This is a genomic window from Mycobacterium sp. E2238 (genome assembly GCF_001672665.1).
Taxonomy (GTDB): domain Bacteria; phylum Actinomycetota; class Actinomycetes; order Mycobacteriales; family Mycobacteriaceae; genus Mycobacterium.
The window spans coordinates 1-57011 of sequence record NZ_LZKF01000253.1 but is presented as its reverse complement, the minus strand read 5'-3'; the positions used below and the strand labels follow the sequence as shown (position 1 = coordinate 57011).

Sequence of the window (57011 nt, the reverse complement as noted above, 5' to 3'; positions counted from 1 at the left end):
GCTTCGCGCATGCGCTCGCGCGCTGCATCGGGGTCCATGTCGCCGGTATTCGGCACGGCCTCGCTTGCGAGGCGGCTACCTGGCGCGCTGAGTGCGGTGATGGCATCGAGCAGCCGATCCTGAGCCTCGGGTGCCAAATAGCCGAAGAGACCTTCGGCGATCCACGCCGTGGCCTTACTGGTATCGAAGCCCGCCGCCTTCAATGCTGTCGACCAGTCCTCGCGCAGGTCGGTCGCGACCGTACGCACAGCGACCGCCGGTTCGGCGCCGAGTCCGGCCAGCGTCGTGGATTTGAACTCGATGACGGCCGGCTGATCGATCTCGAACACCGTCATCCCATTCGGCCAATCCAGTCGATAGGCGCGAGCATCCAAGCCCGAGGCGAGGATGACGGCTTGGCGGATGCCCGCCGCGGCGGCATCGGCACAGAATTCGTCGAAGTATCGCGTGCGGGCCGCAATCGATGCAGGCATCTGCGCCAGACCCCATGGGCTGCCCTCGGTGTCGAGATCCGCGGCGACCAGCTCACCGGTAGCCCAGCGGGTCAGAAAATTCACACCGACCGCGCGCACCAACGGCTCGGCGAAGACATCGTTGATGACCCCATCCCTGGTGGCGATGGCCCTTGCCGCCGCTGCCATCGTGGCCGTGGTTCCTACACCGGTGGCCGGACCCCAGGCGTCGCCGTTGGGTTGTCTCATCGCAAACCTCCGAAAGTCCCTGAATACTCGCCCCTCCGTGGCCCCTGCGGATTCGGCATTGGGCGTGCTGGTCAGGCGCCAAAGTGCGCCCGCTGCACCGCAATCCCCTCGATGATGCTCAGCGGCGATACGGTATCAACGATGCGATTCAACCGGAAACCGGCTTGGTCGAACAACCGGTCGTACTCGTTCGCGGTGCGTTCGCGCGCACCGGCGACGATGAGCATTTCGATGTCAACCCACTTGCCGTGGAAGTCGCGGTCATGGTCGGGGATGACGAACTCGCAAAGCAGCAGGCGCGCTCCGGTGCGGGCCGCGGCGCGGACGTTCTTCAGGATGCGCACCGCATCTTCCTCGGGCCAGTCGTGGATGACGTTCTTGAGCACATACGCGTCGCCGCCCTCCGGCGCGGAGTCGAAGAACGAGCCCTCTTCGATCCGGACCCGGCCATCGACACCGTACTTACAAAACAATTCGGCGGCGCCGGCCACGACCTCCGGAAGGTCGAACAGCACGCCGCGCGAATTCGGAGCCGTCTCGAGGATCGCCGCCAAGAGCCGACCGTGTCCACCACCGACATCGACGATCGTCCCGAACGCACCGAAATCGTAGGCTGCCGTCAGGGGCACGTTCGCAAACTCGGACACATTGGTCATAGCGGAGTTGAAGATTTCACCCAACTCCGGTTCGTCGGCCAGGTACTCGAACGCTGGCTTGCCGCGAAGCTTTGGGAGCGCCGGGTTTCCGGTGCGAATCGCGTCGGTCAGGTGGCTCCAGTGCTCGCGATGCTGAGGTGAGCCGACCCACCGCGCCATCCCGGCCATTGAGACCGGCGCGTCGGTGCGCAGCGTGTCCGCTAGTGGCGTGAGTGCGTAACGCCCGTCGCTGCCCTTGCGGAAAATCCCTATACCGATCAACGCGCGCATGAGTCGCCTCAGCGCGTCGGCGTCGGCACCGACCCGGTCGGCCAGTTGCTCGCCCGACAAGGGGCCGTCCGCCAGAGCATCCGCTACCCCAAGGTCCGCCGCGGACGTGATCGCCTGGGCCACCCACGCGTTCAGAATCAATTCCATCATCACTGCGGCAGGTGGTGCGGAGCGCTGGCGCAGGCGCGACAAGTGGTGGCGGGCACGTTCAACGGCTCGCGCGACCCTGACCGGCGGAACCTTCGACGTCAAGTGACTCCCCTTCTCCATCCGTGGCTCCGGCTCTCCGGCAGGAACGACAAAGCCTGCCACATCAGCGCACACACTAATGCGCCCAACGCTCGCTGAGCGCTCCTGCTGTGCGACCGATCAATCTGTCCGCATAGGAAGTATGCCTGCAGAGTCGAACTATTTCAATAATGGTTGAAATAAATCGCCGCTCCGTCTAACGTTTTGACGAGGGGCCGGATGAATGGAGTCGCCATGTCACGTCTAGTCACGAAGCTCGTCGTCGCGTTGATGCTCGCCTTTACCGCCGCTTCAGCGACCGGATGCCTACCCACCACCACCACCCCCACCGTGGGTCCGCCCCTCGGGGTCGCGGCAGGTTAAAGGTCTTGCGCCGCAACAAGTTCAACGATCGGGGCGGATGGCGCGGGCACGCATCCCGCTCCCCTAATGCGCGAGCAGGAGCGCACTTGTGATCAGCATGACGGCGGCGGTGGCGCCGTGGACTCCCCACGCTATCGACTTCGAGCCGCCGTTGCGGAGCACGATGGTCGCGTCGGCGAGCGGAATGATGGTGGCGGCCAACATCACCCAGCCGACCAGTTGTGTCGCGCCCGCGATCATCAGGATGATGACGAAGAGCCCACTGGCGATGTCGCGCACGCCCTTGACGCTCAGGTACGCGCCCACACCCGGCCGGTCCACCTCCGGAAGCACCCCGTAGCCGGCGGCGGCGAGGCGCGGCGCGACGAGGAAACGTGCGCCGATGAAGATGATGCCCGCGGCTAGGAGTCCGGCGAGCGTGTAGCCGGTAGTGGTTGTCATGGTCATGTCGCGCGCTCCTGAAGTCGTCAGTGAATCGGTGAAAACGGCGTCGGGTCAAGCAGCATTGTTTGAACGTCGACGATGACGCCGACGTCGAACCCCGTCATGTCGGCGGCGAACTCGGGGCTGGCCGGGACGTCACATCATCAGCACCACGCATAGCGCGGCCACTGCAACACCCTGAAGGGTCGCGCGGGCGCCGATGATCGAGTCCCACTTCTCTTGCAGCGCACGCCCATCCGGTAGTCGCCGACTAGCATCCGCGGCCGCTGTCAATCGCCGATTAATTGGTGCGCTCACCCTGGTATACAGCGCGAGCCAGACCAACAGCACGACCAGCGCGACGCCGGCCGCGATCGCCTGCGCCCAATTCACGGCCACGGTGGCCAGCACCGCGCTCGTCGCGGTCGCGACGACCCCGAGCACCCCGGGCACAGGCATGCGCCGGTCTCCAAATTGGTGCACCCTTCCCGTGACCACGACCAAGGCATCGTCGTCGACCAACGCCAATGCCGGTCGCAGCACGATTGCGCAGAACACGTCGGTTCCGTAGACCACCGCGGTCCCCAGCACCGCGATCAGTGCAGCGGCGCGGGTCATGACGTCCAGAACCATGCCCTAACTCCCCTCATGCCGTGACTGCTAGCAACGCTAACCCCGGGAACTTGGCGGTGTCAATAGCGTTGCTAGCAGTTCTATCGGCGCTATCACACGTCAATGGACGCCGAGCGGTTGGCGCTGCTGGGCGTCATCGGCACCCGGCCTTGCTCAGCGGCCGTCGCGATCGTCATGGCGGCCATCGACGCGAACGTCGCCACAACGAGAAGGTCTCCCCTCGTCGTCTATTCGAATCGGGCCCGCGGCGCGGTCATGACCACCGCGGCAGCGACGGTCTGCGATGAATTCCGGACGTTTCGGCAGTCAGACCTTTCGGACAAAAGACTTCAAAGCAAAGGTGGATCCCATGTCGCCCAAAGCCACGGCCCTGCCTCCGGTCGTCGATCAACAAACGTGGCGCGCCGCGCTCGACGAACTGCGCAAAAGGGAGAAGGCCGCTACTCGAGAATTGGATGCGGTCGCCGCCCAGCGCCGGCGTCTGCCGATGGTCGAGTTGGCCGACTACACGTTGATCGGGGCTGAGGGCCCGATCCGCCTTGCCGACGTGTTCGCCGGCCGTTCCCAGCTCATCGTGTACCACCACATGTGGTCGGACGGCGCGGAGTGGCAATGCGCCGGATGCACGGGCTTCACGTCGCAGTTCACCCGACTGGAGTTCCTCGACAACTACGACGCCCGTTTCGTCATCGTCACCAACGGACCGATCGACGAAGCACTCGCCTACAAGCGAAAGGTCGGCAACCGCATGGAGTGGTACTCGTCGTCGCAGAGCCCCTTCGCCGCCGACATGGATGCTCCGCCCGGCGGCGGTTTTGGCGTCAACGTGTTCCTGCGCGACGGTGACGCGGTGTACAGGACTTGGCACACCAATGGGCGGGGCACCGAGCAGCTCAGTCACTCTTTTGGTCTGATCGACATCCTGCCCTGGGGCCGGCAGGAGGAATGGCTCGATTCGCCCGAAGGCTGGCCCTCTCGCCCCACCTACTCGGGTTGGCTTGACTCCCCCGGTATCGCAGCCGCCTACGGGCCCGCCAGTGAGGAGAACGAATGAGCCCAACCGCCGAACGTTACGTCGTCACCCGCACCATCGCCGCGACGCCGGCCGAGATTTTCGCGGTCCTCGCTGACCCGTCCCGGCACCAGAACACCGAGCCCACTGACTGGGTCCGTGATGCGGTGGACACCGCGCCCATCACCCGCGCGGGACAGCTGTTCGCGATGAACATGTACCTCACCCTGGCCGGCGGCGACTATGTCACCCACAACCTGGTCAATGTGTTCGACCCGGACCGTGCCATCGGCTGGATGCCGGGCGTACTCGACGACGCGGGCAACCACAATCCCGGTGGTTGGTTTTGGCGCTATGACCTCGCACCCAACGGGAACCAGACCGACGTGACGCTCACCTATGACTGGAGCGGCACACCGCAGGAGTTCCGCGACCGGGTCGGCGATATGCCGATCTTCGGTGAGGACTACCTAGCCGCGTCGCTGGCCACCCTGGAGCGATCGGTCGCGAACTAAGCCACCGTTTGAAAGACGACGTCTATTGCGCCGCGAGCGTGGAGACACCGGAGACCCGCGGGATCTCGGAAGCGGGCAACGGGCGACAGAAGAAGTTCCCCTGTACGGCGTCGCAACCGTAGTCCTTGAGTCGTTGGGCCGTGGCGAGATCCTCGACGCCTTCCGCGACGGTCACGATGCCGAACGCAGATGCCAACTCGATGACCGAGTGCGTAATGATTGCGGCTCGGTCGTCGTGCAGGATCGGCGCGATGAATTCGCGCCCGAGTTTTACTTCATCGACCGGTAGCTCGCGCAGATAGGTCAGAGTGGCGTAGCCGCTGCCGAAGTCGTCGATCGCCACCCGGATGCCGTTCTCCCGGAGGCGATCTAGCACCGTGCGGGCCTTGGCCAGGTCGGCCACCACCAAATCCTCGGTGATCTCAATCGTGAGAGAACCGGGAGACATTGCGTATGTGTGAAGCACGGACATGATGCGGTCGGGCAGCGCGTCCTTGTCGAGCGAGGGCGCCGCCAGGTTGATCGCGACCGGGATCGCTGCGCCTGCCGCGTGCCAAGCGGCAGCGTCGGCGACGGCGCGCGACAACACCAGATCCGTGAGCGCATGCATCAGGCCGTGCTCGCGAACCAGGGGCAAAAACTGGGCGGGCTTCAGCACGCCAAAGCGCGGGTGCTGCCATCGGACGAGCGCCTCCACTCCGCGCACCGAACCGGTCATCAAGCCGAATTTCGGCTGGTATAGCAGCGTCAGCGAGTCGTTCTCAATGGCGCGTCGCAGTTCGCCGAGCAGCTGCAGTCGCGCGATGGCACTGTCGTAGGCCGGCGCCCCGCCAAGTTGATCGTCCATCTCGGGTGTGAACGTCCGAACATTGGCCGAGTTCGCCTGCCGGGCGACGGATCGTGCCGCATCGGCCTGTCTGAGGAGATCACCCGGCGTGGGGGTGGTGATGAGCCCTGAATTAGCCGATGCCACACCGATACTCACGCGCGCGTCCAGGCGGTGATCCTCAATCTCGATGGGTTCGTGGAAAGACCGTGCTAACACATCGGCAACGTGTGCTGCCGCGTCGGGACGGTCTTCGACCAGAATCGCGAATTCGTCCCCGCCCATCCGGGCAACGGTATGGCCATCGCTGACATTGGCCTGGATCCGCTTGCCGACCGCGCGCAATAGTTCGTCGCCCACGTCATAACCGAGCGTGTCGTTCACCAGCCGGAAATCATCCACACCCAGCGTGAGCACGCTGACAGGCACGCTGTGCTGAACGTGTAGGCGCAACGCGTGGGCTAGCCGATCATCGAATAGTCGCTGATTTGCCAACCCCGTCAACGGGTCTCGTAGGGCGGCGTCAGACACCGCGGCAACCAGACGTTGCTTGCGTTCCAACAGCAGGATGTGGCGGGCCAGGGTGGTGACGAAAAGCACCACGCAAACCAAGAAGATGAACGCCTCGCTGCGGTATGCGGGCCAAAAGTGCACGGTGCCAACGACGATGGCCAGCAACACGGGCAGGTAAGGCAGCCACAACGACGCCCTCGAAGAGGGCTGCGAAAAACCAAGGTCGGGTTCCTGGCTGGGCTGAGAAGTGATGCCGGACAGCGCGACGAAGTACATTCCGCCTGCCCATCCAAGGACCACGAGGTCATTCGGTGCCTGGTCGGCGTAATCCTTTGCGACGTGGATCACCCCGGCCACTGCGATGGTGCCCCATCCCAGCATCATCAGCGTGGGTGAAAGCTTGCGGTCCGCCTCGGCCTTCCTCACCACGACGAAGGTCGTGGCGACAAGGCCCACATACACGCCCGCCGCGGTGGCCAGCAGGATCTCTGGGACGCTGACCGTCTGTGGTGAGTGCGCGGCGCGACCCAACGTCAGGATGACGAGAACGATCAATAGCGACGCCGTGACGAGGATGCCGTCGAGCAGGAGGCCGATCCCAAATCGCGCGTCATCCCGGCTGGGAATCGCGACCGCGGTCCCCAGCGCGCACAGCGGCAAGATGAGGTAGCCGAAGTTGGCCGCGGAGAGGCCCGCGACCGGAAGACTGCCACCGACGGCGACGTAGCACCACGCTGCTTGGCCGGCGGTCCAGCCGAGCAGCCCAATAGAAAGAACGGTCCACGCAAGGCGTTGGCGGCTTCGAGAACCGCGCGCGGCATTGGCGGAACATGCGAGTGCAAAGACTCCCGCGACGACGGAGCCTGCCGGGGCGACTAGCCCGTGGCCCGGGGCACCGTTCGAGATGAACAGCATCGTCGCGAAAGCGAGGAGCCCGATAGTTGCCAACACGACCACCACAATGCGGCTTCGTGTCAGAGACAACATTCTCCTCAATCTGCCGGGGGCGGTTCGCAAGCAGGATAAGACACACCGCAAAAGTAGTTGTGCAAATTTGCTTACCTGTTTCTCGGCCATAACGGCCCTGAACGGGAGCAGGACACCGCACCAGGTCCAATAGCCATGGAAGCCTCACTCTGAGAGGGTGGGTTATGAATGAGACCCGAAACCGCGTACTACTCCCCACTTTCGCCGCATTGCGGTTTGTAACAGGCGTGAGCGCATGGCTTGCTCCGAAAAAGACAGCGGCTCTGATCGGGCTGGGTGCTGACCGTCAACAGCCGCTGACCACTCAACTGTTCGGTTCCCGCGAACTAACGCTGGCGATCGCCATCATGGATACCGCCTCGCCTCGGCTGCGCACGCGCGCTCTGCAACTGGGTCTTTTAGTCGACACCTTGGACGTCGTCGCAGCGGTCAACGGCATGCGGCGCCAGACGTTGTCGCCGGCCGGCGCGATCGCCTGCGGGGGTGGCGCGGCGCTCTTTGCCGGTCTCGGCGTGGCTGCGCTGACCGGCTAAGGACCGCGGGAGCGATAGTGAATGCGAACGCGGACCCGCCCTCGGGGTCTTCGCTATTGTTCATATCCGCGCCGCTTTGCGGCGGCACACTTTTGCGGCCGTGCGAACGCCAAGAAGAATGGACGGGAATCAAATGCCCTCACCTCGTTGGCTGGCCACACTCGCCATCCCCGTGATGGCCGGCGCTGCCCTGGTCAGCAGTGCTGCGCTTGCAGCCGCCACCCCACAGGACGACGCCTACCTCGCACAACTGCGCGCCGTCGGCCTCAGTTGGCCGCCCCAGACCGAAGAGGCGCTCATCGGCGAGGCGCACCTCATCTGCTACGACCTCACCTGGGGTTGGACGCCACAAGAAATTGCCGACGACGTTCACGCCCACTTGAACGCGAGGGGCGTGACGTTGTTGGACGTCGGCACCATGGTCGACGCGGCGCATTCGATCTATTGCCCCGGCAACGTGTGCGACGCCCCCAGCCTCTGCACTTGATCAGCAGGCGCAGGGCTACCGCCGACGGACAACTGAACTGGCTGTAGCGTGACGGCCGTGAAGTCCTCCCTGGTGCATTCGTCCGTCGCGGCCTGCGTCGCGGCAACCGTCCTGACCCTCGTCGGATCCGGCACGGCAACCGCGGCCGGCTCGTGCCCGACAGCGCCCGCACCGAATGGCGGAACGCCCGACTGGACGCTGGCGGGAAGCACCGGCAGCGTAGCGATCACTGGATCCACGGATACGACGGCACCGCGCGTGGACGTGACGGCACCGTTCAGCGTGACTCAGACCCAGGTCCACACGCTGCACGCGGGAGACGGCCCCGTGGTCCCGGCCGCGGCCAGGGTCTCCGTCTGCTACATGGGGGTCAACGGACGTGATGGGTCGGTGTTCGACAACAGCTACGAACGGGGCGCCCCGGTTGACTTCCCGCTCAACGGCGTCGTGCCCGGGTTCCAGAAGGCCATCGCGGGCCAAAAGGTCGGATCCACGGTTGGTGTCGCGATGACTTCCGCGGATGGATACCCCAACGGCCAACCCAGCGCTGGAATCCGGCCGGGCGACTCGCTGGTGTTCGCGATCAAGATCCTCGGCGCATCCAGCTAGCTCGGCGCGCCAAATCCCTGTCGCTCAACTGGTCAGCGGCGCGAACATGAGCGCGGCCCTATGCCGAGTTGCTCAGCGACGTGGGTGGTATCCCAATGCTCGCGCCAGTAAGTGATCGGCTCTGCGCTCCCCTGGTTGCGTCTGTGTCAATTACTCGAGCCTAAGCGTTGCGGTCCCGCGCGGCCGCGCCGTCCGCCGCGATCACCGCTGTAATCTGAGCTGGCCATGAGCCAGCTCGTCCACTCGACACGCCGGCCCTTGTCGGTCGCGATGAAGGACGGATCAGCGGCCGAGCACATCGCCGCCGAGCAGAGCACATTCATCTCCGAATTGCTCGCTGGCCGCGTTACGGTTCGGGGCTACTCGGAATACCTGCTTCGATTACGCGTGGTGTACGCCGCCCTGGAGGACGTAATGCGGGCGCGCCGCTGCGACCCCATGGTTGCCGCCGTCTACGACCCGGCGTTGGAGCGGCTGACCGCCATCGACGCCGATCTGCGGCACTGGCGGCCCGAGGGCACGCGCGAAATCGACTCCCCCGCGGCGAAGGCTTACAGCGCGCGCATCCGCAGCCTGACCTGGGGTGGCTTCTTGGTGGCTCACCACTACACGCGATACCTGGGAGACCTTTCGGGGGGCCGGGTCGTTCGCGGGGCTCTCGACCGCACGTTTGGTCTGCGCGGCGTTGGGCTCGCGTTCTACGAATTCCCGATGCGGTCCAAGCCGTATAAAGACTCCTATCGGGCCCGCCTCGACGCGCTAAGCCCGAGCGCGGGCGACATCGATCGCGTCGTCGACGAGGTCAAATTCGCATTCGTCTTGAATCACGCCTTGCTCGACGAGCTCGCCGACCACGTCCCGGCTTAAGGGCGTTGACGCTCCATCGCACGCGCAGCGGGCTTACATCGGCCCGGGCAACTCGCCGAGGGCGGAGAGTTCGGCGTGGACGGAGGTGATAGCCGCGCGGTACTGCTCCTCGGTCAGCGTTTTGGCGTAGTAGCGGTTCGTCCGCAGCTGGTATTGCAGATCCCGCAATTGCCGGATGCGGTTCAGCCTGGCGATGTCGCCTTGCGAGAATTTCAATTGCTCAGCCGTGATCTGGCCGGCCATGACTTGTTCGATCGGCGAGAGCCGATAACCGCAGCCGGCGAGGTATTCGAAGTATGGCTTGAGATATGGGCGTCCGCCGGCTTGCCAGCTGCCGTAGGCCGTATGCCATTCGAAAGCCGCTAGCACCATCGCCAGGGTCACCATCGCCGGGCGGGCGTCGATATCGATTGCCGCGCTGAGGTTTTCGTATTGAGCTTCGTCGGTTCCCAGCAGCAGTTGCGCGGCCACATCCATGCTGGCCGGGCAGTGTAGGTCGGCCAAGTAGTGGAAATTGCGTGCAATGAAAATGTCGGTCCCGGGGGGCGGCGTGCTTCCCGCGATGATGTTGGCGCGAATCCAGTCGCGGCGCATCGCAGCGACTTCGGCGGCGCGACGATCGAGTTCGCGCGTCAAGACCCAGTCCGTGTTGGCTTGCGCCTCGGCCTCGGATTGCAGCTTGGTCGGCTGGGCGCCCGTATAAGTGGCGGCGGCCGTCACCTCGCTCAGTGCGAGCGGCCGTCCCATGTCCCAGGTCAGGTACCGGGCGTACACATCAAGGTCGGGCACCTTTGCCCACCGGGCAAGATCGCCCAATGTTGTGTTACCGGCCGTCAATCGGCAGATCTGATCCTCTTGCCTGAGGTCATCGCGCGTGTAGATGATGCCGAGGTCGCGTCGGCGCACCCGGTCACCGGTATTGACGTCGACCATCCACCCGGCCGGTCCGGCAACCCCCGGCACGTAGCGGGAGACTGCGACGAGCAAATCGTCGACGGTGGCCGAGTCGGGGAAGACCCAGAAGACGCGATGGGACTCGACGTCGTCGCCCATCGCCACGCTGGCGCGATCTAACGTGACTTTTACCGTGTCGGCCATGCTGGGGATTATGTCTCGACGTCAGGCGCGCACGCCATTCACTAGAAGTTGAGCCCCGAGAACATGATTCGGCCGGGATCGTACTTCTGACGCACGGCGGCCAGCCGGGACAGGTTCGAGCTGAAATACCGGGAGGCCGGTTGGTTCGCCTCGATGTAGTTCACGTAGCCGCCGACCGAATTCGGCTGCACCGCCTGGTGTGCGGTGTTGAGCCAGTTGGTCGCCGCCGCCGCGTCGCCGGTTTCGACGTACCACTGCACGAGCGCGTACTGGCGGCGCCACGGGAAGGCGGTCGCCCCCGGGGCCACATCGGCGAGGGCGCCGTCCAGCGCATGCATGATCGCCAACATGCGGCCCGCCCCACGCGGAAAGGCGTCGACCGCCTTGGCGATGCCCTGGGCGGTGGCCGCGTTGACGACGGGCAGCACGTCAGATCCCCCGACATATCCGAGCGGTGACGGGTTGAGGTTCCCGACGGCCAGGTACCGGACCAGGTCCAGGTAGTTGAAGGTGTGGTTGTCGGTCCCCGTCGGTTGCACCCCAACGGCTTTCGTGATCGCCGCCCCTACGCTGGCCCCCGATCCGACCGGGCACGTCGCCATGATGCGGCAATGCGTCCCCATTCCGTCGACGGTGGCGTCCGCCAGTGCCCAGCTGTTCCGGTCGGCGGTGCGCAGCCAGTTCTGCCACCCGACCAGTACTTGCGCCAACGCCTCGGGCGGGAAGTTGAGGTTCACCACGTCGAGATCCGTCGTGGGAAAGGTGGCGAAGGTCAGCGAGGTGGTCACACCGAAGTTGCCGCCGCCCCCACCGCGCAACGCCCAGAACAGGTCGGGATTACTGGCGTTCGACGCGGTCACGGCCTGACCACCGGGCAGCACCACCGACGCCGACAGCAGTTGGTCGCACAGCAGCCCCGCGTGTCGGGAATTGGCGCCCAGTCCCCCGCCCAGCGCGTGCCCGGACGCCCCGACCGACGGGCAGGTACCCGTCGGGATGCCGCGCCCGGCGCCCGCCAACGTCTGGTGCATCGCATACAAGCTGGTCGCGGGGGTCACCGTGACGTTCCCCGTGCCCGCGTCGTAGTTGATCTCGCCGGGCAGCTGACGCAGGTCGAGCACCATGACGCCGTTTGCCGTGGAGGCACCGATGTACGAATGCCCGCCGCTGCGCGGCGCCACCTTCAGATTGTGGGCGGCGGCGAACGCCATGGCCTTCTGCACGTCGGCCGGCGACGTCGGGGTCACGATCGCCGCAGGCGTCGAGCCGTTGTAGTTGGTGTTGAACACCTGCTTGGCCGACCCGAAAGCGCCATTGTCCGGCAGCAGCACCTGTCCACCGATGGCGGTGGACAGACCCTCCCAACCGGTGGGATTGGGGGCCGCGGTGGCCCGGGCGGAACCGAAAACGGCACCGGTGGCCAACGCTCCGACGGTACCCCGCAGGAACGCCTGGCGTGAGATTTCACGCGCCACCGTCGGGCTCCCGCGTCTGCCTCATGTCCGGCATTGTCGAACGCGTGATAACGAAAACCTCGGTGCCCCATGCCGTGTGACCGGATCGAAACCCATACGAGCCGCCCCGGTGATGTACCCGCCGAGGGCGGCGGGCGCCGCCTCGAACAGACATGCCGCTCTGCGACTCGTATTGTCTGCAGCATGATCGCCGCTTTGATGTTCACGCCCGGACAGTTCACTCGGTAGCGGGTTTCAGGCGCGTGGGTGCTCTCGTGCTGGCGCTTGCGGGCCTGGCGTTTCTCGATTCGTTGAACGTCCTCAATCTGGGCGTCGTCTCGGCCGTCATTTTCGACAGCCGGTTGAATCGCCGGTCGCCGATTCCGGGTGCGCTGAGCTTCATCGCGGGCGTCTTCGCCGTGACAACCACATTCGGGCTGTGCACGGTGCTGGGCCTCAGCTTCTTGACCCATGTCGTGGATTTCCACGTGACACCGGCCATCCGTTTTCGCGGCGAGTTGGTACTCGGTCTCGTGCTGACCGGCCTGGCGTACTTCCCGCTGACCGCCCAATCATCGGCTCCCGGATGGGCTTTGGCGGCGATGCGCGAGCGGCCATGGCTGCTCGGGTTTCTCGGCTTGGCGGTCGGAAGTGGACAGGCGCCAACCGCAATCCCCTATCTCACGGGACTGGCCATGCTCGCCGCCCTGCACCCGAGGCCACCGCTCTGGCCGTTGGCGATCATTGCCTACTGGGCGATCGCGCTTTCCCCACCGCTGATGATCCTTGCCCTTTCGATGAGACGGACCATGCGCGCCAAGCGCATTCAGCGCAGGCTCGTGCGCGCCCTGACCCGCTACGGCCCGATATCGGTGCGGCTGTTGTTCCTGGTCTTCGGCATAGGTCTGGTGGCCGACGCGCTCGTCAATCACAGCGCCCTGTGGTGACGCCGCGCGCTCTTTCTCATCTCTTGCATAGCGAGCTGCAATACGTTGTTGCGTGTGACTGATCGTCAAGAGCGCGCGACGTCCTTCGGCTCGATCGCCGAGGACTATGACGGATTGCGTCCGCACCCTCCGCAGCAGGCAGTGGACTGGCTGGTTCCGCCCCATTGCGGGGTCGCCGTCGACTTGGGCGCGGGCACCGGGCTGTTCACCCGCACACTGGTGGACAGGGCGGCGGCGGTCATCGCCGTGGAGCCCGACGCGCGCATGCGGGCGGTACTCACCGAGCGGTCTCCCGAGGTTCGTGCCGTCGAAGGCACTGGGGAGTCGATTCCGCTTCCCGACGTCTCCGCGGACGCCGTGTTCGTATCGTCGGCGTGGCACTGGATGGATCCCGAGCGGGCCGTTCCGGAGATCGGCCGGGTATTGCGCGACGGCGGGCGATTCGGCCTGATTTGGACCAGCCGGGATCGTGACGTGGATTGGGTGCGCGACCTCGACCTGCTGCCGGGTGAGGACACACCCGAGGCGGAATCCCCCGACCGCTTCCGCCGGCGCCACGAGAACGTCGTGCTCCCCGACCCGCAGATCTTCCACAACGTCGCCCGCGAGACGTTCACGTTCGCGCGGAGGATGAGCATCGACGATGTCGTCGCGATGGTGGGCACCTACAGCCGGGTGATCATCGCGTCTCCCGAGGAGCGCGCTGAGCGACTCGCCAATGCCCGCGCCGCCTTGACTGAGCGTTTCGCTGAGGCCGACGCGGTCGACGTCCCCATGAAATCGCGGTGCTGGCGCGCCGACCGGATCCCCCGCGGCGCCGGAAACTAGGCGCTAACGCCTCAGGCCTGCGGGCCTTCCGACGGCGGCCAGTGCGATCCCGGCGACGCCTCGCCGGGTGAATCGTGTTCCCCGCGGGCCAGCGGTACCCACCGCTCGCTCGGGGCGGGCTGCTTGGACGACGGAAAGTCCCGGAGCTTGCCTGACGGCTTGGCATCCCATTTGGCGAAGGTCAGCGGCGTCTGCAGCCAGGTGTGCAGCAGGCAGTACACCGCCTGTAGCGAATCCAGATGGGTGCGTTCCCAACCGTGGCTGCCGTCGAGTCCGAAGCCTACGAGCGCCGCGCGGGTGCCCGCGCCCGCCTCGATGGCCGCGGCGGCATCGGAGCGGTAAAAGCGGAAGACATCCCGCGCGCAAGGGATTTCCTGCTCCTGCGCGAGCCGACACAGCTTGCGGGTCAGGTGATAGTCGAACGGGCCGTGCAGGTCGGCCATCGGAATGGTCACCCCGTCCTCGATGGAGTGTTGGCCGGGCGCGCACACCGCGTTGTCCACCGAGACCAATTCGGCGACATCGGCGGGCAAGCCATGGCTCGCCCCGTGGCCGACTTCCTCGGTGATGGTGATCATCACCATCGTGCGGTGCGGCAGCACCAGCTTGTTCTCGGCGAAATTCTTGGCCAGTGCAAGCGCGATCGCGACGCCCGCCTTGCCGTCGAGGTGACGAGAAACGATGTAGCCGTCGGCGGTCAGTTCGGGGCTGGCGATCAGCGCGACGAAGTCGCCGATCTGCAGGCCGAGACGGACGAGGTCCTCCCGCGAGGACACCTTGCGGTCGACGCGGACCTCGACGTGTTCCCAGTCGGTTGGCTGCAGGTCGATCTCGTCGCCGAAGGCGTGCCCACTGGCTTTGAGCGGCATGACCGTGCCGGTGATGAATTCGTCGGGGTCGTCGGAGAAGATCCGCACCCGGGCGCCCGCGGCGAACCGGGCCGAGAAGGTGCCGACCGGAATGACCTCGAGACGGCCGTTGTCCTTGAGCCGTCGCACCATGCAGCCGATGGTGTCGGCGTGAACGACCAGCGCGCGGTCGATGGTCGCCGATTCCCCGGGGAGTTCGGCGGTGAGCGCGCCGCGCCGGGTCAGGGAGAACGGCACACCAAAGTCGTCGAAGATGTCGCCGATGAGCTGCATCACCGCGTCCGTCCGCCCCGCCGGACTGGGTGTCTGCAGCAGCGCGAGCAGCGTGTCAACCATCCACGTGCGGTCGGCCTCGGGCATGGCCGCGCTGTGACGCACGGTGTCTCCTCTCGAGTCGTTCGGAACCGCGTTCAACCTACCGCGTGGTCACCGTCGACTCACCGGTCCGGGCATGGCGCCCTCGTCGAAACTGGGCACCCCTGTCCCCGCCTGCCATCACGGTAGAGCACGGGGTGTCCGGACGCCCCGTTGGCGTCCCTTCCTGCGAATTCCAAGTGGGACCGATCTCCAACGCCAGCGGGAGCGGACGTGGCGGTCAAACTTGCCGGCCAGATCGGCGGCCGAGTCGACAAGCAATAGCCTCGTACGCCTAGGAGGCGGAGGCCAGTTCCGCGATGAGGTCCGCGAGCGCGAGGATTCGCTCGGCATTGCGGACGTGCAGGCTCTCGATCATCCGACCGTCCACCGTGATGACACTGGTCCCCGCAGCCCGTGCCTCCTGATAGGCCGCGACAACCTTGCGGGCGTCCGCGACTTCCCGCTGCGACGGACCAAACAGGTCGTTGGCCGGGCCGATCTGGGACGGATGGATCAAAGTCTTGCCGTCGAAACCCATTTCACGCCCCTGCCGGGCCTCGGCGCGAAATCCGTCTTCGTCGGTGATGTCGTTGAACACGCCGTCCAGGATCACCTTTCCGGCCGCCCTGGCTCCCAGCACCGCCAACGACAACGCGGGCACGACCGGTGCTCGGCCCGGCACATGCAAGCCGTGCAGATCGTTCACCAGGTCGTTGGTGCCGATCACCAGCGCGGCCAATCGGTCGCTGGCCGAGGCGATCTCCTCGACCCTCAGGAAGGACCGCGGCGTTTCGATCATCACCCAGAGCTGCAACGACTCCGGGGCGTTTAGCTTGACCAGTGTCGCAGCCAGCGCCCGGACCTGATCGCCCGACTCGACCTTTGGCACCAGCACGCCGTGAGCGGCCGAACCGGCCACGGCGGCCAGGTCCTCGTCGTGCCAGTCGGTGTCCAGGCCGTTGATGCGCACCACGACCTCCCGGGGCCCGTAGCTATCCGGGGAGATCGCGCCGCACACAGCGGCCCGTGAATCGGCTTTGGCGTCAGGTCCTACGGCGTCCTCGAGGTCGAGGATGACCACGTCCGCGGGCAGCGATTTCCCCTTCTCCAATGCGCGGGGCTTGTTGCCGGGCAGGTACAACGCCGAGCGGCGCGGGCGCAGAGTCGGTGCCATCCAGTGGTTCGCTTCCTGTCTCGAGTTCAGCGGGGGCTTGGTGAGCGCGGCTTAGGCAGAAAGTACCCTTCGACCCAGGTGGTGTAGCCGCGCCCCGTTGGCGGCGAACATCCGAAATCATGCCGCCGCGGCGGCCGAATTCCAGGAGGGAGCGGCGAGTGTCATCACTTGGTTCGGCGCGCACCGAGGGCGACAGCTGGGATTTGGCGTCCAGCGTTGGGGCGACCGCGACGATGGTCGCCGCGTCGCGGGCGCTGGCCTCCCGCGAGCCCGATCCGCTGCTGGATGACCGGTTCGCCGAGCCGTTGGTGCGCGCGGTCGGCCACCCGTTCTTCGTCCGCATGCTCGATGGCCAGATCCCGCTCGACAACGACGACATGCCTGTGACCCTGCAGCAGCGTCGCGAGCAGATCGCCGTGCGCACCAGGTTTTTCGACGATTTCTTCACATCGGCGTCCAGCAGCGGGATACGTCAGGCCGTGATCTTGGCCTCCGGGCTGGACGCCCGCGCCTATCGGTTGGCGTGGGCCGCGGGCACGGTGGTCTACGAGGTTGATCAGCCCGAGGTCATCGCCTTCAAGAGCGAAACGCTGGCCCGGATCGGCGCCGAACCGACCGCCGAACGCCGAACGGTAGGTATCGATCTGCGCGACGATTGGCCAACCGCGCTGCGCGGCAATGGGTTTGACCCTACGGCGCCGACGGCCTGGATCGCCGAGGGCCTGCTCCCCTACCTGCCGCCGCAGGCGCAGGACCGGCTCCTGGACAGCATCACCGCGCTCAGCGCACCGGGCAGTCGGCTGGCCACCGAGAACATCACCAATATGGGCGTGTTCACCGACGAGCGCGCCCGGGCGATGCGCACCACCTGGCGTAAGCACGGACTGGACATCGACGTCGCCGATCTGGTGTGGGAGGGGGCGCGCCAACCCGCCGCGGAGCACCTGGCCGCCACCGGCTGGATCGTCACCCCCCACCCCACCGATCAGCTATACGCCGGCTACGGCTTCGTCGTTCCCGACAACGAGATGCTCAAGGAATTTCGGAACGCCATCACCTACATCAGCGCCGAACTGGGCTGACCGCGCCGGCTACGAGTCGGGCCTGGCGTCGCGCCACTCGCGCTCGAAGGGCAACCGCCACGCATTGGGTGCGATCAATTGATGGATGGCGTTGGGACCCCAGGTGCCCGGTTGATACATCTTCGCCGGCGGAGGGTCGTCGAGCAGCTCCTGCGAACGCTCCCACAATGATTCGATGCCCTCCGCGGTGTTGAACAGCGTGTGGTCACCGCGCATCGCGTCGAGGATGAGCCGTTCGTACGCCTCCAGCACGTCCACGACGGTGTCGATCTCCTGCGAGGAGAACTGCATGGACAACTTGTCCAGCTTCATCCCGGGGCCCGGCCGCTTGCCGTAGAAAGACAGCGAAACCTTTGAGTTGTCGGCCAGGTCGAACGTCAGGTGGTCGGGTCCCTGAGTCCCAACCCCCGAGCCGGGCGGAAACATCGTCCGGGGTGCCTCTCTGAATGCGATCGAGATGATGCGGATGCCTTCGGCCATCTTCTTGCCGGTCCGCAGATAGATGGGCACGCCCGCCCAGCGCCAGTTGTCGATGCCGACCTTGAGGGCGATGAACGTCTCGGTGTCGGAATCCCTTGCCACGCCTTTCTCTTCGCGGTATCCGTTGTATTGGCCGCGCACCACGTTTGAGGGCTTGACCGGCAGCATCGAGCGGAACACCTTGTTCTTTTCTTCACTGATGGCAAACGGCTCGAGCGCAGTGGGCGGCTCCATGACGACGAACGCCATCACCTGGAACAGGTGGGTCACGACCATGTCCTTGTAGGCGCCGGTCTCCTCGTAGAAGTTCGCCCGCTGATCCAGGCCGAGGGCTTCGGGGATGTCGATCTGGATATGGTCGATGAAGTTGCGGTTCCAGATCGGCTCGAAGAGTCCGTTGGCGAAGCGGAACGCCAGAATGTTCTGCGCGGCCTCCTTGCCGAGGAAGTGGTCGATGCGGAAGATCTGGGATTCCTCGAACGTTTCGTGCACGAAATCGTTCAGCGCCACCGCACTGGCCAGGTCGGTTCCGAACGGCTTCTCCATCACCACCCGCGAGCGCTCGACGAGCTTGGCGTCGCTCAGCATGGTGATGACTTCGCGCGCGGCCTTGGGCGGCACCGACAGGTAATGCAGGCGCCTGACGTTGGGGCCGAGCTCGCCTTCGGCTTCCGCGACCGCCGCCGCCAGCGCTTCCGGTCCCTTTCCCTGCGGGACGTAGGTGATGATCTTCGCGAAATTGGCCCACTGCTCGGACGTGAGCTTGTGCCTGCCGAACGACTCGATCGCATCTTTGGCGATCTCTCGGAACTCGTCGTCGCTGAGGTCTTCCAGCGACGTCGCGACGATCTGGATGTCGGGCGCAAGCTCGGACTGGTCCAGGTAGGCCAGGCCGGGTATCAGCCTGCGTTTCGCCAGATCCCCCGTCGCACCAAACAGAACGATGACGTGGGGATCGAGCGGCTCGGATTCGTGGCGGCGCGGACGCCTGTCGGCCGCCGGGTAGGAGATGGTCTGCGGTTTCTTATCGGCCACCCTTGCGATACTTCCACCGCTGGGGCGTAATGTCGCGTCCGTCACTCCTAGCTCGGTCAACGCGGCCTTCGCTGCCATGTTGAGGATCACAATCCCCAGCCGGTTACCAGCCGGTGGATGGGGTACTGGATAGCGACGGGCGCTGCCCGACCACAGTCGATGGAAAGCGATATGACGAAACCCGACAAAGACCTCCGGGGTCACTCTCAGGAGCTGGAAGACATCGTCGACCAGCTCGAGGAGAAGGTCGCCGACGACCGGGAGGCCGAAGGTGTTGCCGGCAAGCCCAGCGACCGGGAACGCGCCCCCACCCTCGGCTCGGGCGACGAACCGCCGGACTAGCCCTAAGCGCCGGGCGGGGCGCCGAACCAGGCCGTGAGCGCGTCGCCCAAGCCGTCACCAGTGCCGTTTCCGACCCAGGCGACGTGCCCGTCGGGACGAATCAAGACCGCATCGGGGGCCGGTACCGTGCCGACTGCTGGAAGTTCCCAGTTACCGGCGTATTCCGCGTCGATCAGCTGGACCCTGTCGGTCCGGGACGCCTTGTCGAATCGGCCCGCTTCCCCGAGGTTGAGCAGCACCGGGCGGGCCCGGTGTAGCAGCGTGAAAACCCGCAGTGTCCCCTCGGCGGTGGCCAGATCAAGATCCGGCATGCGGCGTCCGAGCAGCGGGTGTGCGTCGCCCAGGTCGTAGCGGATGTCCAGGCCGGACATCATCGCGGCGAACCGTTTGCGAGGTTCCTCCATGGCGAGCAGGTCGGACATCGTGTCGCGCAGCGCCTTGGTTCGGTCGTCGGGGCGAAGGAGCGCCATCTGCGCAATCGCGTTGCGCAGAACGCGCGCGGCGACCGGGTGCCGTTCGGCGTGGTAGCTGTCGAGCAAGCTGTCGGGCGACGTCCCGTTGACCACCTGTCCCAGCTTCCATCCCAGATTGACCGCATCCTGGACGCCGGTGTTCAGCCCCTGCCCGCCCACCGGATGGTGGACGTGCGCGGCGTCCCCGGCCAGCAGGATGCGTCGGTCGCGATAGGCTGCGGCTTGCCGTGCCGTGTCGGTGAATCTGGAAAGCCAAGCGGGACTGTGTATCCCGTAGTCCGTTCCGTATACGGCGATCAGCGCCTCACTCAGATCGCCCAGCGTGGGCTCGCTGCTTGACCCGAGGCGCCGCTCGGTGACCATGACACGCACCGGTCCGCCCTCCTCCGGGGCGGCGAGGGAATGCACGCCGAGTGAGTCCTGGCGGATTCCCCATACCGGTGAATCGCCTGTCCCCCAATCTATTTGAACCTCACCGAGCAGGTAGCTCGTCGTCGGATCCCAGCCGGGGAACTCGATGCCTCCGGCTTTACGGACCACGCTGCGCCCGCCGTCGCAGCCGACGAGGTATGCCCCTCGCAGGGATCGGCCGTCGGACAACGCGACGTCGACGCCCCTGCGGTCTTGGGCGATACCCGTCACCTCGTGTCCGCGATAGAACCGCACGCCCAGCTCGTCCACCCAGTCGGCGAGTATGCGTTCGATCTCGTTCTGCCACAACGCGAGACCATAGGGATGCCGGGTGGGAAAGTCGCTGATGTCCAGCCGAATCTGAGAAAACCCGGCGACCTGGGCGACCTGACCCCGGGCAAGAAACCGATCGGCGATACCGCGCTGATCGAGGACCTCGATGGTGCGCGCATGCAGACCCCCGGCGCGCGCACCGATGAGGTCCTGGCCGGCGCGCCGCTCGACTATCGCCACATCGACCCCCGCCAGCGCCAATTCGCCGGCCAGCATCAGGCCCGTCGGGCCTCCTCCAGCGATCAGCACCGCGTGGTCGACGTTCTCGTTTGAGGACACTCTCAACCCCCTGATAAGAGCGAAAATTGGCTTCGGCCAGCGATTGTGCGGCATCACCCCGCCCTTGCCACAAGCCCCCCGGTGCGCTATAGGTTGAGAGTGGGAGGGCAATAATTCACATACGGTCGCGCAGCGCGTCGATCGCTCGGTAGATCCGCTGCTCGCTCACGGGCCGCGGGGTGCCCAGCTGCTGGGCCCACAGGCTCACCCGCAATTCCTCGATCTGCCGCCCAACGTCCCGCACGTCGGCCGCGGCCTGCCGTGCGGGAGGCAGCGACTGTGTCAATTCCTCGTAGGCGCGCTGCACGGCTCGCACGCGCTGCATCCGCTCCCGGTCCGCCTCGATCCCGTGCGGCAGCCTCTCGAGGCGCCGGCGGATTGCGGTCAGGTAGCGGGTGAGATCGGCGAGATGGGGGCGTCCGGTGGCGGCGACGAATCCCGGCGGCAAGAGCCGATCCAGCTGAGCGCGGACGTCGGCGATCGCGTCGGACTGCGCGGGCGACGGCCGACCGGGCAGGGCGAGTTGCACGTCCTGCGCGGCGGCCAACACCTGCTCCACGCGGGCCACGACGTCGACGGTCGCGGACACTAGCGCCTCGCCCACCCGCTCGCGTAGCGCGGCGAACTCGGCGCGGGTCCACACCGGCCCGGGCGCTAGCGCCTCCGCCGCGGCATCGGCGCAGTCATCGAGCAGCGCGGTTAGGGAGCCATCCGGGTTCGCGCCGAGCGCCAGGCGCGTCCGCGGGCTCAGTTGTCGCTCAACCGCTTTGACCGGCGAAGGTACGCTCAACCGGACCAACCGCCGCATCCCCGACCCCAGCGCGTTGTCCCGCTCCGCCGGCGTCGTGAAGACCCGAAGGTCGACCGCACTTCCCGTGTCGACGAAGCCGGGAAAGCCACGCACAGCGCGGCCGTCGATCGTCCGCTCGACGACGTGCGGCAGCTCGTCGAGGTCGTCGGGCCAGTTGCGCAGGCCCGACCGTTCCAGCTCGGCGGCGACCGCCTCGGCCACGGCCTGGCGGGTGGACGCCGCGAGCCGTAGTTGCAACGCGTCGAGGTCTTTTCCGCGGGCGACCTCGGTACCGTCGGCGGACTCGACGGCGAAGGTCACCCGCAGATGCGCCGGTAACTTGTCCAGGTCGAACGCGTCGGCGGGCACCAGAACGCCGGTGCGACGGCGCAATTCGCGCTGCAGCCCCTCCAGCAACGGCTCCCCCGCCGGGTCGATCCCTGCCAGCACGGCACGGGCGGTATCGGGGGCGGGAACGAAGTTGCGGCGCAAGTCTTTTGGCAGTGAGCGGATGAGTGCGGTCACCAGCTCCTCCCGCAGCGCCGGAACCTGCCAGGCGAACTCGTCACCGCCCAACCGCGCGAGCACGTCGATCGGCACGTGCACCGTCACGCCGTCGTCGGCCGCGCCCGGCTCGAATCGGTAGGTCAGGGGCAGCGTGACATCGCCCGAATGCCAGGCGGTCGGCCGCTCGGCATCGGCGGTGTCGACGGTGCGCAATAGGTCGCCACGGGTGAAGGTCAGCAGTTCGGGTGTTCTGTGTCGCTGCTTCTTCCACCAGGCGTCGAAGTGCCGCGCGGAGACGACTTCGGCCGGGATGCGGGCGTCGTAGAGCGCGTAGACCTCGTCGTCACCGACGATCAGGTCGCGGCGGCGGGCCCGCTCCTCCAGCTCTTCGAGCTCGGCGCGCAGCCGCGCGTTGTCGCGGAAGAAGTGATGGCGCGTCTGCCAGTCGCCCTCGACCAGCGCATGCCGGATGAACAATTCCCGCGCCAGCGCCGGCTCCACCCGGGCGTATCCGACGCGGCGGCGCGCCACCAGCGGCAGCCCGTAAAGCGTTACCCGCTCGTAGGCCATCACCTCGCCGCGTCTGGCGTCCCAGTGCGGTTCGCTGTGGGTGCGCTGCACGAGGTCGCCCGCGATCCGCTCGACCACCTCGGGCTGGATGCGCGCGGCGGTGCGCCCGTACAGGCGGCTGGTTTCGACCAGCTCCGCCACGACCACCCATCGCGGCGGCCGCTTGGTGAGCGCTGAGCCCGGTGCGAGGACGAAATGCGAGTTGCGCGCCCCCAGGTAGTCGCGCCCGTCCTCGCGGCGCATCCCCACGTGCGACAGCAACCCGGCCAGCAGCGCCGCGTGCACCTGCGCCGGGTCGGCAGGCTCATCGGACGCGGCGCCTTCAACTATGCCCAGGTCGCGGGCGATGCCGCGGAGTTGTCCGACCAGATCCTGCCACTCGCGGATGCGCAGGTAGTGCAGAAATTCGTCGCGGCACATACGGCGAAAGCTGTTGCCCGACAGGGTATTCCGCTGTTCGCGAAGGTAGCGCCAGAGGTTGAGGTACGACAGGAAGTCGGAGTTCTCATCGGCGAAGCGGGCGTGCTTCTGACGGGCAGCCTCCTCGCGGTCGGTGGGCCGCTCCCGCGGGTCGTGGATGGTCAGCGCCGCGGCCAACACCAGGACCTCCCGCACGCATCCCTCCGTGTGGGCCTGCAGGATCATCCGGCCCAGCCGGGGGTCGAGCGGCAGGCGAGCCAGGCGGAGGCCGAGATCAGTGATCCCGCCCTGGGCGTCGAAAGCTCCCAATTCCTGCAGCAGCTGCACCCCGTCGCGGACGCTGCGCCGGTCCGGCGGGTCCAGAAACGGGAAGTTTTCGACCTCTCCTAGCCGCAGCGCCGCCATCTGCAACAGCACCGCGGCGAGGTTGGTCCGCAGGATCTCGGGCTCGGTATAGGGCGGACGGCCCGCGAAGTCCTCTTCGGAGTACAGGCGGATGCAAACGCCGGCCGCGACCCGGCCGCAGCGCCCCGCCCGTTGGGCGGCAGAGGCCTGCGAGATCGGTTCGATCGGCAACCGCTGCACCTTCAGGCGGCGGCTGTAGCGCGAGATGCGGGCGTTGCCGGGGTCGACGACATAGCGAATACCCGGCACCGTCAGCGACGTCTCGGCGACGTTGGTCGCCAGCACCACCCGGCGCCCGGTGTGTGCCGCGAACACCTTCTGCTGCTCGGCGGTCGGCAGCCGGGCGTACAGCGGAAGCACCTCGGTGTAGTCTGGGCCGCCCGTCAAGAAAGTCAAAGCCTCTGCGGTATCCCGGATTTCGCGTTCGCCCGAGAGGAACACCAGGACGTCCCCGGCCGGCTCGGCCTCGAGCTCAGCGATCGCGTCGACGATCGCCTCGACCTCGTCGCGAGTCTCGGTGCGCACGATCTCGTGGTCTGGGTCGTCGTAATCATCCTCCCGACCGCTTGACACGGGGACTTCCAGCGGCCGGTAGCGGATCTCCACCGGATACGTACGCCCGGACACCTCGAGGATCGGCGCACCGCCGAAGTGATCCGCGAACCGTTGCGGCTCGATCGTCGCCGAGGTGACGATGACCTTCAGGTCCGGGCGGCGCGGCAGCAGCTCGCGCAGGTAACCGAGCAGGAAGTCAATGTTCAGGCTGCGCTCATGGGCCTCGTCGAGGATCACGGTGTCGTAGCGCAGCAGCCGGCGGTCGCGCTGAATCTCGGCGAGCAGGATGCCGTCGGTCATCAGCTTCACCAGGGTGCGGTCGCTGACCTGATCGGTGAACCGGACTGTGTAGCCGACAGTCTCGCCGAGCGGGCTGCCCAATTCGTCGGCGATGCGCTGCGCGACCGTGCGGGCGGCCAGCCGCCGGGGCTGGGTGTGCCCGATGGTTCCGCGGACGCCCCGGCCGGCGTCGAGACAGATTTTCGGCAGTTGCGTGGTCTTGCCCGAACCGGTTTCACCGGCGACGACGACGACCTGGTTCGTCCGAATCGCGTCGGCGATCTCCTGCCGCCGCGCGCTGACCGGCAGCTCGGGATAGCTGATGGCCGGCACCGCGGATTGCCGCGCGGCGACGAGCGCTTCGGCGCGCGTGAGCTGCTCGGCGAGTTGCCGAAGCTGGTCGGGTTTGGCTGCGCGCAGATTCTTCAGGCGCCTCCCGAGGCGCGCGGCGTCGCGGATGGTCAGACCGTCGAGGCGGGTGCGCAGTTCCGCGACGGACAGTTCGGCCACTCGGGCCAGGATAGGCGTGCCCGCCCGGGGACATCGTCGGGTCGGGCGACGGTGATTCGCGCGCAAGCGGCGCGGGTAGTCCACAGCGGCTATGGAATATCCCAAGCCGGCGGCGATTTCGCGTCTCGCGCAGGCGGCCGACTACACCAATCCCCTGTGGCGAATCTCGTTGATGCGGGGCGCCATCCCGATCGCCGTCGAGCTGCTCACGATCGTGGCGTTGGTGTACGCGATCGGATGGCGGGGGCGCCGCTGGCGGGTGCTGTCGGTGCCGGCGGGGGCGGTTACGGGCGCCCTGTTCGGCGCGATCATTCACTGGCATTACGAAACACTCGGTCTGGCCAGCGAGCCGGCGCCGTGGCCGATGTGGCTGTGGGTCTCCCTCACGGGATTCTCCGTTGTGATCGCGGTAGTCGGCTGGCGTGGTGCCGGTTGGTGGCGCCGCAACGCGTCCGTCTTCGCGGCCTCGTTCTGCCTGCTGAGCACGGGACTGACCATCAACGGCTGGCTGGGCTACTTCCCCACCGTCTACGCCGCCTGGGGCCAACTGACCAATGCGCCGTTGCCCGGCCAAGCCGACTGGGATGCCGTTGCGGCGATGCGGCACAAAGGCGTCAAGCCGTCGCGAGGTGTGGTCCTCGCGGTTGACTCCGGTGACCAAGCGTCGGGTTTTCGCCACCGCGGCGAATGGGTCTACCTGCCACCGGCCTGGTTCAGCAGCACACCACCAGTGCGGCTGCCGGCGGTGCTCATGCTCGGCGGTGAATTCAACACACCGGCCGACTGGATTCGCGCCGGCGAGGCCGTCAGCACCCTCGACGCCTTTGCCGCGACGCACGCCGGCAACGCGCCTATTGCCGTCTTCGCCGACGCGACCGGCGGGTTCGGCGTCGACACCGAGTGTGTGAACGGGTCACGCGGCAATGCCGCCGACCACCTGACCGCCGATGTCGTTCCCGCGATCAATGTCCAATTCGCGGCGGCGAGGTGGGGCGTCGTCGGCTTCTCCTCCGGCGGTACCTGTGCGGTCGATTTGGCCGTCATGCATCCCGGCACGTTCGGCGCCTTCGTCGACGTCGGCGGTGACCTCGCGCCCAATGCGGGCACGCGATCCCAAACCGTCGACCGGTTGTTCGGCGGCGACTCGGAGGCCTGGTCGTCGTTCGATCCCAGCACGGTCATCGCGCGCCACGGCACCTACTCCGATCTGTCCGGGCTTTTCGCGGTTCCGGGCGGGCATGGCGCCCGGTCGCAGGCGGTCGGTCAGACCGCCGCGGAATCGCTCTGCGGTCTCGGTGCCGCCCATGGCATCGACTGCAGCATCGTCGAACTGCCCGGAAAGCACGACTGGCCTTCTGCCGCAACGGCATTCGCCGCGACGCTGCCCTGGCTCGCCGGGCGGCTGCAAACCCCAGGGGTCACCGCGACTTGCCGTACTTAGGGGGTCGGGCCGCGGGCCGTTCGCCGAGTGTCGGACGTATGGACGAATTCAGGCCAGTTCTCATACTCAGCGCCCACACTCGGCGCCCTAGGGTGAACCCATGAGTCTCGTCACGTATGAGCTGGACGACCACATCGCCACGATTACCCTTAACCGGCCCGAGGCTCGCAACGCCATCAACGGGCCTCTTCGCCAGGACTTGAACGCGGCGTGGGAGCGGTTCCGCGACGACCTGGATGCGTGGGTCGCGATCCTGACCGCCAACGGCAGCGTCTACTGCGCCGGCGGCGATCTCAAGGACGGCGAGGGCTCGGTGGGCACCTTCGGCGGCACCTTCTGGGAGAAGCCGACGATCAACTCCTTCGAGTCCGGGATGGAGTTGTTCAAGCCGACCATCGCCGCCGTGCACGGGCCCTGCATCGGCTACGGAGTGACCGGCCTACTCTTCTGCGACTTCGTCATCGCCAGCACCGAGGCGACGTTCTGCTTTCCCGAGGTGTCGATAGGCGTGCCCACTATCGTCGGGGCCATCCGGCTGCCCCAGCGGGTCGGCTGGGCCAACGCCATGGAACTGCTCCTGACCGGCAAGCCCATTAGCGCCGAGCGGGCCAAGGAAATCGGCCTGGTGTGGAAGCTGGTGGAGCCGGACGACTTGCAGGCCGAAGCCCGGGCCTGGGCGAGGACCCTGACCGAGGCCGCTCCCCTGGCCCAACGGGCGACCAAGGAAGTGGCGTGGCGGACGGCGGACATGGGCTGGATCGAGTCGGTCCGCTTCGGCGAGACCATGCGCAAGGTGGCCGGTGCGACCGAGGACGTCGCCGAGGGTCTCCGGGCCTGGGCCGAGAAGCGCAAGCCCCAATGGCGCGGCCGCTAGGCGTGGCTGAGCGATTACGAGCCGAACTCCGCCGGGTGCTTGACGGCGGTGGCCCCGGCGCCGACCATGCCGAGGTCGCGCTCGGGGACGGGCCGATCAGGCACCGACTGGAATCGTCAATCCGCGCGCTGGCCGAGCATCGCGGCCCGCGCAGCAGCATCTGCCCCTCTGATGCCGCCCGGGCCGTGGGTGGTGCGGACTGGCGTGAGCTGATGCCGGACGCGCGCGACGCCGCGCGTGACCTGGCGAAATCGGGCCACGTGGAGATAACGCAGCGCGGCACCGTCGTCGATCCCGACGATGAGTGGGCGGGACCCATTCGCATCCGGACTATTGCCGACTGAGAATCCCTTGTGCGCCAGAGCGATTCGGCTGCCTGCTCCCGCGTCATCACGGTAGAGCCGACCGCCGGCACTTAGGCGTGCACTGATGTGACAGGATTTCGGCATGAGTGCACGCAGACTTACTCGCATTGTTGGTCTCCCTGTGGTGGCGACGTGGGCGGTGCTGAGCAGCCCCTTCTGGGAATCATCAGCCCTGCCCACCGCTGCCGCCGATGCGTGCTCCGACGTCTCGGTGGTCTTCGCCCGCGGCACTCATCAGGAGCCCGGTTTGGGCAACATCGGGCAGGCGTTCGTGGACTCGCTCACCGCGCAACTCGGCGGGAAGTCCGTCGACGTCTACGCCGTCAACTATCCGGCCAACGACGACTACCACAACAGCGCGAATGCCGGATCCAATGACGCCAGCGCACACGTCCAAGACACCGTCGCCAGCTGCCCGAACTCGCGGATCGTGCTCGGCGGCTATTCCCAGGGCTCGACGGTGATCGACCTGGCCACCAACGCGATGCCGGCTCCGGTCGCCGATCACGTCGCCGCCGTCGCCCTCTTCGGCGAGCCCAGCAGTGGACTCTCGACGATGTTGTGGGGCGGCCAACCGCTGCCGACGATCAACCCGGCGTATGGATCGAAGGTCATCAGCTTGTGTGCGACCGACGACCCGATCTGTTCCGGTGGCGGCAACCTGATGGCGCACGTGTCCTACATCGACGCCGGAATGACCGCTCAGGCCGCGACATTCGCCGCTAACAAGGTCAACCAGGGGCCGCCGCCGCGGGTCTGAGCTGCGCGCGCGTCAGTCGTTAGCGCGTTCCTCCTGCCGCAGCCGCTTCTCGGCGGCCGCCAGTTCCGCGACCCGGTCCGCCTCGGAGCGCTTGTCGGCGGCGTCGCCCAGCTTGTCCTCGGCCTCGTCGATTTTCGCCGCCGCGGCCTTGGATGCGGCCTTCTCGGCGGCCTGGGTTCTGGTCTCCACCTGGCGTTTGGCCGACTCGACCGTGCGCTTCTGCCTGTCCGCCGCCTCGTCGGCGCGCCGCTTCGCCGCGGCACTCTGCCGCTGGGCCGATTGTGCGGCTTCCTGTTTGCGTTGCTCGGCGGCGTTGCGGGCCTGCGTGATCTCCTGCTGCGTGGCGGCCTGCGCTTCCTGCCGGTCCTCGATCGCCTCGTCGCGGGCGCCCTTCAGCTTCGCGTCGGCCTGTTCCTTGCGGGCCGCGGCCTTCGCGTCCAGCTGCGCCGCGCGGCCCAGCGCGTCACTGCGCTCGACGAGCGCCGTCCCACGCTCGACCAGCTTCGGGTCATCGAGCACATTGCCGACCGTGGTGTCCAGCATGCCGAGCGAGCGCTCGAACAGCAGGCGAGCGGGCGCTTCGGTCGGGATTCGGGTGACAACCCGGTCCTCGATGACCTGCAACGGGAAACGGGCCAGCTGGTAGTGGAACCGCAAAACCGCGAACGGGACTTCGGATATCTTCATCAACTTCTCCTGTGTGTGGCCCGCCGTCAGGGCAGGTCGGCTTCGTCGGTCACGTTCTGGGCCTGGCGTCGCAGGCGGTCGGCCTCCGACTCTTCGTTGCGCGCCACCTGGACCGACGTCTGGTGCTCGGCGACGGCGTCGATGATGTCCTCCGACGCTTCACGGATCTCGGCGCGCTCCTCGGCCTTCGCTCGCTGCGCTTCGCGCTGCGCGTCGAGCTCGGCCTGAGTCTTCTCGGCGGTCGCCCGCTGCCGTGCAGCCTGCTCGGCGGCCCGCTTCTGAGCCGCCTCCTGGGCTTCGATCGATTCCTCGGCGGCGACGGCTTGCGCGTTTGCCGCGACGCGTTCTTGGGCGCCCTCAACCTTGGCCTCGGCCGCGGCGTCCTGCGCCTGCTTGGCCTGCGCCTCGGCCACGGCCTCCATCGCGTTCGCTTCCTTGCGCTCGTGCGCCTGGGTCTGCTCGAGCTGCCCCTCGGCGGTCAGCGACTCGTTGCCGGTAACCGCCCCGACGACTTCTTTGGCTTTGCCTTTGACCGAATCGATCAGGCCCCTGCGCGCTTCGTCGGCTTTGTTCTGCTCGCTCATCGAAAATCTCCTTGCGGCGTTTAGCCAAGAATTGCGTTCGTTCGTGTCAGGGCAGTGATTCCACCGATGACGCCGATCAAACACGCATGTGACCTGCGTCACCCACCTGTGGGGGCCGGATCAGCGTTCCGGGTGCGAATGAATGTGCCAGCGCTGCAACGGAATTCGTGCGCAGGGTGGTGGTCGCGGGTGGGCGAGTGTGATCGAGATACGGGCGCGGTCGCCTGATCGGCTACCGTCGACCGTATGTCGAAAGCCTCCGGTAACGACCTCATCGACGACGTCTCGCCTGGCGACGTCATCGCCGTCGATCGTGGCTCGGGTGAACAGCCCTACAAGGTGGTGTTCAAAGACTCCACCGACGCCGGTTACATCGTCACCTTCCAGGACGACGACGGGGAGACCTTTCAGCTGGACTTGCCCGCCGGCACGACGGTGACCAGGTCGCTGGAGGCGAAGTGGGAATCCGCGCAAAGCCCCACTCCGCACTCGGAATCCTAGGTGCCTGGCCTCCGGCCGCCTGAATGCTTCTCATACACAACGTGATCGCAGGGCGGGCGCCGCTGATCGGCCGGTAATCGCAGCATCCCGTTTGGGCGCGTTCTGGGCGGGAATGCAACGCCGCAACGGAGGGAGCGGCGTGAGCTATTTGGATTTCGCCAAAGACCAGGTGTTGGGAGCGGTGAAGAAGGTCACCGCCGCGCAACCTCGCCGATCCGCGGGGCAGACGGTGACCATCGCGTGCCCGGTCGAGCGCATCGAACAGTTCTGGCGCGACCCCGAGCAGATGTCGGTGGTGCTCGGTGACATCGCCGAGGTCGAACTTCGCAGCCCGGACCACTATCGCTGGCGGTTGCTCACCGAGCCCAAGGCGGTGTGGGAGTCGGAGTTGATCCCGGAACCCGAGGGGCTTCGATTCGTCGGTACCGGCGATGGAAAACAGATAGCGGTCACCTACCGACCCGCGCCGGGCAAGTTGGGCACCGAGGTCACGCTGCGCGTCACGAGCCCGGCGCCGGGCCTGTTGGCCGGCGGGGCGGCCTTCAAGGCCCTATACCGGCTGCGTGCGCTGATGCAGACCGGCGAGGTGCCGACCATCCGATTGAACCCGAGCGCGCGTAAGTCCGCGCGATAAGCGATAAGCGATAAGCGAAAGGCGGCGAGGCATGCGCGCGCTGTGCTGGAACGGCGTCAACGACCTATCGGTCGAGACGGTCGACGACCCGACAATCCTGAATCCCCACGACGCGATCGTCGAGGTCCGGCTCACCACGACGTGCGGGTCGGATCTGCACTTCATCGACGGCTATCTGCCGGGGATGCGTGCCGGCGACGTCTTCGGCCACGAATTCATGGGCGTCGTGGTGGAGACCGGTCCCGAGGTGCGAGACACCAAGGTGCGCGACCGGGTGGTGGTGCCGTCGTTCATCGCGTGCAACCAATGCTGGTACTGCGAGCACGAACTGTATTCGTGCTGCGACACCACCAATCCAAACGCCGAACTCCAGCAGCCCCTGCTCGGCTATCCCTCGGGCGGAATCTACGGCTACACGCATCCGTTCGGCGGCTACGCGGGCTCGCACGCTCAATACGTGCGGGTGCCGTTCGCCGACGCGAATTGCTTTGCCATTCCCGGTGACATCACGGACGAGCAGGCGCTCTTCCTGTCCGACGCGGTACCAACCGGGTTCATGGGCGCCGACTTCTGCGACATTGCCGGCGGGGACACGGTCGCGGTTTGGGGCGCCGGCGGAGTGGGCTTGATGGCCGCCCGCAGTGCGCTGCTGCTGGGCGCCGAGCGCGCGATCGTCATCGACCGGATTCCGGAGCGATTGACGTTGGCGGACAACGAGTTCGGGCTGGAGACGATCGACTACACCGCGGTCGACAGCGTCCACGAGACGCTACGCGAGATGACCGGTGGGCGCGGGCCGGATGCATGCATCGACGCCGTCGGAATGGAGGGACATGGGACGGGCGTACAGCAGCTCTATGACCGCGCCAAGCAGTTCCTGCGGATGGAGACCGACCGCGCCGACGCGCTGCGGCAGGCAATCCTGGCTTGCCGCAAGGGCGGGGTGGTCTCGGTGCTCGGGGTCTACGGGCTGACCGACAAGTTCCCCACCGGTGTGCTGACCAACAAGGGCCTGACCCTGAAAACGGCGCAGCAGCACGGTCAGCGCTACATGTCTCGCCTGTTCGACTACGTCGAGCAGGGCGACCTCAATCCCGCCAAATTGATCAGCCATGTCCTGCCGCTCGAGGACGGCGTGCGCGCCTACGACCTCTTCAAGAACAAGAAGGACGACTGCGTCCGGGTGGCGATGCGACCCGGTATGAAACCCGGTGCGAGCGACACCGTAAGCCCAGGAAGGACAGGCGTCAGCGATGACAGCACAACCTCCTAATCCCGACCCGGTGCAAACGCCCGGCCTAGAGGCCGGTGGCGGCGTGCCACCGGGGTCCACTCCCCCTGCGGCGCCGCAAACGTCGGGCGTCCGTGAGCACCAGCCGCCGGCGACCGGGCGATTCACCCCCAGTTCCCTACTCACGGTGATCGCCGTTTGTGTCTTCGCCGTGGTCTTCCTCGCGGTAGCGGTATTGCTTGTCATGAAAATGGTTGGGGCGACTTGAGATGAACGTCAACGCTGACGATGTCCGGCGGCTGCTGGCCGCCCAGGATGAACACGCGGCGCTGGTCGCGATCGAGGGCCGCATCGACGTCGCCTCGCCGGCGGAGTTGGATGCACCGGATTACCGTGGCGCCCTGCAGATCGCGACGCGCCAGGAGGTGCTGGAGCGGGCCGGAGTCACGCAGCTCTCGGAACGAGAGCTGGCCGAGCAGGCCGAGGAGCTCGACACTGCGCTGCGCAATCTGGGCGCCTGACTTCGCGCATGACAAGACCGCTGCGCACCGATTGAACCGCCTACCCGCCGATGGTGACCTGGTCACCGACGCGGATGACCCCTTGCGTCACCACGGCGAGATAGGCGCCAGCGCACGGTTGGGCGCCGTGACCCCCTGTGTCCCAACGGTTTTCGGCCGCAGGTGTGCGGAGCGCCTGCGGAGCGCGTGGCAGTGGACCGTGCTCGAGCGTGGGTACGACACAGCGTGATGTGGCAGTCAGGACCCGCAGCCGTGCGTCGCCGACGGCGATCTCCTCGCCGACCCAGTCGTTTTCGGCGTAGGGCGGGTAACCGGGCGGCGTTGTGATCACCAGGTTGGGCCGGTATCGCAGCGCCTCGACGCCGATGTGCTCGAGCGTGGCGGTGGTGATCGCGTGCAGCGGGGCTTCGTCGGTGAAGGCATCACCCGGAGTCGCCTGGGCGATCTCCAGGATGCGGCCGCCGACCTCGGCGTCCAAGCCCAGCTCGAGCAACTTCTCCGGGTCCGGACGCACCAGCGTGGCGCCCTCGGGGCGCTGCGCGATCAGCCGGACCGGCCGGCCCATCAGCGCGGAAAGCAGGTCGTCGATGCCGGGGTCGTCGGCACTCACGCTGGTGCCGTCGGGCAGTCCGATGCTTACCCGACCGGCGTCCGCATTCGCAGTGCACTTCAACAGGCCGCGCCACAACCGGGCGTTCTTGGCGCTGGCCACATGCCCGGTGGCGGCGTCGAGCAACGCCAGCCGCCGGTCGCCTTCGGCGCCATGCTCGTCGACGTACAGGTCGGGCACGGCTTCGCCGAGCATCGACTTCACTGGGTAGCGGAGCAGGCTGTGCACCTGCATGTCCACCGCCGCGAAACCTGAAAAGGCCGTCGAACCCTCCACTGCCCATCCCCACTCGGCGAGACCGCACCAACTGTCTCGCTCAGCGTATGCGGGCGGGGCCCGAAACCGAGTGGTGGGTCAGGGAGCGATCAGCCCGGGCAGTAGGTCGACTCCGCCGCGCTGACCCAGCCGGTCATGTCCGCGAACGAGAAGCCCTTCGAGCTCATGCTCGAATGCAAGTCGGCGGCAATCGCATCCGGTGTTTTGCCGGCCATCCGGTCGGCGCAGACCGCGTGCCCCATTGCGATCATGTCGGAGTCACTCCCCGACGGCCAGGTGAATCCCAAGTTGTGCAGTTTCGCGATGTATGCGTCGTCCGTGCTGTCGGCCGAGGCAATCGCGGTGGTTGCGGTGAGGGCAGCGCCAACCATGACGGGAATTGTCAGTTTGGCCAGCCAACGCGGTGCAAGCATTTCGTGCCCTTCTTTTGTTGTCGGTGTCGAGGTGGGGTCAGTATATGAGCGGGCGATGCGGCGAATATTAAAACTAAGAAAATTGCTGTTGTCGTGGTAATCGGCGGCCGGGACCATTTCCGTGACCTCGGCGTGAGTGTTGATCACACCCCGGAGGGCCGGTCCGTCTGCCCGGGAAAGCCGGCACTCAGCCAGGAGTCGCGGTGACGACAATCGATTCCTGTCCGGTTTGCCAGCCGGTCACGAAGGTCGGAATGGTGACCTGTTCGTCGGGGTGATCGACCCCGGGGTCGTTGAGGTGGACGATCTCCCTGTTGGTGTCGATCCCGGTGACGACCAGAAAGTGATCGGCCTTGGTCCGCTGGTCGCTGGTGTTCCAGATGACGGCGGAGTTGACCCAGGCGATCACCTTGCGATTATCGGCGAGGTACCGCTCGAGCGCGGGTAGACCGGTCTGATCCGGATGCGCCGCGTAGGTTACCTCCGACTTGATGCCGTAGTGGTCGAGTAGCACTACCGCATCGGCCATTTCGATGCCGCCGTCACCGCTGGCGTGGCTCGGGTCGTCGCGCGGTGCGTAGATGGGCCCGGGATTGGTCTGTGAGGGCGTCGACTCCGCCAGCTTGATCATCTGCTGCTCCGTAGGTGCGTGGCCGGTGATCTCGCCGACCACGTCGGCCACGGACATCAGCCCGCAGTTGTCCTCCAGCGACTGTGGCTGCCAGTACTTTGCGGCCGTAGCGGGATCGCCGTAGACGCCGCCTTCGATCGACGGATGCGCGCCGGCCGCCGGCGTCGGCGTGGGATTGCTGGGGGCGCTGCTGACGATGGCCGACGGCGCGTTCGCTTGCGGTGTAGAGGGCGGCGCCGGGCGACACGATGAAAGCAGGCACACGCCGACGCACGCCGCCACCAGCGCGGTGCGGCGCGGGGACGCTGTCGTGGAAGTGAACATGGGCGCTCGCGAAGTTCGATCGGAAAAGCTTGGCGCGTGCAAACGGTAACACTTCGGCTTGCCGTGATAGGCGAAGAATGGCGCGCCGCTTACCTGCTCATCAATTCATAGTTCGGTTCGATATCAATCGCGAAATGTCGCCGCGACATACAAATATCGTACGAAACAATTGCCCGCGACATCTGTCGATATTGGACATCGTTCGGGAAGCAGTGAACGGAACGCGATCAGCTATCCCCGGTTTTTGGAGTCAGTGCGGGAGCAGCCGTTGCTTTTGCTCGTTGAATTCGTCCTCGGTGATGATTCCCGCATCGCGCAGGGATGCCAGCTCGCGCAGCTCGGCGGCGATGCTGGTGATCGGGCCGCCCGCCGGAACCTGCGGCGCCCCCGAACCATCCTGCGTCGCCTTTTGCGTTGTGGCCCTGAGCCGTTCGGCGCGGCCGGCGACACCCGCGCCTGTCGTACCGGCCATAGCGCGCCCCGCCATGCTCGCCGCGGCCATTTCGCCGAACAGGCTTCCGGAGCCGCTGGACGAGGCCTGCGCGGCCGCGCCGACAGTGGTGGCGGGCAGGGCCAGGGCGGCGGGGCGTACCGCGGGGGCGGCCGCCGCCCAGCCCGGCGGAACCGACAAACCGCCGACCGTATTCGCCTGGCCCAGGCTCGCGGTCGCGGCCGAACCGCCCGCCAGGTTGGTGATCACCGGGAAGGGGGTGGGGGGCACGGGCGCCGACCCGGGCCAGGACTGCACCCCTGCCCAGCCGCTGACGATGTCATCGGTGTGGAAACCGGTCAGTGCGCCGGACACGTCGTAGGGAAGCGCGACGATCGCGGCGGCGAGCCCCGCCGTTCCGATTTCCGGGTCGACGAAGACCGCGCTCAGGTCCGCCGCCAGGCCCAGCAGGTCGCGTCCGCCGAAGCCATAGTCGAGGGGGCTTGCGAGGTTGAGCAACGCGTCGGGCGTCGCGGTGAAGGCCTGCTGGGTCGGCGAGAGGGCACTCTGCACCTTTCCGGCCGAGGTGCCGGCGGCCTGGTTGAGGGCAGCCGCTTGCCGCACCGACCCGCCCGAATTGCTGCTCTCTTGCGGCGAGGCGAACGGTGTCAGCCGCGCCGCCGCCGCCGACGACGCCGCGTAGCCGTACATGGCCCCGGCATCCTGAGCCCACATCTCCGCGTACTGCGCCTCGGTGGCCGCGATCGCCGGCGTGTTCTGCCCCAAGATGTTGGTCGCGATCAGCGACGTCAGCAGGCTGCGGTTGGCCGCGATGACGGGCGGCGGCACCGATTCCGCGAACGCCGCCTCGTAGGCGGCGGCCGCGGCTTTGGCCTGGGTGGCGGTCTGTTCAGCCTGCGCGGCGGCGGCCCGTGTCCAGGCCACGTACCTGGCGGCCGCGGCCGACATCGCCGCCGCCGATGGCCCCAGCCAGGGCCCGCCCGTCAACGCCGTGACCTCCACCTGGTACGAGTCCGCCGCCGAATGCAACGCGACGGCCAGCGCGTCCCAGGCCATCGCGGCGGCCAGCATCGGCGCGGCCCCCGGCCCGGTGTACATCCGCCCGGAGTTGATTTCCGGAGGTAGTGCTGCGAAATCCATGAGTCGTCTCCTCCGGACGGTTCAACTGGTGGCCGCAGTGTGAACGGCCCGTTTCTGGCCGTAGTGGGGTTGCCCAACGGACAGCAAACAAATCTTCGATCCTTTAAGTAGTACAGGTACCGCGATGACGGTCGACCGGGCCCTGGCCTCTGGCCGCGGAGCCTTTGCGGCAGGGGCTCGAGCATGGGCGGTGACCAGGAATTCAACGACGTTGGGGTGTCCCAGAGCACCGATAAGTTACCTCCGGATCGCCGCCAAACCCGTCAACCGCACCGGACGCGCCACGCCGAAGGCGGGCGGCGCCGGCGGGGTCCGCGTCCGGCGGCCCCGACTGGCCGGTCTGCTTGGATCAATACCGTCACCGCGAGTTAGGTCGGAGTGGATGAAATTTGTGCTGGCAAGCTACGGCGGGCGGGGCGACATCGAGCCCTGCGCCGCCCTCGGCCGGGAGCTGTCGCGCCGGGGTCACGACGTGCGCCTGGCCGTCCCGCCGGACAAGGTCGGCTTCGTCGAGTCGGCGGAAGTCCCCGCGGTCGCCTACGGGCCGGATACCCAAGGCTCGATGGATGCGGCCTCGGAGTTTCTCGGCCGCTTTCAGTACGGGATCGGCGCGCTGTCTGAAGCCAGCGAGCGTGTTAACCGAATCTGGGCGAAGAAGAGCGCGACGCTGACATCGGTGGCGAAGGGGGCCGACCTGCTCCTGGCGCACATGAACGACCAGGCGCTCGCTGCCAATGTCGCCGAACATCACGGGATTCCGCTCGCCGCGCTGCACGTCTTCCCGGCGCGGATCATGCCGTCGAGCGACTTGTATTCGGGAATCACGAGGGAGGCCGGAGAAGCCCAACGCCGTGCGCTCGGCCTGCCCGAGGCGGCCGTCCCGGCGGCCCGCGACGACGGATTGCTCGAACTTCAGACTTACGACGAGCTGTGCTTGCCCGGGCCGGCCGCCGAATGGGTGGAGCCGGGCGGTCGACGCCCCTTTGTCGGGTCGCTGACTCTGGAGTTGCCGACGGATGCCGACGATGAGGCCTTGTCCTGGATTGCGGCCGGCACGCCGCCGATCTACTTCGGCTTCGGCAGCACACCCATCGACTCTCCCGCCGAGACCGTCGCCGTCATCAGTGCCGCCTGCGCGCGATTGGGCGAGCGTGCGCTGATCTGCGCCGGCGCGAACGACTTCGGTGGCGTGCCGCGGTTCGACCACGTCAAGGTGGTGGGCGCGCTGAATTACGCGGCCGTCTTCCCCGCCTGCCGCGCGGTGGTCCACCACGGTGGCTCGGGCACCACGGCGGCAGGCCTGCGCGCCGGAGTTCCCACGCTCATCCTCTGGACGGTATGGGATCAGCCGATGTGGGCGGAAGCCGTCGAACGACTGAAAGTCGGTGCGGGACGGCGCTTTCTGGACAGCACCTTGGACTCGCTGGTCGCCGACCTACGCTCTGTGCTGACTCCGGAATGCGCGGCTCGCGCCCGTGAGGTCGCCGCGCAGATGAGCAAGCCCGCCGAGAGTGTCGCCAAGGCCGCCGACCTCGTGGAAGACGCCGCCCGCTCGGACTGATCGACGCGGTGGTCCGATCGGTGGTGCAAAGCGGCCGGGTCGTGTAGAAGGTTCTGGTGCAAGATCCGCCTTCCGGCCCTGTCGACCCGTCGATGCTTTACGAAGCGATGGTCAGGCGGTTGTATCGCCGGACCTCGGCCGAGGGGCACATCAGGGTGCCGGCCGTCCCGAGCCTGATCGACGAATACGTACAGCTGTGCGCCAACCTGTGCGCCACACTGGGCGTCTGGCACACGCCCGAACAGTCGGCTCAGCTGCGGATCTCGCTCGAGACCGAGCTGGCGAAGGGCTTCAAGGCCTCCCCCCGCTCGGACATCCTCATCTCGTTCAACGCGTACTTCGGAACGAGCATCAACATCCGCGTCAAGGCCGAGTGGCGGACGCTCGACGCCGACTACGACGAGTGGGTGGCCGTGCGCCCGGCGCCGCTGTTCGGCACCGAGCCCGACGCGCGGGTGCTGGCGCTGGCCGCCGAAGCGGCCGACCCGACGACTTACCGCGTGCTGGACGTCGGAGCGGGAACCGGGCGCAACGCCCTGGCCCTGGCACGCCGCGGCCACCCGGTGGACGCGGTGGAGATGGCGGCCAAGCTCGCCGACGTCATGCGCTCCGAGGCGGAGAGCGAGTCGCTGGCCGTGCACGTGATCCAGAGCGATGTCTTCACCGCGATGGAAAGCGTCCACGACGAATACCAGCTGATGGTGCTCTCCGAGGTGGTGCCCGACTTCCGAACGACCCGTGAGTTGCGCGGCGTATTCGAGCTCGCCGCCGAATGCCTTGCTACCGGCGGGCGGCTGGTGTTCAACGCCTTCTTGCCCCGCGAAGGCTACGTCCCCGACGAATCCGTGCTGCAATTCGGTCAGCAGTGCAACACCATGATCTACACGCGCGACCAGCTGGAGACCGCGGCGGCGGGGCTGTCCCTCGAGCTGGTTGCCGACGATTCCGCCTACGAATACGAGAAGGCTCACCTGCCCGAGGCCGCCTGGCCGCCCACGGGCTGGTTCGAGGGATGGGCCAACGGTCTCGATGTGTTCGACGTCGACCGTGAGCACTCGCCGGTCGAGTTACGCTGGCTCGTCTACCAAAAGACGGACTGAGCCCTTCGCGCGGATTCAGGCGGATAGGTCTCGGGTGGCCGGCCCCTCGAGGAGGGTGCCGTCCGGGGCGAAGCGCGACCCGTGCAGCGGGCATTCCCACGCCTGGTCGGCGTCGTTCCAGTTCACGATTCCCCCGAGGTGCGGGCACACCGGCGATACCCGGTGCTCGGTGCCATTGACCCGGCAGCGCGCCTCCAGATGCCACGGCGGCCCGCTGACCACGCCGCCCTCGTCGGCCCCCGGGCTGCGCCGTCCGGCCCGCAGCAGCGGGGTGATCCAGCCCTTGGCCAGGTCGAAGCCCACCTCCAGGTTGGCCTGCATGGCGGTTGGCAGGCCGGTCAACTCATGCGGGCTCCAGCTGGCGAACGCCCTCGCCCAGTCCATCCGGCCACCCAGGATGCGGCTCGACAGCGCCAACGCCGCGGCAGCGCCGTTCGTCATTCCCCACTTGTTGAATCCCGTTGCCACGAAGATGGTTTCGGTGCGCGGCAGGATGGGCCCGACATAGGGCAGCTGGTCGATGGGCGTGTAATCCTGCGCCGACCAGAAGTGCGTCTGCTCGGCACCCGGGTAGTGCTTGCGGGCCCACGACGCGAGTTCCTCGAGCGCCTTCGACGGGCTCTTCTTGCGGCCCACGGTGTGGCCGGCCCCGCCCACGATCAGCCGCTCCCCGTCCGCGACGGGCGCGTAGCGCACCGAGCGGGTCGGCGAGTCGGTGGAGATCATCATCTGGCGGGTGACGTTGCCGGGGACCTTGAACGCCATGCAGTAGGACCGGCTGGGCTTCACGCGCGCAAAGTATCCGCCGCGATCCAGGATTGGGATGCCGGTGGCGAGAACCAGTTGGCCGGCTTGGAGTTCGACGTCGCGCTGCGCGGCGTCGTTGACGTGAACCCGCACGCGTTCGCCGCGGTTCGACACCCGGCGGACTCGCGTGTGCTCGACCAGCCGTCCGCCGCGGTTGAGCAGCTCGGTGGCCAGCGCATCCAGGAACGGCATCGGATCGAACTGGGCCTGATCGGGCAGCCGCACCCCGCCGTGATACGGGAACGGCACGCCGGCGTCGTCGTCCCAGACGGCGGGCAGCCCGACCGCCTGGCACGCCTGAAGCTCCAGGCGCGCGGACGGCACTCCCTTGGCGGACTGGGCGTAGGTGTAGGCGTCCTCGCGCTGCACCGGTATGCCATGCGACCCGCAGTAATCGAGCACCCAGTCCTGGCCTTCACGATTCCCGTCGACGTAGGCGCGAGCCAGTTCCCTGCCATGCCGGGACAGGATCTTCGACAGGTGGCTGCCCTGCAGCAGGCTGATCTTCGCGGTGGTGTTCCCGGTGGCGCAGGCGCCCACTGTGCGCGCTTCGAGCACCAGCACGTCCTTGCCGGCGCGGGCGAGCAGAACCGCGGTCATCAGCCCGGTGATACCGGCGCCCACGACGATGACATCCGCGGAGCGGGAACCCTCGTCAAGCTTGCTTGCGGCCCAAGGCTGTTCGGGCCGATCGGCCAACCATAAAGACGTCACGCGTGGCCTAGTACCCCGGCTGCACACATGGAAACACCACCGCGCTTCGACGGACCTGTCAGCCCCGCTTCAACTGCGCTTTCGCCTCTTTGACCGTTTCTGCCGCGGCGTGGCCGGCGTGCTCGGCCCGCTCGTAGTGCGCTTCGGCGCGTTCGAGTTCGCGCTCGGCGACACGCAAAGCCGCAAGCGCCTCCTCGTGGCGCTGCCGGGCCGCGGCCCGCTCCGCCCGGCGCTCGGAGAGTGTGGCCTCGGCGTCGGCCTGCTCGCGCTCAGCGGCTGTCACGGCTGCGGTCAGTGTCTCGAGCCGCCGCTGCGCTGCGGCGTCGCGCACGGGCTGTTTCGCCGGCTGTGGCCGCGCCGGCGCCGACCGCTCCTTCGCCCGCCCTGCCCGGGCGGCCGTCACGGGTGCCGCGGCGCCGAAGTCGCCGAAACCCGACCACTGCTCGGGCCGGGCCAGCCGGCCGAGCCGGTCCCTGACCTCGGGGTCGGCGATGGCCGCTTGCAGCGTGCTGGTGATGTCGTCGCGCACCGCCGAGGATGGGTTGCTGACATCGGCGGCTTGCAGAGCGGTTCGGGTGAGCTCGCCGACGAGCTGGTGCTGCTCGGCGGACAAGTCCCGGATATGCGCGCCGTCCATCGCCGCGTGCGCGGCGCGCAGGCGGTCGCCCAGGTCGGTCAGGCGCCGTTTGGTGTCGGCGTGGCGCAGCGCGAGCCGGTTGACGATCCATGCCGCGGTGGTGGGTTTGTTGGCCGCGGAAATCCGCTTGGCGCCGGCGTCGTCGCCCCGGCGCTTGGCCGCCGCGGCCAACTTGGTGCGTTGCGCGGTGAAATCCTTCGGCGGCGCCGAATACAGACTGTCGAGTTCGTCGTCGACCATGCCGCCATGATCCTCGCCCGTGCGCCGGTCGGTTTAAAAACCGCACGTCCGTGGCATCTGATGGACAACATGGCCGCCTGGGCCGCGATTCGACCCGGCACCCAACAGAACGCAAGGATCCGATAGCTCAATGATGTCCAAGACCAGTGACCGGTCCGTTCGCCGGATCCCCAGGAGCGGCGGGCTGCGGCGATTACTGCTCGTGGTCGCCGCAGTTATGGGCGTGGTCCTGGTTGCGGCATCCCTAGGTGGCTGCGGTCATCGCAACTCATCGTCGAAACCCGCTGGACCGGCACAGGTCACGATCACGCCGGGCCCCGATGCGCGCGACGTGGACCCGCTCGCACAGGTGATGGTCAAGGCGGACGCCGGGACGCTGACCGAGGTCCGCATGGTCAACGAGAGCGGCAAGTCCGTGCAGGGCGTCATGACACCGGATAGCACCGTATGGAAGCCCACCGTCCCCCTGGGCTATGGCCGCACCTACACCCTGACGGTCACCAGCCGGGGCCCCAATGGCGTTGCCTCGACGCAAGTTTCGTCCTTTTCGACGCTGAAGCCGTCTAACCAGACCAAGGTTTCGTTCACCACCACGTCGGAGGCCGCCCTCAAAGACGGCGGGACCTATGGCGTCGGGATGGTGATCGTCGCCCACTTCGACGAGCAGATCGCCGACCGTGCCGAAGCGGAGCGGCATCTGGCGGTGACCACCGACCCCAAGGTGGAGGGGTCGTGGTACTGGGTCGACGACCAGAACGCCCACTGGCGCCCGGAGCACTACTACGCGCCGGGCACGACCGTCACGGCCGAGGCCAAGATTTATGGAATCGCTTTGGGTAACGGCCTATTCGGCCAAGACGACACCAAGGTGTCGTTCCGGATCGGCGACGCCCACGTCTCCATCGCCGACGACGCGACCCATCAGGTCAGCGTCTTCAACAACGGTGCCCTGGTCCGCACGATGCCCACCTCGATGGGGATGGGCGGGACCGAAAACGTCGGCGGCAAGAGCATCTCGCTGTGGACTCCCCCGGGCGTCTACACCGTGCTCGACAAGGGCAACCCCGTCGTGATGGACTCCTCCACGTTCGGGCTGCCCAAGAACTCCCGCCTGGGCTACCGCGAAACCATCAACTGGGCCACCAAGATCAGCACCGACGGCATCTATCTGCATGAGCTCGATGCCACGGTCTGGGCCCAGGGCCATCGGGACACCTCGCACGGATGCCTGAACCTCAACGCCGACAATGCGAAATGGTTCTACGACTTCTCCGTGCCGGGTGATGTGGTCGAGGTCCGCAACAGCGGCGGCCCCCCGTTGACACTGGCGCAGAACGGCGACTGGACGATCAGTTGGGACGACTGGCGCAAAGGCAGCGCGCTAAAGCCAACCTAGAATCGCGTGATGTAGCTCATTCGTCACCGTGAGTTGTGCGCCACTTCACAGTAAACTCTTGACTCGTTCCAGATAAGTGCGTCATATTGGTGCGGTGTCATCGACGGCCGATTACGCGGAGCGACTGCGGATGGCCGATCTCCGGGTGACCCGGCCGAGGATCGCCGTGCTGGAGGCGGTGGACGCTCACCCGCATTCGGACACCGAGACCATCTTCTCCGCGGTGCGCGTGGGGCTGCCCGATGTCTCCCGCCAGGCCGTGTACGACGTCCTCAACGCGCTGAGCACGGTGGGTCTGGTGCGCCGCATCCAGCCGTCCGGGTCGGTCGCCCGCTACGAGTCGCGAGTCGGCGACAACCACCACCACGTCGTGTGTCGGTCCTGTGGCGTCATCGCCGACATCGACTGTGCGGTCGGTGAGGCGCCCTGCCTCACACCGTCTGACGACAACGACGTTCTGGACGGCTTCGTCCTGGACGAGGCCGAGGTCATCTATTGGGGCGTGTGCCCCGACTGTTCGACTGCAGGTCCCTAGATCGCAGCCCAATCACCAAGGAAGGATTGCTGTGTCAGATATATCCGAAAGCCGGCCGCCGCACGACGACTCCAAGACGGCCAGCAGGAGCGAGAGCGAAAACCCCGCGATCTCCTCGCCCGAACCGAAGGCGCGCGGGCCGCTGACCAACCGCGACTGGTGGCCGGATCAGGTCGACCCGTCGATGCTGCAGCCCCACAACCCGAAATCGACCCCCTACGGCGAGGACTGGAACTACGCCGAGGAGTTCGCCAAGCTCGATGTCGAGGCGCTGAAGCGAGACGTCATCTCGGTGATGACCACCTCGCAGGACTGGTGGCCCGCCGACTACGGCCACTATGGCGGCCTTTTCATCCGGATGAGCTGGCACGCGGCCGGCACGTACCGCATCTTCGACGGCAGGGGCGGCGGCGGCCAGGGCATGCAGCGGTTCGCCCCGCTCAACAGCTGGCCGGACAACGTGAGCCTGGACAAGGCGCGTCGGCTGCTGTGGCCGGTGAAGAAGAAGTACGGCAACAAGATCTCCTGGGCGGACCTGATCATCTTCGCGGGTAACTGCGCCCTGGAATCGATGGGATTCAAGACCTTCGGCTTCGCGTTCGGTCGCGAAGACGTCTTCGAGCCGGAAGAAATCCTCTGGGGCGAGGAGGACACCTGGCTGGGCACCGACAAGCGGTATTCCGGCGAGCGCGACCTCGCCCAGCCCTACGGGGCGACGACGATGGGTCTGATCTACGTCAATCCCGAAGGGCCCGAAGGCAAGCCGGATCCCATCGCCGCGGCGATCGACATCCGCGAGACGTTCGGCCGCATGGCGATGAACGACGAGGAGACGGCCGCGCTCATCGTCGGCGGGCACAGCTTCGGCAAGACCCACGGCGCCGGCAGCGGCGATCTGGTCGGACCCGAGCCCGAGGCCGCCCCGATCGAACAGCAAGGGCTGGGCTGGAAGAGCTCGTATGGCACCGGCGTTGGCAAGGACGCCATCACCAGTGGCCTGGAGGTGGTCTGGACGCCGACCCCGACCCAGTGGGACAACACCTTCCTGGAGACGCTGTACGGCTACGAGTGGGAGCTCACCAAGAGCCCCGGCGATGCCTGGCAGTTCGTCGCCAAGGACGGCGCCGGCGCCGGGACCATCCCCGATCCGTTCGGCGGCCCGGGCCGGGCGCCGACGATGCTGGTCACCGACATCTCGATGCGCGAGTCCCCGATTTATCGCGACATCACGCGGCGCTGGCTGGACCACCCCGAGGAGCTGACCGAGGCGTTCGCCAAGGCCTGGTACAAGCTGCTGCACCGCGACATGGGACCGATCAGCCGCTACCTCGGCCCGTGGATTCCCGAGCCGCAGCTCTGGCAGGACCCGGTTCCGGCCGTCGACCACGAGCTGGTCGACGAGAAGGACGTCGCTGAGCTGAAGAGCAAGGTCCTCGGGGCGGGCCTGTCCGTTCCCCAGCTGGTCAAGACCGCCTGGTCGGCGGCCGGGAGCTACCGCAACACCGACAAGCGCGGTGGCGCCAACGGGGCGCGGTTGCGCCTGGAGCCGCAACGGAACTGGGAGTGCAACGAGCCCTCCGAGCTGGACAAGGTGTTGCCCGTGCTGGAGAAGATCCAGCAGGACTTCAACGGCTCGGCATCGGGCGGCAAGAAGATCTCGCTGGCCGATCTGATCGTGCTGGCGGGATCCGCGGCGGTCGAGAAGGCGGCGAAGGACGCCGGCTACGAGATCTCGGTGCACTTCGCGCCGGGGCGCACCGACGCCTCCCAGGAGAACACCGATGTGGAGTCGTTCGCGGTGCTCGAGCCGCGGGCCGACGGCTTCCGCAACTACGTCCGTGCGGGAGAGAAGGCTCCCCTGGAGCACCTGCTGATGGAGCGGGCGTACCTACTCGGTGTGACCGCCCCGGAGACGACGGTGCTCATCGGCGGCCTGCGTGCGCTCGGCGCCAATCACGGCGGCACCAAGCACGGGGTGTTCACCGACCGGCCCGGAGCGTTGACCAACGACTTCTTCGTCAACCTGCTCGACATGGGTACCGAGTGGAAGCCGTCGGAGACCGCGGAGAACGTCTACGAGGGCCGCGACCGCGCCTCGGGCGCGATCAAGTGGACCGCGACCGCGAATGACCTTGTGTTCGGGTCGAATTCGGTGCTGCGCGGGCTGGCCGAGGTCTACGCCCAGGACGACAATCAGGGGAAGTTCGTCGAGGACTTCGTCGCGGCGTGGGTAAAGGTCATGAACAACGACCGGTTCGATCTGAAGTAACACCCGGATACCAAGCGGCGCCCCGCGGGCCATGGGCTCGCGGGGCGCCGTGCGTTAGGTCAGCGCGCGAAGTCCCACTGGCCGTAGTCGGCGGCCAACACCTCGTCGATGTCCACGTTGATCCCGCCGAGGAGCGGGCTGGGGTTGGCCGGGCTGTTGACCACCGCCTGGTAGAGCACCGCCGCGGGTTCACGAGCGCCGTGTGACCACGACTTGGTCTGCCACGCCCACCGATGCCCGGGCGTGGTCGAGTTCCCGACGACGCCGTCCCGGATCGCCCAGCCGCACGCATTGGCATGCCCATAGATGCCGGTGCGGCCCACGCCCAGTGCGGAGTTGATCCCCCGAAACCATTGCACCGCAATGCTGTTCCAGGTGTTCTCGTCGATGTCGTCGTCGACGCTGAAGAATATCGGGGCCGACGCCGGGCCCCCGGCCGCGGCGTGCAGCCGTTGCGCCGTCTGGGCATCCGCCACCCCGCCGTCGTGGCCGCGGGTGTAGTCCGACGGGTCCGGCCACCCCGGTTTGCCGTACTGGAAATTGCTGACGATCTGCAGGCCCGCCGCGCGCAGCGCGTCGGCGTACTCGCGGGTGATCGGCTTGGCCTCGAAATTCGCGCCCGGCCGCGACTCGGAAACGTAATTCACCACCCCGGCATAGCCCGCGGATTTGATCTCGTCCGGGGAAATCCTGCGCTCGGCGAAGTCGATCAGCCGTATGTCGGCGGCGAATGCCGTTGGCGCGGTGGAGCTGGCGGCCGACGTCACGAAGCTGAGGAAAGCCGGCGCCAGGGCAAGTTTCAGAACGTCGCGTCGCGAAGCCGATCGCCGCCCGCGGCATTCACCTGATGCAGCCGAACCCTGCACCGCGCGATGGTAACAAACAGCTCAAAGCCGGTGCTCGGCCTTGATGAACTGTGCGGCGCGCTCTCCGATCACCACACAGGGAGCCATGGTGTTGCCGCTCGTAATTCGCGGCATGATCGATGCGTCGGCGACGCGCAGGTTCTCGATGCCGTACACCTTCAGGCGTCCGTCAACCACCGACGCGGGGTCTCGACCCATCTTCGCCGTCCCCGATTCGTGCCAGTAAGTGGTCACGGCATAACGCAGGTAATCATCGAGTTCGGCGCCCGAGAGGTCACCCGGCATGACTTCGCGTGCGACGAACGGGCGCAGTTCGGCGGAGTTGCCGATTTCGCGCAGCGTCTCGATGCAGGCGATCGCGGCCTTGAGGTCGTCGGGGTTCGACAGCGCGTTCGCCTCGATGCGGATCGGGTCGGCCGCGTTCGGCCCCGACAACCGCAGGCGCCCGCGGCTCGTGGGGTGAGTTGGGGAGCCGAACAGAATCCAACTGTTGGCCGGCAGGCCGTATCTCGCGGCGTTCTCCGGGGTCGCCTTGGGGAAGGGGCCCAAGCAGGCGAAGAGGTCGGGTCCCTGAACATCGGCCGCTCCCGAGTCCCAGAACATCGTCGCCGCAACCTGGGTGCTGCCCTGCACCGAATCCGGAAACTCCCACACGCAGTCGAACCCGAAATGATCCTGGAAATTGCGTCCGACGCCGGGTAGGTGCCGGCGGACGGCGATTCCGACACGCCGCAATTCCTGCGCGTCGCCCACGCCGGACTGCATCAGCACCTTGGGGGTGTGTATCGCGCCGAGTGACAAAACGACCTCCGCCTCGGCGGCCACCTGATGAACCGCGCCCGCATGCAAGACTTCGACGCCCATCGCCCGGTCGGCTTCGAAGATGACGCGGGTGACCATCGCGTGCGGCAACACCGTCAGGTTCGGGCGGCCCAGCACCGGGCCGGCGTAGGTGCGGAACACGGACTCGCGCCTGCCGTTGCGGCTGCGTAGGTCGGCAACAGCGGCGCCGCGCGCATTCTCCATCAAGCGGCCGTTCGGACTCTGGTAGGTGGGGATGCCGTGAGCCCGCGCCGCGTCCAAGACCGCCGGTCCAAGCGGATGGCCGGCGGCCGGCTCGACGAACACCGGTCCTCCCCTGCCACGGTGATCCGGCTCGCCTGTGCCCTGCCAGTCCTCGAGTTGCCGATACAGTTCCAAGACCCGCGCGTACGCCCACGCGGATTCGCCCGATTCGGCGGCGAAGTGGTCCCAGTCGCCGCGGTGTCCGCGCGACCACACCATCAAGTTGATGCTCGACCCGCCGCCCAGCACTTTGCCCATCGAGAACGGGATGGAGCGCCCGTGCAGGCGCGGGTCGGGTTCGGCGGCGAAGCCCCAGTCGCGGTCGCTTCCCAGGTTGGACGGCCATTGGCCGGCTTCCTTCACCGCCGGCAGGTCGTCGGAGCCGCCCGCCTCGAGTAGCAGCACCTTCACGTCCGGGTTCTCCGCCAGGCGGGCGGCGACGACCGACCCCGAGGACCCGGCGCCACACACGATGACGTCGTAACGCGGTTTCAACACGGCACCCACGGCCACTCCTCATCGCGAGCTGGGTATAGCTTCCTATACCTGGGAGCACGCGCGGGTGGCTCGAACGGTTCAATTCCGTTCGGGGCCTAATGGCATGATCTTTGGGTGCCGGAATTCCGTCAGACCGTTTACCCGGGACCCGGTGACGCCCGAGCTCGTTGCGCTCGATTAGGTGATCGAACTATAGTCTGGACACATGTCCAGTTTGCTGTCGCGGGGTTCGGGAGCCCGTTGACCGCGATGGATTCGGCGCCATTCCGCGGTCATTCACCAGCAAAGAAGAGTTGAGTATGCGAATTGCCCTGCTGTCCTACCGTAGTAAAACCCATTGCGGCGGACAGGGCGTCTACGTGCGCCATCTCAGCCACGGTCTGGTGGAACTGGGTCATGACGTCGAGGTGTTCTCGGGCCAGCCCTACCCCGACCTGCTCGACCCGCGGGTGCGGCTGACCCAGGTGCCGAGCCTTGACCTCTACCGTGAACCCGATCCCTTCCGGGTGCCACGGCCCAGTGAGATCCGCGACTCGATCGACCTGTTGGAACTGCTCACCACGTGGACGGCGGGCTTTCCGGAACCGCGGACGTTCACCATGCGCGCCGCCCGGTTGCTGGCATCCCGGACGGCCGACTTCGACGTCGTCCACGACAACCAGAGCCTGGGCACCGGCCTCCTCACGATCGCGGGCGCGGGACTGCCCGTGGTGGCTACTGTGCACCATCCCATCACCCGTGACCGCGTGCTCGACCTGGCGGCCGCGCGATGGTGGCGAAAGCCGTTGGTGCAGCGCTGGTATGGATTTCTGGCGATGCAGCAGCAAGTGGCGCGCCAGATTCCGGACCTGCTGACAGTTTCGTCGTCGTCGGCCGCCGACATCGTGAGCGACTTCGGGGTTTCGCCCGACCAGCTGCACGTGGTGCCGCTGGGCGTGAACACCGAACTGTTCAAGCCGGGATCCCTTCCCCGGCAACCCGGGCGGGTCATCGCGATTGCCAGTGCCGATACGCCGCTGAAGGGTGTGCGCACCTTGCTGCACGCGGTCGCCCGGCTGCGTACGAGCAGGGATCTCGAGCTGCGGCTGGTCGCCAAGGTGGAACCCAACGGCCCCACCCACAAACTGATCGCCGAGCTCGGCATCTCCGACATGGTCCACATCACCAGCGGGCTTTCCGACGCCGAGCTGGCCGCGTTGTTCGCCTCGGCCGAAGTCGCCTGCATTCCCTCGCTCTACGAAGGGTTTTCGCTACCGGCGGTGGAGGCGATGGCCAGCGGAACTCCGATCGTCGCGAGTCGGGTCGGCGCGCTCCCCGAAGTTCTCGGCACCGACGGCGCGTGCGCCGAGCTGGTACCGCCCGCCGACGTCGACGCGCTCACCCGCGCCCTCGGAGACCTGCTGGATTCGCCGGAGAAGCGACGGAGTCTGGGCAAGGCGGGACGAACCCGCGCGGTCAACGTGTTCAGCTGGGAGGCCGTGGCCGCTCAAACCGTCAGGGTGTATGAGCGTGCGATCGCGCGCAACGCCGCCCCGGCCGCTCCCGAAGGGGAAGCGCAATGCTGACAGTCGATTTCGACCGGCTGCGGGTCGGACCGGCGACGAAAGTCATCGACGTCGGCTGCGGAGCCGGCCGGCATGCGTTCGAAGCGTATCGACGCGGTGCCGACGTCGTGGCGTTCGACCGCGATGAGAGCGAATTACGTTCGGTGGAAACCATTTTGCGCGCGATGGCCGAGGGCGGTGAGGCGCCCGTCGGCGCGTCGGCGAAGGTAGTCCTCGGTGACGCGTTGAAGTTGCCGTACGCCGACGAGACATTCGACTGCGTGATCGCGTCCGAAATCCTGGAACACATACCGCACGACGACGCCGCCATCGCCGAATTGATCAGGGTGCTCAAGGTCGGCGGGACCCTGGCCGTCAGTGTGCCGCGATGGCTTCCCGAGCGGGTTTGTTGGCTGCTGTCCGATGAATACCACAGCAACGAGGGCGGCCACGTACGCATCTACCGGGCCAGCGATTTGCGCGCCAAGATTTCGGATGGCGGAATGCGAATGACGCATTCCCACCACGCGCACGCACTGCATTCCCCCTTCTGGTGGTTGAAATGCGCTGTGGGAGTGTCTAACACCGATCACCGGGCCGTGTCGGCGTACCACCAACTCCTGGTGTGGGACCTGATGCGACGGCCGAAGATCACGCAGCTGGCGGAATCGCTACTCAATCCGCTGGTCGGCAAGAGTGTGGCGATGTATTTCGTCAAACAGCCGCAAGCAGAAAGCGAAGCGACGGTGGGATATTCAGTTGCGTCGGTCTAACCCACCATCGGTCCCGGGCGTCCTTACCCCCGAGCAATGCCGTCAAACCGCACTGTCAATCGCAGCCATGCAGGAACCCACCGGGGCCATCCCCTGGTCTGAGGGGGGTCACACCGACCCGTGGGATCACGTGGAGTGCGCGATGGCGCTCACCGCCGCCGGGCTACTGGAACCGGCGCGCGCCGCGTTCGAATGGAGTCGCCGCACCCAGCGGCCGGATGGCTCATGGCCGATCCAGCTGCGCGCCGGGGTCATCGAAGATGCCAACAGCGACAGCAACTTCTGCGCCTACATCGCCACCGGCGTCTGGCACCACGTGCTCGTCACCGGCGACCGGCGCTTCGCCGCTCAGATGTGGCCGGTCGTGCACAAGGCGATCGACTTCGTCATCGACTTGCAGGTCGGCTATGGCGAGATCTGTTGGGCCCGCAGTGAAGCCGGTCCTTTGGACGAAGCGCTGCTGACGGGTTGCGCAAGCGTCTTTCACAGCATGCGGTGCGCCTTGGCGCTGGCGGCCCTGGTCGGCGAGCCGCAGCCGGAGTGGGAACTGGCGCTGGGCCGGCTCGGGCACGCGATAGCCGCGCATCCCGAGGCGTTCACCGAGAAGGACCGCTACTCGATGGACTGGTACTACCCCATTCTCGGTAGCGCGATGCGCGGGCCCGCGGCGGCCGCGCGAATCGAACAGCGGTGGGACGACTTCGTGGTCGGCGGACTGGGCATTCGCTGTGTGGTGGACCGACCCTGGGTCACCGGCGCCGAGACATGCGAGCTGGTGATGGCGCTGGACGCCATCGGTCAGCGATCCGCCGCCCATCGACAGTTCGGCGCCATGCAGCATCTCCGCGAGGAAGACGGCTCCTATTGGACGGGTTTGGTGTTCGCCGATGGGAAACGCTGGCCCGAGGAGCGCACCACGTGGACGGGAGCGGCGATGATCCTCGCCGCGGACGCGCTGTCCAACACCACCGCGGGCGCCGGCATTTTCCGTGCCGAGGGCTTGCCGATGGGTCTGCAGACCGACTTCGACTGCGAATGCGTCTCGGCCGGCCCCGGCCGCTGACGTGAATCCGGCTAGATCGCCTCGCCCGGCTGGCCGCTGACACGCTCGAGGACCCTCAGCGACCCGGTAGCCGAAACCTCCCGGAACTGGCCGGAATCGATTGCGCGACAGTAGATGTAGTAAGGGGGTCGGCCGCCGTCCCTCGGGTCCGGGAAGACGTCGTGGATGGCCAGCGCGCCGTCCACTGTCACCCACTTCGCCCATCCGTCAAAGTCCTGGTTCGCGGCGGCCTCGCTGTGGCCGCCGTCGATGAACAAAAAGCGCAGCGGCGACCGCCATCCGGAGGCCACGATCGGCGACTTGCCCACGACGGCGACGACGTGGTCGTCGAGCCCCGCGGCATCGAGCGTGCGACGGAAGGTCGGCAGTGTGTCGAACAATCCCGTGACCTCGTCGACCAGCGAGGCGTCGTGGTACTCCCAGCCGGCCTGGTGCTCCTCGGAGCCGTGATGGTGGTCGATCGTGTAGAGCACGCCCGCGGTTTGTTGGGCCGCGGCGCCGAGCAACAGGGTGGATTTGCCGCAATACGTGCCGATCTCGACGGCGACGCCGCCGTCGAGATACCGCAGCGCGGCGTCGTAGAGCGCCCGTCCCTCGTCGGCGGGCAGGAACCCTGGTACCTGTTCGGCCAGCGCGAACAGGCGCTCGGGCGCACTCGCATCGACGTGACTCATCCGCTGAACCTATCGTTCGCGCCACTGGCGTCCCCACGGTGGTCGAGGCGACCGGACTGAGGGCGCTTTGCCTAAGCCCAGCGGCCGGGCCGGGACCGCTTTACCATCATGCTGTGTTTCCCCGCAGACTCGGTGACATCGGCCTGGCGGCGGTCCTCATCGTGGCCGCGGCCGCTTTGCCCGCTGCGCTCCCCTCGTCCGTAATGCCCAGCGCCGCGGCCGCGAACTGCCCACAGGCACAGGTGGTCTTCGCCCGCGGCCGAATGGAATCGCCGGGACCGGGAGCGCTGGGCAACGCGTTCATCAGTGCACTGCGATCCAAGGTCAACAAGAACATCGGCGTCTACGCGGTGAATTACCCCGCCGACACCGAGGTTGCTCAGGGTGCCAACGACATGAGCCATCACGTTCAGGACATGATCAACACTTGCCCGAACACCCGGCTGGTGCTCGGCGGCTATTCGCTCGGCGCGGCGGTAACCGACGTGGTCCTCGCGGCGCCCATCAGCGCGTTCGGCTTCGACAGCCCGCTGCCTCCGGGCGCCGACCAGCACATCGCTGCCGTGGCCCTCTTCGGCAACGGCAGCCAGTGGGTCGGTCCGATCACGAACTTCAGCCCGATCTATAACGACCGGACCATCGAGTTGTGCCACGGCGCCGACCCCATCTGCAACCCCGCCGACCCGAACACCTGGAAGGCGAACTGGCCGCAACACCTGGCCGGTGCGTACATCGACGCGGGGATGGCCAACCAGGCGGCCGACTTCGTCGCCGGCAAGCTCTGATCCGATCCGGCGCGCGGATCGCTAGACGCGGTTGTGCGCGACCTAGGCCTGCGACGCGACCCGTGCCGGCAAGCTCGCGGCCCAACGCCGTCGCGCCCGCACTCCCACGTACCCGAGCGCCAGGCCCGCGCCGATCTCGGCGGCCGCGGTGACCCACGAGAACCAGGTGACGTTGATGCGGGGCCCGGACGTAAAGCTGTCCTGAAAGTCCGGCAGGAACGTCGGCAGCACGTGGGCATAGACGAACAGCGCGGCGCTGCCGTAACCCACCGCGATCGCCGCCTCGCAAGCCCGCGGGTGATGACGCACCACGAGCACTACGGCGATCAGCACGATGATGCCCTGGATCGTGCCGCCGACCATGATCGACGGCGGCGAGGCCGCCATTCCCCGCCGAAGGTGATCGATCGCGTGCAGGGCGTACGCGGCGGCGAACCCGACCATCGCCGCGGTGAGCGGACGGTGCGCTGTACTCGAAAACGAATTGTTCGACATCGCGTCTCCCAACGACTTCTACTACCCACGGTAGTAAACGGCGGGAATGATGTAAACGGGTGCAATCCGAAAATTCGGGCGGCCGGCTGTGGCTCCCCAACGGGGGCAGCCGCGCGCTCCCTCAAGAGAGAGGGGAAGTTATCGGAACGTTTTCCGCGGCCCGATTACGTGTGCGAGCAAGCCCACGCCGTGGCCGCCTTTTGCGCAATTTGCGCGCGGAATTGTTCAGGCCGAAGTGTTGGTGCTCGAGTAGAGCTTGAAGTCGCGGATCAGCGGGATGACCTCGCCACCGGCGACCGCGGCACGCTGGCTGGCGCGGAAAGCGGGATGACGGCGCATAGCCTCACGGCGTTCGCGCTCCTGACGCCGAGCCGCAGCCCATCGCGGGTGAGACTGAAGGGAAATAACCGTCGCTCCCGTTGAATTCGCCACGATCGTTAACTCCTCCCAGTGCAACCCGCAAAAACTCTACGACTTGTGGTTATCGGCTTGTGATCTCAGAATGCCCGGCCGATCCTGAGACCAAACCACCCACCAAGTTGAGAATTAGCCATGAATTTCGACTAATCCTGCCGCCGTTACCACTCCGCCGTCCGTGCTGGCCCGCCGGCGATTCGAAACGTTAGCGGCGAGCACCGACAGATTTCGGAGTTCGGTCTGGACGGCGGTGGCTGCTATCGTCCCCGCGTATGCCCAAGATGGACCGCCGCCGCATGATGTTGACGACCGGGATCGGCGTGCTCGCTGCCGCGCTGCCTGCGCCGCAGGCCCTGGCCCGCCCGAATCGCGCACCCGCTCCCGCCGCTCCGAGCGGCCAAACCGGCACCTACATTTTTCACGACGAATTCGACGGAGCCGCCGGCTCGGCGCCGGATTCGTCGAAGTGGACGGTCGCGAAGGCCCGCGAATCCATCAAGGATCCGACGTATTGGGAGCTGCCCGAGCACATCGGGCAGTACCGCGACGACCGTCGCAACGTCTTCCTCGACGGCAACTCCAACCTGGTTCTGCGTGCCGCCAAGGAAGGCCCCACCTACTACAGCGGCAAGGTCCAAAGCCTCTGGCGGGGTGGCGTCGGCCATACCTGGGAAGCCCGTATCAAGCTCAATTGCCTGACCGCGGGCGCCTGGCCCGCCTACTGGCTGGGTAATGACGACCAGGGTGAGATCGACGTCATGGAGTGGTACGGCAACGGCAGTTGGCCCTCGGCCACCACCGTTCACGCGAAAGCCAACGGCGGCGAGTGGAAAACCCACAACATCGCGATGGACAGCGCGTGGCACACCTGGCGCACGCAGTGGGACGAGGCCGGCATCCGGTTCTGGAAGGACTATTCCGACGGGGCCCAGCCGTATTTCGACGTGCCGGCGAGCTCGCTGCCGGATTGGCCGTTCAACGGACCGGGCTACACGGTCTACCCGGTATTCAACCTGGCGGTGGCCGGGTCCGGCGGCGGCGACCCGGGGCCGGGAAGCTATCCCGCCGACATGCTCGTCGATTGGATCCGCGTCTGGTAGGCGCGCTCAATGGGTGAGCAGGGCGGTCGCACTCCATGCCCTGCCGCCCGGGTGCCGCGGGTCCGGCTGGGGTAGCCACGCGAGCGGGCGCATCCACACCGGCAAGCGATGCAACCGGTGGGCCGCGAGGTAGAGCGCCTCGACTTCGACGGTGTGCCAGCCCAGGTTTTCGAAATAGGCCAACCCGTTCTCGGGTGCGAACTTGAACGGCGCGTTCTGCAGCATGCCGGCCATCTTCTTGTTCAGCATCTTCTTCAGACCGGGACCGGCGAAGTCGAGCAGCCACCAGGCGACCTCGGGTCGCTTGATCGCCGCGGAGAGCGCGACGACGTCGCTGTCTTCCAAATACATCAACAGGCCCTCGGTCAGCACCAGCGCCTTGGTGGCGCCGCGCAGAGCCTCGTCCAGGAAGGCGTCGCGGGCCGCCGCGTCGGCCAGGTCGACGGCGGTGCGGGTCAGCCGGCACCGGGGCGCCTCGTCGGCAAGGAGCTGCGTCTTTTCCGCGAGCAGGTCGGGCAGGTCCGCCTCCACCCACGTGAAGTGGGCCGGAAGGTCCAGGCGATACGGGCGGGTGTCCAGGCCGGCGGCCAGGTTCAGCACCCGGTCGCAGCCGGCGGCGATCGCTTCGGCGATGGCGTCGTCGATGATCTTGGTGCGCGCGACGAGCCACCAGCCGTTGCGGGTCGACCGTGGGACGTTGGCGACGATTTCGCGTCCGTGTTCGCCCGCGAGGCGCTCGGCGAGCGGGTCGCTGAACAGCGCGTCGGGACGGGCGGTTTCGGTCGCCCGGTGCAACGCGGTCCAGCGGGCGGTGTCTGAAACGTGGGTGATCGTGTGTCTGGGGGCTGACATACGTGCGTTATAGCAGCACGCCCGCGGCGGCCCTATTGGCTGGCCTTGCCTCCGGCAAACCATGCTTCCGTCACCGCCCGGGTCTGGGGTGCTGGATAGACGGTGTCGGGCCGGCCGATTTGACCGACCTTGACCGTCCACGCCGATGATGAGCGGTCGATGCAACTCCCGGCGCCCTGGCTGGGCAGCCACAACACCGCGGTATTGCCGCCGCCGCCGGGGCCACACCCGTAGACCGGGACATACCCGTCGGCGCGACCACCCCAGGCGCCACCGTTGCGGAACAGGCAGCGCGTGCCGTCATCGAGAGTCAGCGCGAACGGGTCCGGAGTGGTTGGCGCCTGCACGGGCGGCAGCGGGCCGTCGTAGTTCACCCGATGCATGCTCCTATCCCAGGGATTGTCCACGCACAGCAGCGATCCGGGTGTCGACGGCCAGCAGGTGAGGGCGCCCGCCGCGGTTGGTGAGCAGGAATAGACGTTGTCGGCCAGCGCCGACGGTGACGGTGACGAGCACTCGCTGGCCTGGCCGACGTTGCCCGGTCCGGACGCCACGTGGTAACCGTTCATCGGTTGGCCATCGGGTCCGACGGCCACGACGGTGATCTGCTGGGTGGGCGGCGGATCTGCGGCGGCCGTCCCGGGCAGCGACAGGGCGGCCGCTGTCAGCACCGTCAGCGCGGCGACGGGAACAACAACGATTCGCGACATCACGTTCACCGCGCAAAACCTTTCGTTCGGCGGCCCCCTGGTTGAAGGGTACGGTGCGCTTATGTCCGATCGAAACCGCCGTTTTCTGCTCCGCGAACGCCCCACCGGCCGCATAGGCCCGGACACCTTCGCACTGAGCGAGGAGGCGGTGCCCGAGATCGGCGACGGCCAGGCGCTCGTGCGGGTCGACTGGATCTCGCTGGATCCGACCAACCGCATGTGGATCAACGACACCCCGTCCTACCTGCCTCCGGTCGGGATCGGCGAGGTGATGCGCGCGGGCGGGCTCGGCGAGGTGGTCGCCTCCAAGAGTTCCAAGTATCCGGTCGGTCAGAAAGTGCAGGGCCTGCTCGGCTGGCAGGAGTACGCGGTCCTTTCGGACACGGCGATGGTGAATCCGGTGGACGTGGCAGCGGGCATCTCGCCGAGCGCCTACCTGGGTGCGCTCGGGATGACCGGGCTCACCGCGTGGATCGGGATCCGCGACATCGGCAAGCCGCGACCGGGCGAGACGGTCGTCGTCTCCGCGGCGGCCGGCGCGGTCGGGTCGGTCGCCGGCCAACTCGCCAAGGCCGCCGGGGCTCGTGTCGTCGGGATCGCGGGTGGTCCCGAGAAGTGCGAGCTG

55 protein-coding genes and 1 pseudogene (1 of these 56 running past the window's edge) are annotated in these 57011 nt (G+C 67.0%); 30 read left to right on the top strand and 26 right to left on the bottom strand.

The window, feature by feature from the left end:
- The 4 genes from A5711_RS23800 to A5711_RS23785 form a co-directional block, all read right to left on the bottom strand.
- A protein-coding gene (locus A5711_RS23800; protein WP_067950905.1) for an SAM-dependent methyltransferase crosses the window boundary here: on the bottom strand, positions 1-701 show its 5' portion. The gene continues 235 nt to the left of window position 1, outside the view; only the first 701 of its 936 coding nucleotides appear in the window; the start codon lies at positions 699-701; its stop codon lies off the left edge, out of view.
- A 71-nt stretch (positions 702-772) separates the two neighbouring features.
- On the bottom strand, positions 773-1897 hold the full coding sequence (locus A5711_RS23795; RefSeq protein ID WP_067950904.1) for a methyltransferase: 1125 nt from the start codon (positions 1895-1897) through the stop codon (positions 773-775).
- Between the two features lie 405 nt (positions 1898-2302).
- A complete protein-coding gene (locus tag A5711_RS23790; RefSeq protein ID WP_067950903.1) occupies positions 2303-2686 on the bottom strand; it encodes a DUF4267 domain-containing protein in 384 nt (127 codons plus the stop codon).
- A gap of 132 nt (positions 2687-2818) precedes the next feature.
- The gene (locus A5711_RS23785; protein WP_067950902.1) at positions 2819-3295 is read right to left on the bottom strand and encodes a DUF1772 domain-containing protein; all 477 of its coding nucleotides are present in this window, start codon (positions 3293-3295) and stop codon (positions 2819-2821) included.
- A gap of 349 nt (positions 3296-3644) precedes the next feature.
- Here A5711_RS23785 and A5711_RS23780 point away from each other — a divergent pair, with 349 nt between their 5' ends.
- Together A5711_RS23780 and A5711_RS23775 are read left to right on the top strand one after the other, a co-directional pair.
- Positions 3645-4349: a DUF899 family protein gene (locus A5711_RS23780; protein WP_067950901.1), complete on the top strand. Its 705-nt coding sequence runs from the start codon at positions 3645-3647 to the stop codon at positions 4347-4349.
- Positions 4346-4822: an SRPBCC family protein gene (locus A5711_RS23775; protein ID WP_067950900.1), complete on the top strand. Its 477-nt coding sequence runs from the start codon at positions 4346-4348 to the stop codon at positions 4820-4822. The genes A5711_RS23780 and A5711_RS23775 overlap by 4 nt, the downstream gene beginning before the upstream one ends.
- A gap of 22 nt (positions 4823-4844) precedes the next feature.
- Here the strand turns inward: A5711_RS23775 and A5711_RS23770 are convergent, their stop codons facing one another.
- Entirely contained in the window at positions 4845-7148 is a 2304-nt protein-coding gene (locus A5711_RS23770; RefSeq protein ID WP_197520854.1) for a bifunctional diguanylate cyclase/phosphodiesterase, read from the bottom strand.
- 164 nt (positions 7149-7312) lie between these two features.
- On the opposite strand from A5711_RS23770, the gene A5711_RS23765 reads away from it, so the two are divergent.
- The 4 genes from A5711_RS23765 to A5711_RS23750 all read left to right on the top strand — a co-directional run bounded on the left by A5711_RS23765 (position 7313) and on the right by A5711_RS23750 (position 9644).
- Positions 7313-7681, top strand: coding sequence for a hypothetical protein (locus A5711_RS23765; RefSeq protein ID WP_067950898.1), 369 nt, complete (start codon positions 7313-7315; stop codon positions 7679-7681).
- Between the two features lie 175 nt (positions 7682-7856).
- Positions 7857-8168, top strand: a complete 312-nt coding sequence (locus A5711_RS23760; RefSeq protein WP_082953303.1) for a DUF732 domain-containing protein — start codon at positions 7857-7859, stop codon at positions 8166-8168.
- Between the two features lie 48 nt (positions 8169-8216).
- Positions 8217-8777, top strand: coding sequence for an FKBP-type peptidyl-prolyl cis-trans isomerase (locus A5711_RS23755; RefSeq protein ID WP_067950897.1), 561 nt, complete (start codon positions 8217-8219; stop codon positions 8775-8777).
- Positions 8778-9002: 225 nt separating this feature from the next.
- Positions 9003-9644 carry a heme oxygenase (biliverdin-producing) gene (locus tag A5711_RS23750; RefSeq protein ID WP_067950896.1) on the top strand — a complete coding sequence of 214 codons (642 nt, stop codon included), beginning with the start codon at positions 9003-9005 and terminating at the stop codon, positions 9642-9644.
- A gap of 33 nt (positions 9645-9677) precedes the next feature.
- Here the strand turns inward: A5711_RS23750 and A5711_RS23745 are convergent, their stop codons facing one another.
- Positions 9678-10742 (bottom strand): hypothetical protein, encoded by a 1065-nt coding sequence (locus tag A5711_RS23745; RefSeq protein WP_067950895.1) that lies wholly within the window; start codon positions 10740-10742, stop codon positions 9678-9680.
- Between the two features lie 41 nt (positions 10743-10783).
- Positions 10784-12217 carry an FAD-binding oxidoreductase gene (locus A5711_RS23740; RefSeq protein WP_067950894.1) on the bottom strand — a complete coding sequence of 478 codons (1434 nt, stop codon included), beginning with the start codon at positions 12215-12217 and terminating at the stop codon, positions 10784-10786.
- A 242-nt stretch (positions 12218-12459) separates the two neighbouring features.
- On the opposite strand from A5711_RS23740, the gene A5711_RS23735 reads away from it, so the two are divergent.
- Both A5711_RS23735 and A5711_RS23730 read left to right on the top strand, forming a co-directional pair.
- Positions 12460-13143, top strand: a complete 684-nt coding sequence (locus A5711_RS23735) for a GAP family protein (protein WP_067950893.1) — start codon at positions 12460-12462, stop codon at positions 13141-13143.
- Positions 13144-13197: 54 nt separating this feature from the next.
- Positions 13198-13971: a class I SAM-dependent methyltransferase gene (locus A5711_RS23730; protein WP_067950891.1), complete on the top strand. Its 774-nt coding sequence runs from the start codon at positions 13198-13200 to the stop codon at positions 13969-13971.
- A gap of 11 nt (positions 13972-13982) precedes the next feature.
- Here A5711_RS23730 and A5711_RS23725 read toward each other — a convergent pair whose 3' ends face one another.
- Together A5711_RS23725 and A5711_RS23720 are read right to left on the bottom strand one after the other, a co-directional pair.
- The gene (locus A5711_RS23725) at positions 13983-15218 is read right to left on the bottom strand and encodes an osmoprotectant NAGGN system M42 family peptidase (RefSeq protein WP_156673217.1); all 1236 of its coding nucleotides are present in this window, start codon (positions 15216-15218) and stop codon (positions 13983-13985) included.
- 271 nt (positions 15219-15489) lie between these two features.
- Complete coding sequence (locus A5711_RS23720; RefSeq protein ID WP_067950887.1) at positions 15490-16371, bottom strand: CoA ester lyase; 882 nt, start codon at positions 16369-16371, stop codon at positions 15490-15492.
- 158 nt (positions 16372-16529) lie between these two features.
- On the opposite strand from A5711_RS23720, the gene A5711_RS23715 reads away from it, so the two are divergent.
- The gene (locus tag A5711_RS23715) at positions 16530-17453 is read left to right on the top strand and encodes a class I SAM-dependent methyltransferase (RefSeq protein ID WP_067950885.1); all 924 of its coding nucleotides are present in this window, start codon (positions 16530-16532) and stop codon (positions 17451-17453) included.
- A gap of 9 nt (positions 17454-17462) precedes the next feature.
- Here the strand turns inward: A5711_RS23715 and zwf are convergent, their stop codons facing one another.
- Positions 17463-18968 carry a glucose-6-phosphate dehydrogenase gene (gene zwf, locus A5711_RS23710; protein WP_067950883.1) on the bottom strand — a complete coding sequence of 502 codons (1506 nt, stop codon included), beginning with the start codon at positions 18966-18968 and terminating at the stop codon, positions 17463-17465.
- Between the two features lie 159 nt (positions 18969-19127).
- On the opposite strand from zwf, the gene A5711_RS23705 reads away from it, so the two are divergent.
- Positions 19128-19310 carry a hypothetical protein gene (locus A5711_RS23705; RefSeq protein ID WP_067950881.1) on the top strand — a complete coding sequence of 61 codons (183 nt, stop codon included), beginning with the start codon at positions 19128-19130 and terminating at the stop codon, positions 19308-19310.
- Positions 19311-19312: 2 nt separating this feature from the next.
- Here A5711_RS23705 and A5711_RS23700 read toward each other — a convergent pair whose 3' ends face one another.
- Entirely contained in the window at positions 19313-20821 is a 1509-nt protein-coding gene (locus A5711_RS23700) for an FAD-dependent monooxygenase (protein WP_067950934.1), read from the bottom strand.
- A gap of 100 nt (positions 20822-20921) precedes the next feature.
- The gene (gene hrpA, locus A5711_RS23695) at positions 20922-24842 is read right to left on the bottom strand and encodes an ATP-dependent RNA helicase HrpA (RefSeq protein ID WP_067950879.1); all 3921 of its coding nucleotides are present in this window, start codon (positions 24840-24842) and stop codon (positions 20922-20924) included.
- Positions 24843-24933: 91 nt separating this feature from the next.
- Between hrpA and A5711_RS23690 the strand changes: the two genes are divergently transcribed.
- From A5711_RS23690 to A5711_RS23675, 4 genes are all read left to right on the top strand, one after another.
- Complete coding sequence (locus A5711_RS23690; RefSeq protein WP_231987537.1) at positions 24934-26283, top strand: alpha/beta hydrolase family protein; 1350 nt, start codon at positions 24934-24936, stop codon at positions 26281-26283.
- A gap of 100 nt (positions 26284-26383) precedes the next feature.
- The gene (locus A5711_RS23685) at positions 26384-27157 is read left to right on the top strand and encodes an enoyl-CoA hydratase/isomerase family protein (protein ID WP_067950877.1); all 774 of its coding nucleotides are present in this window, start codon (positions 26384-26386) and stop codon (positions 27155-27157) included.
- 2 nt (positions 27158-27159) lie between these two features.
- On the top strand, positions 27160-27501 hold the full coding sequence (locus A5711_RS23680; RefSeq protein ID WP_231987536.1) for a DUF3253 domain-containing protein: 342 nt from the start codon (positions 27160-27162) through the stop codon (positions 27499-27501).
- 103 nt (positions 27502-27604) lie between these two features.
- Positions 27605-28282 carry a cutinase family protein gene (locus A5711_RS23675; RefSeq protein WP_067950874.1) on the top strand — a complete coding sequence of 226 codons (678 nt, stop codon included), beginning with the start codon at positions 27605-27607 and terminating at the stop codon, positions 28280-28282.
- A 12-nt stretch (positions 28283-28294) separates the two neighbouring features.
- Here A5711_RS23675 and A5711_RS23670 read toward each other — a convergent pair whose 3' ends face one another.
- On the bottom strand, positions 28295-28969 hold the full coding sequence (locus A5711_RS23670; protein ID WP_067950873.1) for an IF2 family translation initiation factor: 675 nt from the start codon (positions 28967-28969) through the stop codon (positions 28295-28297).
- Between the two features lie 26 nt (positions 28970-28995).
- A complete protein-coding gene (locus A5711_RS23665) occupies positions 28996-29553 on the bottom strand; it encodes a CsbD family protein (RefSeq protein WP_067950871.1) in 558 nt (185 codons plus the stop codon).
- Positions 29554-29799: 246 nt separating this feature from the next.
- Between A5711_RS23665 and A5711_RS23660 the strand changes: the two genes are divergently transcribed.
- From A5711_RS23660 to A5711_RS23645, 5 genes are all read left to right on the top strand, one after another.
- On the top strand, positions 29800-30054 hold the full coding sequence (locus A5711_RS23660; RefSeq protein ID WP_067950869.1) for a hypothetical protein: 255 nt from the start codon (positions 29800-29802) through the stop codon (positions 30052-30054).
- 139 nt (positions 30055-30193) lie between these two features.
- Entirely contained in the window at positions 30194-30688 is a 495-nt protein-coding gene (locus tag A5711_RS23655) for a hypothetical protein (protein ID WP_067950931.1), read from the top strand.
- 31 nt (positions 30689-30719) lie between these two features.
- A complete protein-coding gene (locus A5711_RS23650; protein ID WP_067950867.1) occupies positions 30720-31961 on the top strand; it encodes a zinc-dependent alcohol dehydrogenase in 1242 nt (413 codons plus the stop codon).
- Entirely contained in the window at positions 31942-32187 is a 246-nt protein-coding gene (locus tag A5711_RS27865; protein ID WP_082975827.1) for a DUF6480 family protein, read from the top strand. The genes A5711_RS23650 and A5711_RS27865 overlap by 20 nt, the downstream gene beginning before the upstream one ends.
- Position 32188: 1 nt before the next feature.
- The gene (locus A5711_RS23645) at positions 32189-32440 is read left to right on the top strand and encodes a hypothetical protein (RefSeq protein ID WP_067950865.1); all 252 of its coding nucleotides are present in this window, start codon (positions 32189-32191) and stop codon (positions 32438-32440) included.
- Between the two features lie 40 nt (positions 32441-32480).
- Here the strand turns inward: A5711_RS23645 and A5711_RS23640 are convergent, their stop codons facing one another.
- From A5711_RS23640 to A5711_RS23625, 4 genes are all read right to left on the bottom strand, one after another.
- Entirely contained in the window at positions 32481-33284 is an 804-nt protein-coding gene (locus tag A5711_RS23640; RefSeq protein WP_369829960.1) for an MOSC domain-containing protein, read from the bottom strand.
- 131 nt (positions 33285-33415) lie between these two features.
- A complete protein-coding gene (locus A5711_RS23635; protein ID WP_231972009.1) occupies positions 33416-33886 on the bottom strand; it encodes a DUF732 domain-containing protein in 471 nt (156 codons plus the stop codon).
- Between the two features lie 40 nt (positions 33887-33926).
- Positions 33927-34694, bottom strand: a complete 768-nt coding sequence (locus A5711_RS23630) for a C39 family peptidase (protein ID WP_067950858.1) — start codon at positions 34692-34694, stop codon at positions 33927-33929.
- A gap of 250 nt (positions 34695-34944) precedes the next feature.
- A complete protein-coding gene (locus A5711_RS23625) occupies positions 34945-36285 on the bottom strand; it encodes a PPE domain-containing protein (protein WP_067950855.1) in 1341 nt (446 codons plus the stop codon).
- Between the two features lie 382 nt (positions 36286-36667).
- Here A5711_RS23625 and A5711_RS23620 point away from each other — a divergent pair, with 382 nt between their 5' ends.
- Positions 36668-37846: a glycosyltransferase gene (locus tag A5711_RS23620; protein WP_067950853.1), complete on the top strand. Its 1179-nt coding sequence runs from the start codon at positions 36668-36670 to the stop codon at positions 37844-37846.
- A gap of 56 nt (positions 37847-37902) precedes the next feature.
- Entirely contained in the window at positions 37903-38946 is a 1044-nt protein-coding gene (locus tag A5711_RS23615) for a bifunctional 2-polyprenyl-6-hydroxyphenol methylase/3-demethylubiquinol 3-O-methyltransferase UbiG (RefSeq protein WP_067950851.1), read from the top strand.
- A gap of 15 nt (positions 38947-38961) precedes the next feature.
- On the opposite strand, the gene A5711_RS23610 is transcribed toward A5711_RS23615, so the two are convergent.
- Positions 38962-40467 (bottom strand): FAD-dependent oxidoreductase, encoded by a 1506-nt coding sequence (locus A5711_RS23610; RefSeq protein ID WP_197520853.1) that lies wholly within the window; start codon positions 40465-40467, stop codon positions 38962-38964.
- A gap of 58 nt (positions 40468-40525) precedes the next feature.
- Positions 40526-41344, bottom strand: coding sequence for a hypothetical protein (locus tag A5711_RS23605; protein WP_067950847.1), 819 nt, complete (start codon positions 41342-41344; stop codon positions 40526-40528).
- A gap of 217 nt (positions 41345-41561) precedes the next feature.
- On the opposite strand from A5711_RS23605, the gene A5711_RS23600 reads away from it, so the two are divergent.
- The 3 genes from A5711_RS23600 (at position 41562) to katG (ending at position 45544) form a co-directional block, all read left to right on the top strand.
- On the top strand, positions 41562-42740 hold the full coding sequence (locus tag A5711_RS23600) for an Ig-like domain-containing protein (protein WP_369829959.1): 1179 nt from the start codon (positions 41562-41564) through the stop codon (positions 42738-42740).
- Between the two features lie 94 nt (positions 42741-42834).
- Complete coding sequence (locus tag A5711_RS23595) at positions 42835-43275, top strand: Fur family transcriptional regulator (RefSeq protein WP_067950843.1); 441 nt, start codon at positions 42835-42837, stop codon at positions 43273-43275.
- Positions 43276-43300: 25 nt separating this feature from the next.
- The gene (gene katG, locus A5711_RS23590; protein ID WP_369806093.1) at positions 43301-45544 is read left to right on the top strand and encodes a catalase/peroxidase HPI; all 2244 of its coding nucleotides are present in this window, start codon (positions 43301-43303) and stop codon (positions 45542-45544) included.
- A gap of 59 nt (positions 45545-45603) precedes the next feature.
- Here the strand turns inward: katG and A5711_RS23585 are convergent, their stop codons facing one another.
- Positions 45604-46410: a DUF1906 domain-containing protein gene (locus tag A5711_RS23585; protein ID WP_067950840.1), complete on the bottom strand. Its 807-nt coding sequence runs from the start codon at positions 46408-46410 to the stop codon at positions 45604-45606.
- A 21-nt stretch (positions 46411-46431) separates the two neighbouring features.
- Positions 46432-47982: a GMC family oxidoreductase gene (locus tag A5711_RS23580; protein ID WP_067950930.1), complete on the bottom strand. Its 1551-nt coding sequence runs from the start codon at positions 47980-47982 to the stop codon at positions 46432-46434.
- A gap of 290 nt (positions 47983-48272) precedes the next feature.
- Here A5711_RS23580 and A5711_RS23575 point away from each other — a divergent pair, with 290 nt between their 5' ends.
- The 3 genes from A5711_RS23575 to A5711_RS23565 are packed head-to-tail and all read left to right on the top strand — an operon-like array spanning position 48273 to position 51353.
- Positions 48273-49538, top strand: coding sequence for a glycosyltransferase family 4 protein (locus A5711_RS23575; protein WP_067950837.1), 1266 nt, complete (start codon positions 48273-48275; stop codon positions 49536-49538).
- On the top strand, positions 49532-50290 hold the full coding sequence (locus A5711_RS23570; RefSeq protein ID WP_067950835.1) for a class I SAM-dependent methyltransferase: 759 nt from the start codon (positions 49532-49534) through the stop codon (positions 50288-50290). Before A5711_RS23575 ends, A5711_RS23570 begins: the two co-directional genes overlap by 7 nt.
- Entirely contained in the window at positions 50277-51353 is a 1077-nt protein-coding gene (locus tag A5711_RS23565; protein ID WP_067950833.1) for a prenyltransferase, read from the top strand. Before A5711_RS23570 ends, A5711_RS23565 begins: the two co-directional genes overlap by 14 nt.
- Positions 51354-51364: 11 nt before the next feature.
- Here the strand turns inward: A5711_RS23565 and A5711_RS23560 are convergent, their stop codons facing one another.
- On the bottom strand, positions 51365-52027 hold the full coding sequence (locus tag A5711_RS23560; RefSeq protein ID WP_067950831.1) for a class I SAM-dependent methyltransferase: 663 nt from the start codon (positions 52025-52027) through the stop codon (positions 51365-51367).
- Between the two features lie 113 nt (positions 52028-52140).
- Here A5711_RS23560 and A5711_RS23555 point away from each other — a divergent pair, with 113 nt between their 5' ends.
- Positions 52141-52812, top strand: a complete 672-nt coding sequence (locus A5711_RS23555; protein ID WP_067950829.1) for a cutinase family protein — start codon at positions 52141-52143, stop codon at positions 52810-52812.
- Between the two features lie 42 nt (positions 52813-52854).
- Here the strand turns inward: A5711_RS23555 and A5711_RS27860 are convergent, their stop codons facing one another.
- Positions 52855-53307 (bottom strand): hypothetical protein, encoded by a 453-nt coding sequence (locus A5711_RS27860; RefSeq protein WP_231987010.1) that lies wholly within the window; start codon positions 53305-53307, stop codon positions 52855-52857.
- Positions 53308-53996: 689 nt separating this feature from the next.
- Here A5711_RS27860 and A5711_RS23545 point away from each other — a divergent pair.
- Positions 53997-54824, top strand: a complete 828-nt coding sequence (locus tag A5711_RS23545) for a family 16 glycosylhydrolase (protein WP_067950827.1) — start codon at positions 53997-53999, stop codon at positions 54822-54824.
- A 6-nt stretch (positions 54825-54830) separates the two neighbouring features.
- Here the strand turns inward: A5711_RS23545 and A5711_RS23540 are convergent, their stop codons facing one another.
- Positions 54831-55676 (bottom strand): SAM-dependent methyltransferase, encoded by an 846-nt coding sequence (locus A5711_RS23540; protein WP_067950825.1) that lies wholly within the window; start codon positions 55674-55676, stop codon positions 54831-54833.
- A gap of 32 nt (positions 55677-55708) precedes the next feature.
- Positions 55709-56395, bottom strand: a complete 687-nt coding sequence (locus A5711_RS23535) for a hypothetical protein (RefSeq protein ID WP_067950823.1) — start codon at positions 56393-56395, stop codon at positions 55709-55711.
- 52 nt (positions 56396-56447) lie between these two features.
- On the opposite strand from A5711_RS23535, the pseudogene A5711_RS23530 reads away from it, so the two are divergent.
- Positions 56448-57011: pseudogene (locus A5711_RS23530) on the top strand (NADP-dependent oxidoreductase); the annotation flags it as partial.

Bases quoted from the DNA above. Each gene is read 5' to 3' on its own strand.
- A5711_RS23795 (WP_067950904.1), bottom strand. From the start codon at position 1,897: ATGGAGAAGGGGAGTCACTTGACGTCGAAGGTTCCGCCGGTCAGGGTC.
- A5711_RS23790 (WP_067950903.1), bottom strand. From the start codon at position 2,686: ATGACCATGACAACCACTACCGGCTACACGCTCGCCGGACTCCTAGCC.
- A5711_RS23785 (WP_067950902.1), bottom strand. From the start codon at position 3,295: ATGGTTCTGGACGTCATGACCCGCGCCGCTGCACTGATCGCGGTGCTG.
- A5711_RS23780 (WP_067950901.1), top strand. From the start codon at position 3,645: ATGTCGCCCAAAGCCACGGCCCTGCCTCCGGTCGTCGATCAACAAACG.
- A5711_RS23775 (WP_067950900.1), top strand. From the start codon at position 4,346: ATGAGCCCAACCGCCGAACGTTACGTCGTCACCCGCACCATCGCCGCG.
- A5711_RS23770 (WP_197520854.1), bottom strand. From the start codon at position 7,148: ATGTTGTCTCTGACACGAAGCCGCATTGTGGTGGTCGTGTTGGCAACT.
- A5711_RS23765 (WP_067950898.1), top strand. From the start codon at position 7,313: ATGAATGAGACCCGAAACCGCGTACTACTCCCCACTTTCGCCGCATTG.
- A5711_RS23760 (WP_082953303.1), top strand. From the start codon at position 7,857: ATGGCCGGCGCTGCCCTGGTCAGCAGTGCTGCGCTTGCAGCCGCCACC.
- A5711_RS23750 (WP_067950896.1), top strand. From the start codon at position 9,003: ATGAGCCAGCTCGTCCACTCGACACGCCGGCCCTTGTCGGTCGCGATG.
- A5711_RS23745 (WP_067950895.1), bottom strand. From the start codon at position 10,742: ATGGCCGACACGGTAAAAGTCACGTTAGATCGCGCCAGCGTGGCGATG.
- A5711_RS23720 (WP_067950887.1), bottom strand. From the start codon at position 16,371: ATGGCACCGACTCTGCGCCCGCGCCGCTCGGCGTTGTACCTGCCCGGC.
- A5711_RS23705 (WP_067950881.1), top strand. From the start codon at position 19,128: ATGGAAAGCGATATGACGAAACCCGACAAAGACCTCCGGGGTCACTCT.
- A5711_RS23690 (WP_231987537.1), top strand. From the start codon at position 24,934: ATGGAATATCCCAAGCCGGCGGCGATTTCGCGTCTCGCGCAGGCGGCC.
- A5711_RS23685 (WP_067950877.1), top strand. From the start codon at position 26,384: ATGAGTCTCGTCACGTATGAGCTGGACGACCACATCGCCACGATTACC.
- A5711_RS23675 (WP_067950874.1), top strand. From the start codon at position 27,605: ATGAGTGCACGCAGACTTACTCGCATTGTTGGTCTCCCTGTGGTGGCG.
- A5711_RS23670 (WP_067950873.1), bottom strand. From the start codon at position 28,969: ATGAAGATATCCGAAGTCCCGTTCGCGGTTTTGCGGTTCCACTACCAG.
- A5711_RS23665 (WP_067950871.1), bottom strand. From the start codon at position 29,553: ATGAGCGAGCAGAACAAAGCCGACGAAGCGCGCAGGGGCCTGATCGAT.
- A5711_RS23660 (WP_067950869.1), top strand. From the start codon at position 29,800: ATGTCGAAAGCCTCCGGTAACGACCTCATCGACGACGTCTCGCCTGGC.
- A5711_RS23650 (WP_067950867.1), top strand. From the start codon at position 30,720: ATGCGCGCGCTGTGCTGGAACGGCGTCAACGACCTATCGGTCGAGACG.
- A5711_RS27865 (WP_082975827.1), top strand. From the start codon at position 31,942: ATGACAGCACAACCTCCTAATCCCGACCCGGTGCAAACGCCCGGCCTA.
- A5711_RS23645 (WP_067950865.1), top strand. From the start codon at position 32,189: ATGAACGTCAACGCTGACGATGTCCGGCGGCTGCTGGCCGCCCAGGAT.
- A5711_RS23640 (WP_369829960.1), bottom strand. From the start codon at position 33,284: ATGCAGGTGCACAGCCTGCTCCGCTACCCAGTGAAGTCGATGCTCGGC.
- A5711_RS23630 (WP_067950858.1), bottom strand. From the start codon at position 34,694: ATGTTCACTTCCACGACAGCGTCCCCGCGCCGCACCGCGCTGGTGGCG.
- A5711_RS23625 (WP_067950855.1), bottom strand. From the start codon at position 36,285: ATGGATTTCGCAGCACTACCTCCGGAAATCAACTCCGGGCGGATGTAC.
- A5711_RS23620 (WP_067950853.1), top strand. From the start codon at position 36,668: ATGAAATTTGTGCTGGCAAGCTACGGCGGGCGGGGCGACATCGAGCCC.
- A5711_RS23605 (WP_067950847.1), bottom strand. From the start codon at position 41,344: ATGGTCGACGACGAACTCGACAGTCTGTATTCGGCGCCGCCGAAGGAT.
- A5711_RS23600 (WP_369829959.1), top strand. From the start codon at position 41,562: ATGGGCGTGGTCCTGGTTGCGGCATCCCTAGGTGGCTGCGGTCATCGC.
- A5711_RS23575 (WP_067950837.1), top strand. From the start codon at position 48,273: ATGCGAATTGCCCTGCTGTCCTACCGTAGTAAAACCCATTGCGGCGGA.
- A5711_RS23570 (WP_067950835.1), top strand. From the start codon at position 49,532: ATGCTGACAGTCGATTTCGACCGGCTGCGGGTCGGACCGGCGACGAAA.
- A5711_RS23560 (WP_067950831.1), bottom strand. From the start codon at position 52,027: ATGAGTCACGTCGATGCGAGTGCGCCCGAGCGCCTGTTCGCGCTGGCC.
- A5711_RS27860 (WP_231987010.1), bottom strand. From the start codon at position 53,307: ATGTCGAACAATTCGTTTTCGAGTACAGCGCACCGTCCGCTCACCGCG.
- A5711_RS23545 (WP_067950827.1), top strand. From the start codon at position 53,997: ATGCCCAAGATGGACCGCCGCCGCATGATGTTGACGACCGGGATCGGC.
- A5711_RS23540 (WP_067950825.1), bottom strand. From the start codon at position 55,676: ATGTCAGCCCCCAGACACACGATCACCCACGTTTCAGACACCGCCCGC.